The following is a 55919-nucleotide window of genomic DNA, read 5'->3' as shown; positions in this document are numbered from 1 at the left end:
CTCGTCCAAGCAGGTGCTGATCTCGCTCGTCGACCACCTCTACTCGTTGTCCACCGCCCAGGAGAACCAGCCGTGACCGAACACCGGCCTGAAGTGTCCACAGAGGACTTCGTCAAGCTCTACGGCGCGCAGTTCCAGGAGGATCCGGCCACCCTCTACGGCCGGATCCGCCAGGACTACGGCGGTGTCGCCCCGGTGCTGCTCGACGGCGACGTCCCCGCGTGGCTGGTCTGCGGCTACCGCGAGGTGCACCAGGTCACCAGTGACTCCCAGCTGTTCGCCCGCGACACGCGCCGCTGGAACCAGTGGGAGAACGTGCCGGCCGACTGGCCGCTGCTGCCCTACGTGGCGCACAACCCGTCGGTGATGTTCACCGAGGCGCTGGAGCACCGCCGCCGCGCCGGCGCGATCGGCGACGCACTGTCCTCAGTGGACCAGTTCGATCTGCGCGCGCACTGCGAGCAGATCGCCGACCGGCTGATCGACACGTTCGCCGGCGCCGGCGAGGCCGACCTCATCACGCAGTTCGCGATGCAGATCCCCTTGCTGGCCATCGCGAAGATGTACGGCATGCCCGAGGCCGAGACCCCGGCGCTGGTGCGCGACGTCGCGATCTCGCTCGACGTCGGCCCCGACGCGATCCCGGCGTACGGCCGCGTGCAGGAGTCCATGGGCCGGCTGCTGGCGCTCAAGCACCGGCAGCCCGGCCACGATGTTCCGTCGCACATGGCCCAGAACCCCGCGGGGCTCACCGACGCCGAGATCGTGCAGGACCTGCTGGTGGTCACGGCCGCCGCGCAGCAGCCGACGGCCAACTGGATCGGTAACACCATCCGGCTGATGCTCACAGACGACCGCTTCGCGATGACGCTCTCGGGCGGGCGCGGCAGTGTCGGCGAGGCCCTCAACGAGGTCCTCTGGCACGACACGCCCACCCAGAACTTCATCGGCCGCTTTGCCACGCGCGACACGCAGCTCGGCGGCCGCCGCATCCGCACCGGCGACCTGCTCGTGCTCGGCCTCGCCGCCGCGAACGCCGACCCGCACGTGCGCCCCGACCTCGCCGGCGGCGCCGCCGGGAACCACGCGCACATGTCGTTCGGCCACGGCGAGCACGGCTGCCCGCACCCCGCACCCGAGGTCGCGGAGGTCATCGCCCGCACGACCGTCGAGGTGCTGCTCGACCGGCTGCCCGACCTGTCGCTGTCGGTGCCGGACGAGGCGCTGAAGTGGCAGCGGTCGATGTGGATGCGCGGGCTGGAGTCGCTGCCCGTCACGTTCACGCCGACCTACGTCGCGAGCCACGTCGCCAGCTGGGGCTGACGTGGCCTCGAACAATCTCGACGAGTACCTCGAAGGATTCACCGGCCCGGCGCGCGAGCTGCTCGAACAACTCCACGCGCTGGCAAGCGAATCCGTGCCGGAGGCGAGCGAGGCCATCAAGTGGGGCCACCCCGCCTGGATCCACCCGGCGGGCACGATCCTGTTCGTGATCAGCGGTCACGCGAAACACGTGAACATCACCTTCACACCCAGCACCCGCGAAGCCTTCGACGCGGAGCTCACGACACTCGAGACCGGCAAGGGCACGGTCAAGCTCCCTTACGGCGCACCGGTTCCGACGGACCTGCTCCGCCGCATGATCGCCTACCGCCTGCGCGAGTTCGAGGACGACGGCGTCCTCTGGAACTGACCGCGCAACCGGATCCGGCCCGGATTCCGGCTCAGTGAGCAGCGTCTGGTGCGCCTCCACCAGCTCCGGGCCCGGCTCCACCCCCAGCTCCTCCACGAGCCGGTCGCGGACCTCGCGGTACCGTTCCAGCGCCGCGGCCCGTCGTCCGTCCGCCGCCGGCGCCGGCAACAGCCGTGCGTGCACACCTTCGTCGAACGGATCCCGCGCCGCCGCGCGTTCCAGATGCGGCAGAAACGGCCGCAACGACTGGCCGGTCGCCGCCGCGAGGTCGGCGGCCCGCACCACCACCGCCGTGACTTCCTGATCGATCGCGGTCAGCAGGGCCGTGGCGCCACGGCCCACGTTCGCGCCGGGTCCGGCCGCACCACGGCACAGCTCCAGCGCCTCGAAGTACTCGGCGACAGCCTCGACCGGATCGGCCGCCTGCCGGGCCCGCGCGGCCAGGCGCCGGAACTCGGCGAGGTCCGACGAGGCCGGATCGACCTGCAACGCGTATCCGCCTGACCGGCGCACCAGCCATCGGCCCTGGGCCCGCGCGGGGAGATCGGGTTCCATCAGCCGCCGCAACGCGCCCACGTACCGCTGGATTACGTCGGCCGCACTGGCCGGCGGCTGGTCGTCCCACAGGAGCTCGCTCAGCTCGCCGAGGCCGGCGGACCTGCTGTCGCGCGCCAGCAGGACGGTCAGCAACAGGCGCTGCGCCGGCGGCCCTGGCGCGAGTTCCCGGTCTCCTCGCCAGGCCCGCAGCCCGCCGAACAGGTGAAACCGCACCGACTCGGGCACGCTCACTCGCCCTTCCGCTTCGCCCACAACGGTGAGAACCAGGTGGAGTCACTGGCCATTGTCCAGTGAGGCTATCTCGGCTTTGCCCACCCGGGCGTGGTGCCGACAACCTCCACACAAGTCAGTTCGGGCTGAACCGCACCGGCAACGCCGACGGTCCGCGCGTGAACACCCCCGCTTCGTGGGTGTCCGCGTTGTCCGCGAGCCGCACGTTCGGCATCGCCTCGAGCAACTGCGCCACGCCGACCTCGATCTCCGTCTTCGCCAGCAGCGCGCCGACGCAGAAGTGCCGGCCCAGCGCGAAAGACAGGTGGTTCGCGGCCGCGGAGAACGCGGTTTCCGTCGGGAGGTCCGTGCGAAAGATGTCGAACGCGTTCGGGTTCCCGAACCGCCGCGGGTCGCGGTTGGCCGCACCGATCAGGCAGGTCACGGTGCTGCCGGCCGGCACGTGCTCGCCCGCGATCTCGATGTCCTCGGCGGGCTGGCGCATGATCATGTGCACCGGCGGCGTGTAGCGCAGCGTCTCCGCGAACGCCTTCGGGATCAGTCCGTGGTCGGCTTGCACGGCTTCGAGCTGCGCCGGATTTTCCAGCAGGTTCTTGAACACGCTGGCGATCGCCTTGTCGGTGGTCTCCCCACCGGCGGCGAGCAGCAGGCTGCAGAACGCCTTGATGTCCTCGTCGCTCATCCGCGTGCCGTCGACCTCGGCCGAGCACAGCGTGGAGAGCAGGTCGTCGCCGAGGTTTTCGCGACGGGCCTGGATGATCGGGATCAGGTACTCCGCCAGCTCCTCGCGCGTTTGCACGCCGGCCGCGGCCACGTCGGGGTCCTGGCTGAGGTTGCCGAGGAAGCCGATGATCGCGGTGTACCAGCGCTGGAACCGCTCGTGGTCACTCTGGTCCAGACCAAGCATGTCCACGATCACGTTGATCGGGAAGTGGCGCGCGTAGTCCTGCACCAGGTCGGCTTCGCCGCGGCCGCGGAAGCCGTCGATGAGCTGACGGGAGTTCCGCTCGATCACGGGCCGGAACTTCTGCTCCAGCTCGTTGCCGCGGAACGCCGGCACCACCAGCGCCCGGCGGATCGAGTGCTCGCGCCCGCTCATCTGCAGGATCGTGCGCCCGTGCGCGGGTTCCAGCTGCCAGCTGTAGTTGTCCGTGGTGAACACCGGCTCCCGAAACGCCCTGGCGACGTCGTCGTAGCGGGCAACGATGTAGCTGTTCATGCCTTCGTGCCAGACGATGGGCTCGTCTTCCAACATGATGTCGTACGCGGAATACGGGTCGGCGGCGAATTCGGCGGAAAGGATGTCCGGCGCGTGACGTGCCGTGGTCATGGAGCTCCCTCGCTCAGGCGGTGGAGCATCCACGTTATCGACGGACGTTGCGTGTGCGGGGAAAATTCAGACCATTGGAGCAGACCACTGCTCCAGGTGGATTACCGGCCGAACGTCGTTCGGTGTCGGCGCGTAGTGATGGGGGGCCGCGCGTCACTCTCTAGAATTTTTCCGGTCATCGGGATTACCGACTTGGGAATTGTCTAATCGAACGCGTTCAGCCCCTCGGCGCGATCGAATCCCACGCGCCCAGCAGCTGATCGGCGTCCATCACCGCGCCGAAGTACTTGTCGATGTTCACCAGTGCCGCGTCGTGCTCGGCTTGCGTGAAAGCCGCGCAGCAGTCGCCCATGAACGCGATGTGGTAATCGAGCATGTAACCGTGCCGCGCGGTCGATTCCACGCAGACGTTCGTGCTCACACCGGCCATCACCAGGGTCTCGGCCCGCAGTGTGCGCAGCACCGAGTCCAGCCGCGTGTTCACGAACCCGCTGTACCGGTGCTTCAGCACCACCGTTTCCCCCGGCAGCGGCGCCACCTCGAACGGCTCCGCGCCCCACGTCCCCGCCCGGCACACCACGCCCGAACGGCCGCCGGACCGCACGGTCAACGCCGCCGAGTCGGTCGCCTTCTCGTGCGCCGTCTGCACGAACACGACCGGCACATCGTGCGCCCGTGCCCCGGCCAGCAGCGCCTGCAGCCGAGGGACCATCTCCTTGGCCGCGTTCACGTCCTCGCCACGCCGGGCGCACGCGCCGTCGGGGTGGCAGTAGTCGTTCTGCACGTCCACCACCACGACGGCCGCCTTGGCGGGGTTCAGCTGTTCCTCGTCGAATCGCACAGTCGCCACCTCGGTCGAGCCGCATCGGGAGACGCATCGGGACACGCTTCGGGCGACGGGAACCTACCGGCCGGACCACACCGCCACCAGGCCGCTTTCCGCTGGCTGAAAGTCAACCGGCCGTGACCAGCTCAGCCAGCGCTTCCCGCAGCTTCCCCGTCGCCTCGACCGGCCGCCTCGACTCCCGATCCACGAACACGTGCACGAACTGCCCCTCCGCCACCAGCACCTCGGCCGCGGTGTACATCCCGATCTCGTACCGCACGCTCGACCGCCCGAGGTGCGCCACCCGCAGCCCGACCCGCAACGACCCCGGAAACGACACCGAGGCGTGGTACTGGCACCGCGACTCCACGCACAGCCCGATCACCTCGCCGGCTTCGATGTCCAGCCCGCCGCGATCGATCAGCCACGTGTTGATCACCGTGTCCATCACCGAGTAGTGCACCACGTTGTTCACGTGGCCGTAGACGTCGTTGTCCTTCCACCGCAACGGAACCGTCTGCCAGAACGGGTAACTCACCACAGCTGCACCGAAGCCCGCAGGATCCCGGCCAGGTCGGCTTCGGAAGCCTCCCGCGGCGCCGTCGCCAGCAGCCGCTGCTGCTTCAGCGTCCCGGAGACCAACGAGTCCACATCGGACTCCGCATACCCCACCGCGCCGATGCCGGCCGGAATCCCGATCTCCCGCATCAGGTTCACCAGCACCGCCGGCAGGTGGTCCTCGAAGTTCCCGGCCCACTCGAAGTCCGGCGCCAGCAACCGAGCCACCCGCAGGTGCCGCTCCGGCGCGGCGGAGAACGTGAACCGGAACGCCTCCGGCGCCGTCAGCGACACCGCCATCCCGTGCGGCACCATCGCCTCGTCGCCCGGGTAGCCGTCCGGGTGGAACTCCCGCACCTGCCCCGCGATCGGGTACGCGTTCGCGTGCGGGATGTGCACGCCGGCGTTGCCGAACCCCAGCCCCGCGAACGTGGCCGCCAGTGCCATCGCCTCGCGCGCCTCCAGGTCCGAACCGTCGCGCACCGCCCGGGGCAACGCCCACGACAGCAACGACAACGACTTCTCCGCGAACATGTCCGCCAACGGGTTCGACCCGCAGTACGGCACCCGCTGCTCGGGCTTCTTCCGGTCGAACGACGTGTACGGCTTCGCCGTGTAGCTCTCCGCCGCGTGACAAAGAATGTCCATCCCGGACGCGGCCGTCACGCCGGCCGGCTGCGTCACCGTCAGCCGCGGGTCCACGACGGCCAGCGTCGGCCGCAGCCGCAGGTGGCTGATCCCGCTCTTCACCCGCAGTGACAACACATCGAGCACACACACCGTGGTGCTCTCCGACCCGGTCCCCGTCGTGGTCGGCACCGCGACGAGCGGCTTCAGCGGGTTCGACGGCGCCCGCCCGCCGCCCACCGGCGCGTTGACGTAGTCCATCAACGAGCCTTCGTTGGACGTCAGCAGGTTCGCCGCCTTCGCCGTGTCGATGCTCGACCCGCCACCCACGGCCACGAACGCGTCGTACGGTCCGCTCCCGCGCGCGAAGTCCACGGCCTTCTGCATGCTCACGTCCGTCGGCTCCACGTGGACGCCGTCGAAGACCTCCGTCGTGATCCCGTACGACTCGATCCCCGTGGCGATCCGCGCCGGCCACCCCGTCTCGGCGACGGTGGGATCCGTGACCACGAGTACCCGGCGAACGCCGTACTGCGTGAGGTCGTAACCGATCTCGTCGCTGGATCCCGTGCCGTACTTCAAGGCGGGCGCGCCATACGTGAAAACGGTTTCATGCTCGGGGGACGTCAAGGCGTGGTCCTCGCTTCCTGCCAGCGGGCGGTCAAAGCGGACATTCGTCCCATTTCCGCAGTCATTCCTCGAAGATCGCTTGACTACGGTGAACCGTGCCGCCCTAAGCTCTCCTCATTAGATACCAAGTAGGAGCGACCGTCGCCCAGACGGCCGTGCGCATCCTGACCGAGGCCCAGGTCCGCCGGGTGTACGCGGTCGTCGGCGAAGCGTTCCTGGAGCTGCTCGACGCGCTGCAGCGCGAGCGCGAAGTGACACTCATCTCCGCGCGCCACGATTCGGGCGCCGCGTTCATGGCCGAAGCCGAGGGCAAGCTCACCGAGCGCCCCGCCGTGCTGCTCGCCAGCCGCGGCCCGGGCGCCGCGAACCTCGCCATCGGTGTGCAGACGGCCTACCAGGACGAGACCCCGATGGTCGTCCTCCTCGAGACGCCGGCGCTCGACCGCGCGATCACCGGCGAGCTGCCGACGTCCGACCTCACGGCGATGTTCGAGTCCATCGCGAAGTGGTGCGTACGCGCCGAAGACCCCGACGCGGTGCCGGGCCTGCTCGCCGAAGCGCTCACGCGCTGTCGCGAAGGCCGTCCGGGGCCGGTCGTGCTCGGCGTGCCCAGCGACGCGTGGGGAGTGCCGTACGACTCGGCCAAACCGGTGGCCAAGGTGCGCCCGCCGGTCATGGGCACGCTGGGCCGTTCGGCCGAAGCCGTCGCCGGGCTCGTCGACGAGGCTCGCTACCCGGTGGTCATCGTCGGCGGCCGCGCGCGTTCGGCGCGCGACGAGCTGATCGCCGTCGCCGACGAGCTCGCCCTGCCCGTCTACAACGCCTTCCGTCGCCAGGACGCCTTTCCCGAGACGCACGCGCGCTACGCCGGCCACCTCGGCCTCGGCATCCCCGCGCGCCAGCTCGACGCCCTCGAACGCGCCGACCTCGTGCTAGCCCTCGGCACCCAGCTCGACGAGGTGACCACCCAGGGTTACCGCTACCCGACGTCACAGCAGACGCTCGTGCTGGTCGGCACCGGTATCGACGAGCAGCGCCGCCGCGGTCTCACCTTCCGCGTCGACTCCGAGGTCGAGCCGTTCCTGCGTGAGCTGCGCACGATCGCGACCCCGCGCACGCGCCGCGCGTCGGCCGCCAACGCCGCCGTGCACACCTTCATGACCCCGCCCGACACGAGCGGCAACACGCGCGTGCACCCCGTCGACGTGATCCGCGCCCTGCGCAAGCTCGCGCCCGAGGACACGATCGTCACGAGTGACGCGGGTAACTTCGCGCAGTTCATGCACCGCTACTGGTGTTTCACCGCGCCGCGCAGCCAGCTCGGCCCGAGCAACGCGGCCATGGGCTACGCCGTGCCCGCCGCCATCGCGGCCAAGCTCGCCGAACCGCGCCGCGCCGTCGTCGCGATGGTCGGCGACGCCGGCACCCTCATGACGGGCCAGGAGATCGAGACCGCCGTCCGCTACCGCGCGCCCGTGATGGTGGTCGTGTTTCAGAACGGCGTGCACGGGGCATTGGCCATGCACCAGGCCCGCGCGCACGGCCGGCTCTCGGGCGTCACCATCCCGCTCACGGACTTCGCGTCGTGGGCCCGTGGGCTCGGCGCCGCCGGGTACACGGTGGACGATCGCGAAGAACTCGAGGCGATCGTCGCGAGTGCGTTGGTGCGCCAGCGTCCGTGTGTGATCGATGTGAGGACGGACCCGGACGTCGTAACGCCCGACGTCCGCCTGAGCACTTTGCTGAGCGCGGTTCGCCCGCAATCACCCGGGCAGTGATTTTCCTCCGGCACGCAACAGGAAACGCCGGGAAAGTTCAGTGGCCGCAGGGGGGTGGCTCCGGTAGCCTGACGGTGTTCCCAGGGGTTCGCGGGAGAACCGGGATCCGGCAGGCACATGCAGAGTCACATCGGGACGCGCCGCGCACACGGATCAGCTCCGTGGTGCAAGGGTTACCGATTCAGTGGTCTGGTCCGGACGGGAACAGCCGGTTTCTGTCGGTGCCGGGTGACATCATCACGGCATCGCCCGCTGGGAGGCGGGTGGGAACGAGGGGAGTTGCAACATGGCCGACGAAAAGACCACGGTTTCGCGTGGTTCGTCAGCCCGCACCGCCGCGGCGCGCGCCGCTGGGGCGCGCACGGCGACGGAGCAGGTCCGCGAGACCTCGGGTGTCGTGCCGGTGCTGTTCAGCGCCGTCGCGGAGGCCCACGACGTGGCCGTCGTGGTCGGTGACCAGGACGCCGGCTGGCGTTCGCCGTTCGGGGGCGGTCTGCGTCCGGCGAGTGGCGAATAGCTCACCCCGGCCTGGCTCACCCCAGTTCGTGAGGGTGAGCCCGGGTGACTCGGGTTGTCCCTGTGCCACGAGCTGTGCTTTACTTTAGAAGGTCTCGATTTTTGTGAGTCACGCTCGCAGATTTCAGCGGGCGTAGTGTCTCCTCACTCGAGGAAGCAAACCGCCCGGGTTTGACTCGGGATGCTGATGTGGCTTCCCGTTTGGTGTTATGTATGGAGATATTTAATGACTCAGGGCACTGTGAAGTGGTTCAACTCCGAGAAGGGGTTCGGCTTCATCACCCCCGACAACGGTGGCGGCGACGTCTTCGTTCACTACAGCGAGATCCAGGGTAACGGCTTCAAGAGCCTCGAAGAGAACGCTCGCGTGGAGTTCGAGATCGGCCAGGGTCAGAAGGGCCCGCAGGCTACGTCGGTCACCGTCATCTGACCTAGACCTTCGTGAAGGGGCCGCCACCCGCGCTACGGGTGGTGGCCCTTTTTCGTGTTCCAGCGCTGTCGTGTGTCGACGCTGCGTGTTCCAACGCTGTCGTCTGTCATACCGCCGTTCGCTGCGCGGAGCCGTCCCACGATCTGGTTTCCCCTGCCGGATAACGACTTCCGTGCCTCCGGCTCGCCCCGCCGTCACCCGATCGTGTCCGACGTGGACCTCGTAGGCTGCGCGCCATGATCGAGAACGGCTACACCGTCTCCGGGATGTCCTGCGGCCACTGTGCACAGTCGGTCACCGAGGAAATCACCGAACTTCCGGGCGTCGAAAGCGTTGAGGTCGACGTCGAAACCGGCCGCGTCGTCGTGCGCAGCGCCGAAGAGCTCACCGAGGACGCCGTCCGCAGTGCCGTCGAAGAAGCGGGTTACACCTACGAAGGCACCGCGGTACTCGTCTAGCGGATCAGAGCTCGCTGATCAGAGCACGGCGTCCGCGAGCCGCTTGATGTCGTCCACGTCGTCGGTGCCCGGGTTGAAGATCAGCTCGTCCACGCCGAGGTCGGCGAACGACGTCGTGGTCGCCTTCAACATCTCGGGCGTCCCGCACACGCCGGACACGGCGAGCTCGGTGAAGTCACCCGCGCCGGCGTAGTAGTCGCCGACGCTCGCGCGGCCCTTGTCGGGGTCGCCGAGGGCGAAGTAGGCCAGCGCCACCAGGTAGGGCTCGCCGGCGCGGCCGGAGTCCTTCCACGCGGCGCGGGCCTGCTCGAAGTGCCCGGCCACGAACTGCGCCGGAGCCGAGCCGCCGACGTAACCCTGGCCCCACTTGGCCATGCGCGCGAACGACGCCGGCGCCATGCCGCCGAAGAGCATCGGCACCTCGCGGGTTCCGGCCGGCACGCCCGGGTTGTCGCCGCCGCCGACGGGCTGCCCCGTCCACATCGAACGGTACGTCTCGAGGTCGCGGTCGATGCGCGCACCGAGGCCCTTGTTGCCGAGTCCGTCCACGACGAAGTCGTCCGGGCGGACGCCGATCCCGAAGCCGACGGTCAGCCGGCCGCCGGAAACGCCGTCGATAGCGGCGAGTTCCTTCGCCAGCAACGGCGCCGCCACACCGTCGCCAGCAGGACGCCGCTGACGAGCCCGATCGACTTGGTCGCGCCCGCTGCCGCGGCCAGCGCCACCGTGTCCACCACGCCGGGGTAGGCGATCCACCGACGGCGCCCAGCGACGAGAACCCCGCCTCCTCGGCCTGCGCCGCCCACTCGGGGATGACCTGCGGGCGGACGTCACGCACCTGGTTGGGGATTCCGACACCGATCTTCATGCTCACCGCTTTCCGCGTAAGGGATTTACCGGTCGGTCCAACACGATCGACCCGTTCGCCGGGCCTCGTCACCGGATCGGCGCACGTCGTGCCGCACGGTGTGTCTCTTCATCCCCTGCCGCGGGCTGGGTGATTCCTCCGGCCGAAGTACTGGGCCGTCCGGGTGAGCAATCGAGCTGCAACCCTCCGCAACCCTTCCCCTATCCCGCTTCACACGGTCTGCTGAACCGGCACAAGCAGGACAAGGAGATCTGTGGTGGGCCCAGGTGTGGCGGGCATCGTCGCCAACCCGGCGTCGGGGCGGGACATCCGGCGGCTGGTGGCGCAGGCGTCCGTGTTCCCGACGGCCGAGAAGGCCAACATGGTCCAGCGCGTGCTGGCCTCGCTGGCCATCGCGGGTGTGGGGAGAACGCTCGTTTCCACCGACCTCGGTGGCATTTCCGCGGCCGTTCTCCGGCAGCTCGGGCGCCATCCGCTGCCCGGCGTCGAGTTCTGCGACAAAGAACCCCTCACGGGCACGGCGCAGGACACGACCAACGCCGTTCGCCGCATGGTCGAGGCGGGCGCCGGCGTGATCGTCTGCCTCGGTGGCGACGGCACGGCCCGGGTCGCCGCGAAGGCGTGCGGTGAGGTGCCGCTGCTCGCGTTGTCGACCGGCACCAACAACGCCTTCCCGCAGATGCGCGAAGCCACCGTCGCGGGTCTCGCCGCGGGCTTCATCGCGAGCGGCCAGATCGACCCCGACCTGGTCACCCACCGCGTGAGCAAGCTCGAAGTCGTCACCAAGGCGCGGCGCGAGATCGCTCTGGTGGACGTCGCCGTGACCCTGAGTAAGCACGTCGGCGCGAAGGCGCTGTGGGATCCGGCGTCGCTCACCGAGCTCTACTGCACCTTCGCCGAGCCCGACGGCATCGGCCTGTCCAGTATCGCGGGCCAGCTCTGCCCGAGCCCGCGGTCCAGCGCCGACGGCGTCGCCCTCAAGCTCGGACCCGTCGGCAGCACCCCGCACGTGGTCCACGCGCCCATCGCCCCCGGCCTGGTGAAAGCCGTCGGCGTGCGCGGCTGGGGCGTGCTCCAGCAGGGCATGCGAGTGGACCTCGCCGTCGGCGGTGGCGTGATCGCCGTCGACGGAGAACGCGAGCTCGAACTCAAACCAGGGGAGAGCGCGTATGTCGAGCTCCGGTCCGACGGGCCGTGGTGCGTCGACGTCCGCGCGGTGATGGCCGAAGCGGCCAGGCGGGGGCTGTTGCGCACCACGTCCGGGAACGAACCGAAAAAGGAGCGTCGACGATGACGGAAACCTTGCTGGAGGCCTATCGCACCATGCGCACGATCCGCGCGTTCGAGGAACGCGTGCACGAGGAGTTCGCCACCGGCGACATCCCCGGCTTCGTCCATCTCTACGCCGGCGAGGAGGCCTCGGCCGCCGGCGTCTGCCGCCACCTCGACCGCCGCGACACCATCGCCAGCACCCACCGCGGCCACGGCCACTGCATCGCCAAGGGCGTGGACGTGAAGGCCATGATGGCCGAGATCTACGGCCGCACCACGGGATCTTGTCACGGCAAGGGCGGCTCGATGCACATCGCCGACCTGTCGAAGGGCATGCTCGGCGCCAACGGCATCGTCGGCGGCGGCCCGCCCTTGATCTGCGGCACCGCGCTCGCCGCGAAGCAACAGGGGACCGGTGGCGTCGGCGTCGCCTTCTTCGGTGACGGTGCCAGCAACCAGGGCACCACGCTCGAAGCCCTCAACCTCGCGTCCGTCTGGAACCTGCCCGCGCTTTTCGTCGCCGAGAACAACGGCTACGCCGAAGCCACGTCCAGCACCTGGTCCGTGGCCTCGGACAACATCGCCGACCGTGCCGCCGGCTTCGGCATGCCCGGCGTGATCGTCGACGGCTACGACTTCTTCGCCGTCACCGAAGCCGCCGGCGAGGCCATCGACCGCGCCCGCGCCGGCGGCGGCCCCACGCTGCTGGAAGTGAAGTTCACGCGCTACTTCGGCCACTTCGAAGGTGACCAGCAGAGCTACCGCGCCGACGAGGTCGCCCACGCCCGCGAAAACCTCGACTGCCTCAAGCGCTTCCGCACCCGCGTGGTCGAAAGCGAGGAACTCCCCGAGGAAGCCCTCGACAAGGTCGACACCGAAGTCGCGAAACTCGTCGAAGAAGCCGTGGCGGAAGCCAAGGCCGCACCCAAACCCACCCGAGCCGATCTGGAGACCGACGTCTACGTCTCGTACTGAAGGGAGCGCGAGTCATGGCACGCACGATCAGCTACCGCGAAGCGATCAACGAGGCCCTCGCGCAGGAGATGCAGCGCGACGAGTCGGTGATCGTGATGGGCGAGGACAACGCCGGCGGCGCGGGCAGCCCCGGTGACGACGACGCGTGGGGCGGCGTTCTCGGTGTCACCAAAGGACTTTTCCACCAGTTCCCCGGTCGGGTGCTCGACACCCCGATCTCCGAGTCGGCCTTCATCGGCGCGGCCATCGGCGCCGCGACGGCCGGCCAGCGGCCCGTGGCCGAGCTGATGTTCATCGACTTCATGGGCGTCTGCTTCGACCAGATCTTCAACCAGGCAGCCAAGTTCCGCTACATGTTCGGCGGCAACGCGCGCACGCCCGTGGTGATCCGCACGATGTACGGCGCGGGCCTGCGGGCCGCCGCCCAGCATTCCCAGTGCCTGTACCCGATTTTCACGCACATCCCGGGCCTCAAGGTCGTGGTGCCCTCCAGCCCGTACGAGGCCAAGGGCCTGCTCATCCAGTCCATTCGCGACGACGACCCCGTGATTTTCTGCGAGCACAAGGCCCTCTACGACACCACCGGCGAAGTCCCCGAAGACAGCTACACCATTCCGTTCGGTGAAGCCAACGTCGTGCGCGACGGCGACGACGTCACCATCGTCGCCATCGGCCGCATGGTCGGCGTCGCCGAGGAAGCCGCGCACGAGCTGTTCGAAAGCGGCATCGAGGCCGAGGTGATCGACCCGCGCACGACCAGTCCCCTCGACACCGAGACGATCCTCGAAAGCGTCGAGAACACCGGCCGGCTCGTGATCGTCGACGAGGCTTCCCCGCGCTGCAACCTGGCCACGGACATCTCCGCGCTCGTCGCGCGCGAAGGGTTCGCGTCGCTGCGGGCGCCGATCGAGATGGTCACCCCGCCGCACACGCCCGTGCCCTTCGCCGACGCGCTCGAAGACCTCTACATCCCCGGCCCCCAGCAGGTGGTCAACGCGGCGAAAGCCGTGGTCGGCTGGACCCGCTGATGGCCGACATCCAGCGCGTCACCATGCCCAAGTGGGGCCTGTCGATGAAGACCGGCCGCATCACCGACTGGCTCGCCACCGAAGGCGACGACATCACCGAGGGTGATGACCTCGTCGACATCGACACCGACAAGATCACCGGCACGCTGGAGTCCCCGGGCTCCGGCGTGCTGCGCCGGGTGATCGCGCCGACGGGGGAGGACGTGCCCGTCGGCGCCACGATCGCCCTGGTTGCGCCGGCCTCCGTCGCCGACGCCGAGGTCGACGAAGCCGCCGAAGCCGCGTTGCGGGAGCTGGCCGAAGGCGTGGTCGAGGAGGCGGCGGGACCGGTCACCGGCACCGTCGAGGTCGACGGCCGCAAGCTCAGCTACGCCACGCTCGGTGAGCCGAGTGGCTCAGACAGTGAGGTTGTCGTCCTCGTCCACGGCTACGGCGGCGACAAGAACTCCTGGCTCTTCGTCCAGGAGCCGCTCGCCGACGGCCGCACCGTCCACGCCCTCGACCTGCCCGGTCACGGCGAGTCCACCAAGGACGTCGGCGACGGCTCGCTCACCACCCTCGCCAACGCCGTCCTCGGATTCTTGGAAACACTCAACGTCACCAAGGCGCACCTCGTCGGCCACTCGCTCGGCGGCGCCGTCGTGGTGGCCGCCGCCGCGGCGCAACCCGCGAAGGTCTCTTCGCTCACGCTGGTGGCCCCGGCCGGCTTCGGCGACCGCATCAACACCGGTTACCTGCGCGGCTTCGCCACCGCCACGTCGAGGCGGGATCTGAAACCGCACTTGGGTGCTCTTTTCGCCGACCCGGACCTGGTCACGCGCCGCCTCGCCGACGACCTCCTGAAGTACAAACGCCTCGACGGCGTCGATCGCGTCCTGGCGAAACTCCTCGCCACCCTGCTCGAAGACGACGACACCCCGGCCCTCCACGTCGCCCCGCTCCTGGCTCAGTACGAAGGCCCGGTCACCGTGGTCTGGGGCAGCGAAGACGCCGTGCTCCCGGCGGAAAACGCCGCCGGCCTCACGAACGTCCACCGCGTCGAAAACGCGGGCCACCTGGTCCACCTGGAGAAACCGTCGGCCGTGGTCGAAGCCGTAGTCGAGGTCGCGGGCGAGGCGGCTGCCGGGGCGACGGAGGCATCGCCACGGCCTTGATCGACCGTCGACTGACTCCGTTACGGCCTTGATCGACTCTGTCAGTGAAGTCACCGCCCCTTCCGATCACGGCCCGACCACCGGCACACTGGCGCCGGGAGCCGGGTGAGAAGCACCCCAATGTGGCGTTGGGTGCGTTGAGCGCACCGAATGTGGCGTTCGGTGCGTTGAGCGCAACGAACGCCACATTGGGGGAGTCGGGCGAGGAGCGGTGGTTGGGCCAGCAGCACCTCGAGGCAGCGTTGCCGGTCGGGGTCGACCCCCGACGGCACGCGCGCGCCCTCGCCCGCGTCCACGAAGCCGCCATCGCCGGTGAAGCGCTGCCCAGTGCGCCGCGCTCGGTGATCAGCGAGTCGTGGTCCCGGGTACAGCAGCTCGGCATCGACCCGGACCGTGGTGCGTCCTCGCCCATTCTTGACGCGGCCGAGCTCGAAGAACGTCGTCGCGAAAGCGCTCTGGCCCCGCTGCTGCCGTTGCTGCGGGGCGGTCTGCTCAGCCTCGCCGAGCAGGCCGCGCACATCATGGTGATCGTCGACGCCGCCGGCCACGTCCTCTGGCGCGACGGTTCCGTCCCCGTCCGCCGCCGCGCCGACCGGCTCGGGTTCGTGGAGGGTGTCGATTGGCAGGAGGAAGCCGTCGGCACCAACGCCATCGGCACGGCGCTCGTCGCTCGACAGCCGGTGCAGGTCTACTCCGCCGAGCACTACGTCCGCGCCCAGCACGACTGGACCTGTGCCGCCGCCCCGCTGCACGATCCCCGCGACGGCCGGCTCCTCGGCGTCGTCGACCTCTCCGGCCCCGCTTCGACGGTCCACGCCACCACCCTCGCCCTCGTCGACGCCGTCGGACGCCTCGCCGAGTCCCAGCTGCGCACCGCGCACCTGACCGACCTCGAACGCCTGCGCGGCATGGCGGTTCCCTTGCTGGCCAAGGTTTCCGGCCGCGCGCTGGTCACCGATCCACACGGCTGGATCGCCGCCGCCGCCGGACTCGCGCCCGCCGACCGCCTGCCGCTGCCCACGTCCGTGGGGCCCGGCCCGCTGTGGCTACCCGCCCACGGCTACTGCGTGGTCGAACCACTGCCCGGCGGCTGGCTCATTCGCCTGGCCGACTCCGGTTTTGACTCCGGAGCCGCTCCACCGACCCGGGTTTCCCTGGACCTGCGTGTGCCGGGCGAACCGATGCTCACGGTCTACGGCGCCGCGAGCGAATGGACCCACCGCGTCTCCCCGCGGCACGCCCAGCTCCTGTACGCCCTCGCGGCGCACCGAAACGGCTGCAGCGCTTCACAGTTGTCCTCGGTGTTGTTCGGCGACGCGACGCGCACGGTCACCGTCCGCGCCGAGGTTTCGCGGCTGCGGCGGGTCGTCGGCGGGATCATCGTCGGGCGGCCGTACCGGTTCGCCGACAACCTCGAAGTCGTCGTGCACGGATCTTCCATCGCGGGCTGATTTGGTGCGCGAAGCAGTGGCACGCGCGGGTTGCCCCGCGTACGCGCAACCACCATTGGTGTGAGTGATCTTTCTTGCCCGCGTGGCAAGCGGCGATGGTGTGCACTATGACCAAGCGAACATCGGTGCGGCAGCGCCGGGTCTCCGCGGAGCTGCGGACGCTGCGCATGGCGGCGGGCATGACATGCAAAGAGGTTTCCGACGGCCTCGGCTTCTCGGAGAGCAAGATCAGCCGCATGGAGACGGGCGACCGCGGCCTGTACGCGGACGACGTCTCCGCCATCCTCGGCTTCCTCCATGCGCCGACGGAGAAACGCCAAGAGCTGCTCAAGTTGCTGCGCGAAGGCGAGGAGCGCAACTGGCACGAGATCCATGGCAAGTTGCCGCCCACCTGGAAGGAGCTGATCCGCTTCGAGGAGTCAGCCGCCGCGATCAAGAACTATGAGCCACTGGTGATGCCGGGTCTCGCGCAGACGCCTGAGTACGCGCGCGCACTGATGCACGGAATCGACAACCAGCTGACCGAACCTGAAGTCGAGAAGCTGGTGGCAGCGCGCTTAAACCGGCAGGTGGTGCTCAGCCGCCACGACGGTCCTGCCGTCCACCTCTTGATCGAAGAGAGTGTTCTGCATCGCACTGTCGGCGATCTCGATGTCATGCGAGCGCAGCTTCAAAACCTGCAGCTCATGATGAACCGTTCGAGAGTGACGATTCGGGTGGTGCCATCGGCTGCCGGGACACATCCCGGTCTGGAGGGTCCGCTCGCGCTCTTGGAGTTCATCGATGAACCATCGCTTGCATATGCGGAAACCCATGGCGCCAGCAACTTTCTCGAGGACGAAGAGCCAGTCGCTCGGGTGAAACGCGCGTGGAAGGGGCTAATTGCCGTTGCTCTGGCACCGCAGGACTCCGCTAGGCTGATTGCCAGAGTCATCGGCAATCTCAACTCGTCCGGGGAGCCTGAACCATGATCGCAGTCGACTCCGTCCAGGTCACTTGGCAGAAGAGTTCTTACAGCACCACGCAGTCCAACTGCGTGGAGGTTGGGGCCTGGCACAAGAGCTCGCACAGCACCTCCGAGTCGAACTGCGTTGAGGTCGGCGCGTGGAACAAGAGTTCCTACAGCACCACTCAGGCCAACTGCGTCGAGGTGACTGCCACCCCAGCCATCGAGATCGGCGTGCGTGACACGAAGGACCGTGGTGCGGGTCACCTCACCGTTTCGGCTCAAGCCTGGACCGCCTTCCTCACCGCTGCCAGCACTGCCGTCGCAGGCTGATCGAGATCACGTGCTGGTGACACCTTCCGGGTGAGGTTCGCCCGGCTCTCCGCGACCGGCTACCTTCTGCGGGTGGCGTACGGGGAGGATCGGGGATGACCAGCACGGTGACGCGGCCGGAGACGTCTGCGGGCACTGGCGGTACGGGTGCTTCCGCGCCCTCGCCTGAGGAACCGGAAGGCCGCAGCGGCATCGCGGGCTTGCTGGAGCTGCCGGGCCAGGCGGTGCGCGCGGTCGTGAGATCGGCGGCGACCACGCCGGGCCGGCTTTCGGTGATCGCGGTGGGGTTGGTGTTGCTGTCGCTGGTGGCGGGGCTCGTGGGCACGCTGTCGGCGCAGAACAAGGACGACACCATCGGCGGGCTGATCAGCTACCGCGAACCGCTCGCGTCGGCGGCGCAGCAGGTGTTCCGCTCGCTGTCCGACGCGGACGCGACGGCGGCGACCACGTTCCTGTCGGTGGGCACCGAGCCGCCGGAGCTTCGCAAGAAGTACGAGCAGGACATCGCGGAGGCCGGCTCCGCGCTGGCGAAGGCCGCGTCGGACACCGCCGATGTGGGTGACGCCGCTCACCAGGTGGACATCCTGAACCAGAAGATCCCCGTGTACACCGGGATCGTCGAGACGGCTCGCGCGAACAACCGTCAGGGCTTCCCTTCGGGTGCTTCGTACCTTCGCGAGGCTTCGCAGCTGATGCGGACGACGATCCTGCCCGCGGCCGAAGCGCTGTACCAGGCGGACACCGACAAGCTTTCCGCCGAGCAGGACGACAGCACCGGGTTCCCGTGGGCGGCCGTCGCGCTGTTGCTCGCGCTGGTGGCCGCGTTGGTCGTCACGCAGGTGTACCTCACGCGCAAGACCAACCGCGTGGTCAACATCGGCCTGCTGGTGGCGACGGCGTGCATCGTGCTGTCGATGCTGTGGGGCGCGGTGGCGCTCGTCGTGCAGGGCAGCCTGGTCGGCGCGGGCAAGACCGACGGCAGCTCACAGGTCGACGTGCTCGCCCGCGCGCGCATCGCCGCCCTGCAGGCCCGCGCCGACGAGACGTTGACCCTCGTCGCCCGCGGCGACGGCGCCACCTACGAGCAGCAGTTCATCAAGCTCGCCGAGCGGCTCGTCGGCGCCGACGGCCAAGGCGGACTGCTCGGCCAGGCCCGTGATCTCGCCGCCGGCACGCCCGGCCAGCAGAAGATCGAGGCCGCCGAACAAGCCGCGCGCGAGTGGTCGCTGGCCCACCTGGAGGTCCGCAAGCTCGACGACTCCGGTCAGTACCAGCAGGCCGTCGACTTCGCGACGTCCGTCAGCCAGGGCAGCGCCGCGGCCGCCTTCGCCCGCCTCGACGCGAATCTCCAGGACGCCATCGACGTCTGCCGCCAGGAGTTCCTGGACGACACCCAGGCCGGCGAAAACGCCCTGACGGCGTTGGCCCCCGGCGTGGGCGCCCTCGCGGTCCTCGCGGCGGGCGGTGTCACCGTCGGCGTCCGCGAACGTCTGCGGGAGTACCGGTGACCCCGGCTGGTGGCGTGAGATCGACGGCAGCGGGCACCGTCACCTGCGGACGGCGGAGATTGAGGGAGTACCGGTGATTCGGTCGCGTCACGTGTTCCGGGCGGCCGCATTGGCGTTGGTCGCGGTATTGGCCTCCGCGTGCGGCTCGGCGATTCAGCCGATCGACCTGCCCCCGGTGAGTGACGCGGCCTGGCCGATGCCCGCGGACGTCGGCGGCCCCGACGCTTCCGCCGGCGGCTCGTCCGACAACAGCTGCGACCCCACGGCCAGCCTCTCGCCGGCCGGCGCTTCCACCTCGTCCTCCTCGGTGGCGAAGATCAAGGCCCGCGGCAAGCTCATCGCGGGTGTCGACCAGACCACGTACCTGTTCGGCTTCCGGAACCCCAAGACGGGCAACCTCGAGGGCTTCGACATCGACGTGGTCAACGAGATCGCCGCCGCGATCTTCGGCTCCGCCGAGGGCCACGTGCAGTTCCGGGCGATCGCTTCGTCGCAGCGCGAGCAGGTGCTGAAGGATCACCAGGTCGACATCGTCGTGCGGACGTATTCGATCACGTGCGCGCGCCTGAAGGACGTGGCTTTCTCGTCGGTGTACTACGTCGCCGGCCAGAAGATCCTCGTCCCCAAGGCCTCCAACGCCGAATCCCTGTCCGACCTCAAGGGCAAGCGCGTCTGCGCCACCAAACAGTCCACGTCCCTGGCCAAAATCGCCACCGACCCGGCCCACCCCACCGCCGTCTCGGTCGACAACTGGTCCGACTGCCTGATCATGCTCCAGCAGCACCAGGTCGACGCCGTCTCCACGGACGACACCATCCTCGCGGGCATGGCCGCCCAAGACCCCACCGTGAAGGTCGCCGGCGCCCCCATGACCACCGAGAACTACGGCATCGGCATCCCCAAGGACCAACCGGACCTCGTCCGCTACGTCAACTCGGTCCTCGAAACCAACCGCAACAACGGCACGTGGGCCGGCAGTTACCAGAAATGGGTGGGTGCCCGCCTGGGCCCGGCCACGCCGCCGCAGCCCAAGTACAAGTAGGCCGAGTACAAGTAGTTCCGTAGTCCGATCGAGTGGCCCTTGCGTGATCAGCGGCTTCCTGAGGCGTCCGGACCCCCGCGCCGTGGTGCCCGACTAGGATCAATGCGGGACATTTTCCGCGGGGATCTCGGGAGGTAGTTGTGTCGGAGGAGCCGCGCCGTCCTCGGCACGCCGCGCCGGACGAGAACGCGGGCGCCGAGACGCCCTCGTGGACTCCGCCGCCGCCGGTGCGTTGGGACACGCCGGAGCCGTCGGTGTCCGGCCGCCTCGACCCGGCCGCTCGGCCGGACCCCGAGTCGCCGACCGTGATCAACACCCCGGTCTACCGCCAGACCCCCGCGCAGGGTGCGCAGCACCCGCAGTACCCGGGCCAGCCGTACCAAGGTGGTCCGGGCCAGCCCGGTCCAGTCCAGCAGGGTCCAGGCCAGCCCCCGGGCGCTGCCGGCCAGCAGGGTCCAGGCCAACAGGGCCAACCCGGCTACCCCCAGCCTCCGTACGGCCAGCAGCCCCCTTCACAAAGCCAGCCCTACCCGCCGCACCCGCAATCCCCGCAGTCCCAATCCCGCGCCTACCCGCAGACGCCCGGCTACCCACCCCCGTCCCACACGGGCCAGCAACGCCACCCCGCCCGCCCCGGCACCCAGGGCCAGCCCTACCCCGGCTCCCAGTACGCGCCCGGCCGCCCGGCCCCCGAGCAGCCCAACCGCGTCGCCGAGCCCGGCTCCAACGCGGGCACCCCTTCGCAGCCGGGCCGCCCGGCCGACCCAGGTGCGAACCCGGGCACTTCGTCTCAGCCCAACCGCGTCGGCGACCCGGCCGCAACCGGCGCCCAAAACCCAAGCACCTCCGCGCAGTCCGGCCGCCCCGCCGAACTTGGCGCCCAAAACCCGGGCACCGCTTCGCAGTCCGGCCGCACCCCCGACTCCGCGATCCCCTGGAAGCAAGCCCAGCCAGGAACCCGCGCCCCCGAAGGCTCCGCGCAGCAGCCGTCCGACTCCGGAGCCCGTAGCAGCGAAGCCACCGACCCGGGACAGAGCAGCCGCCAGCCTTCCGAGCAGGCCAACCGCGTAGCCGAGCCGAACGCAGCCGACCCAATCCAGCACCAAGACCCGGCCCAGAACCAAGACCCGGCCCGCGCCGAAAACGCCGAAGCCAAGCCAGAAGACCCCACCCGCCCCCCGGGCGACCTGGCTCCGGTCATCCTCCCGCAGTCGCAGCAGCCCGTCGCCCCCGTCGACCCGGCCGCGCCGATGCCCACCAGTGTTCTGGCCAACCCGAGCCCCGGTACGCAGAGCATCATGCCGCCGTCGCCGCGTCTGCAGCCGCAGGAGTCGCTGCCGGATCCGGGCACGGACAGCGTCGTCGCCGCGAGCCGCAGCGAAGGCCACGGCACGGGCACCCGCAGCGAAGGGACCGGCAGTGGTTCCCAGGGCAGCGGTACCGGCTCGTTCCCCGGCACTTCGCGCCGCACCGGCTCCCGCACCTCCAGCCGGCGTTCCCGCCGCGGCCGTCTCGGCGCCGGCCTCATCGACGTTCCGCCCGTGCCGTACCGCGACCCCGCGACGGCCGTGCTGGCGAACCCCGTCGTCTCCGAAGAAAAGCGCTTCTGCGGCAACTGCGGAGCGAAAGTCGGCCGAGCCAAGGACGGCAAGCCCGCCAACCCCGAAGGCAAGTGCGACAACTGCGGCACGCCCTTCTCGTTCCTGCCGAAGCTGCAGCCCCACGAGCTCGTCGGCGGCCAGTACGAAGTGCTCGGCGCCCTCGCGTACGGCGGCCTCGGCTGGATCTACCTCGCGCAGGACCACAACGTCTCCGACCGCTGGGTCGTGCTCAAGGGCTTGATCGACACGGGCGACGCGACCGCCATGGCCGCCGCCGCCAACGAGATGCGGTTCCTCGCCGAGGTCGAGCACCCGAACATCGTCAAGATCCACAACTTCGTGCAGCACCCGGACGCGCAGACCGGCACGTCCGTCGGCTACATCGTGATGGAGTACGTCGGCGGCCAGTCGCTGCGCCAGCTCGCCCTGCAGCACCACCGGGAGAGCAAGCGGCCGGAGCCGTTGCCGATCGGGCAGGTCATCGCGTACGGCCTCGAGATCCTCCCCGCCCTCGGCTACCTCCACGGCCAGGGCCTGCTCTACTGCGACCTCAAGCCCGACAACGTCATCCAGACCCACGAGCAGCTCAAGCTGATCGACCTGGGTGCCGTCCGGCGCGTCGACGACTACGAGAGCCCGCTGTTCTTCACCACCGGCTACAGCGCGCCCGAGCTGGCGACGCAGGGTGCGTCGATTTCGAGTGACCTCTACACCGTCGGCCGCACGCTCGCCGTGCTGAGCTTCGAGTTCCAGGGCTACACCACGAAGTTCAAGTCGTCGCTGCCCGGCCCCGACGCCGTGCCGCTGTTCGCGCTTTTCGGTTCGTACTATCGCTTCCTCAAGCGCGCGACGCACGTCGACCCCGACCGCCGCTTCCTCGCCGCCGAGGACATGGCCGACCAGCTCACGGGTGTGCTGCGCGAGATCATGGCGCTCGGCACGGGCAAACCGCGCCAGGCCGCGTCGACGGTCTTCGGGCCGGAGAGCCGGACGTTCGGCGTGCACCTCGTCGTCCCCGAAGCCGGCACGACCGTGCCCCTGCCCGAACCCGCCGAGGTCGTCGCCGGCCTGCCGATCCCGCAGGTCGACACGGACGACCCCGCGGCCGGTGTCCTCGCGACCACCACCGCCCTCGATCCGCGCGAAGCCATCGAAGCCCTCGCCGGCGCGCCGCGCGAGTCCATCGAGGTCCGCCTGCGCATCGTCCGCGCACGCATCGAGCTCGGCGAGTTCGCGGAAGCCCAGCGGCAGCTCCAGGCGGCCCAGTATTTGGCCATCCGCAACGGTTTCCCGCACGACTGGCGCATCGACTGGTACCGCGGCCTCATCGAGCTGGCCGGTGCCCGCCCGCGCGTCGCGCACGTCGCCTTCGAAGCCGTCTACGACGACCTCCCCGGCGAAATCGCCCCGAAGCTGGCTTTGGCGGTGAGCGCCGAGGGGGTCGGCGACTACTTCGGCGCCGCGCGCTACTACGAACTGGTCTGGCGCACCGACCGCACCTACGTGAGCGCCGCCTTCGGCCTCGCCCGCGTGTACCTGGCCCAGGGCGCCCGGGCCGGCGCCGTCGAGGTCTTGGAGATGGTCCCCGCCACCTCCACGCACTACATCGACGCCCAGGTCGCCGCCATCAAGATCAAAACCCAGTCCGGCGCCGCCTCCGAGCAGTCGCGGATCTCCGAACAGGACCTCCTCGACGCCTCCGGGCGCCTCGAACGCCTCAACCTCGACGTCGAACGCCGAACCCGCCTGTCTGCCGAAGTCCTCGAAGCCGCGTACGACTGGCTTCGCACGCCCTCCGCGCCGTCCCCGGCCGAGACCTCGAAGGTCCTCGGGTACGCGCTGGAGGAGCGGGATGTGCGGTTCGGGCTGGAGCGGTGTTACCGCACGTTGGCGCGGTTGGCGGGGAGCACGGAGGACCGGGTCGCGCTGGTGGACCGAGCCAACTCGATCCGGCCGCGGACGTTCACGTAGGCCTTCCGCGGACTCGTGAGTGCGGACCTGCGTCCGCACTCACGAGTCCTGCTCACAGACTGCGAGCGTTGATGTCCCCGTACTCCGTCGTCGCCTCGATGGTCAGCTCGGCCACGCCGGAGTTCTGCAGCGAGTTCCGCACCCGTCCGTACGACGTTCCCGCGTCCAGCGAAGCCGAGACGCCCGCAGCGGCGCCCACCGAGACGTCCCCCGCCGACGTGCGCAGCACAACCGACCCGCGCACGGCCTCCGCGATGTCGATGTTTCCCTTGCCCGTCGTGATCGAAGCCGGGCCGTTGAGCCGGCCGACGGAGACGTCACCGGCCTGAGTGGACAGTCGCAGGCCGGCCGCCTCGTCGACCTTGATCGCCCCGTGTGCGCCCTCGAACGAAACTTCGCCGAGGCGGCCCACGCCGCGGAACTCGGCGGCGGCGGCCGAAGCCGAGACGCGCGAGTCGGCGGGCAGCTGCACGGTCACCTCGATCGAGCCCGACGCGCCGAGCATCTGGTTCTTCGCCGTGGCTTCGATGCGCAGCACGCCGTCGGCGAAGGAGACGGTGGTCTGCTCCGCGACCTTCACGTCGCGGGCCTTCGAAGCGTCGACCGGCCGGATCTCGACGGCGGTGTCGGCGCGGTCCGCGGCGATGAACTGAACGCGCCCCGCCGGGATGGCGACGAAGGCGGAGATCGGGGCGGTGGTGGTGAACTTCTGCATCTGGATCAGCTCCTGTGCTTGTTGTTTCTAATATGAGAAACGCTACGTTGCGTTCAATAATCAGGCAACAACATCGTTGCACGCCAACCGCATAAGACCAGGTAAATGGCGCACAATCATTGCAATGGAGCAAAATCTAACGCAACACTACCGTTGCAATGAACTGAAACAAAACGCTACGCTGAAGCCCCGGCAGGCAACCCGAGGGAGAACCAGATGCCCGGCGGCCGCCTCACCCGTCAAGAGCGCCAGCAGATCGCCCTGGGCCTCGCCGACAGCCTCGCCTACGCGGAGATCGCCCGCCGCCTCGACCGCCCCACGTCGACGATCACCCGCGAGGTCATGCGCAACGGCGGCCCCACCTCCTACCGCGCCGACCTGGCCCACCACGCCACGGAGCACCGCACCCGCCGCCGAAAGCAAGCACCGGCACCCCCGCGCACAGCGGCCCCGCAACCCCACGGCCGCGACGCCGAAGCGGTCCGCGAGTACGAGGAGACGTTCACCGTCCTCCTCATGCAATCCGGCCTCCCCCGGATGGCCGCCCGCGTCCTGACCTGCCTCTACATCAGCGACGACGGCAGCGTCACCGCCACCGAGCTCGTCCGCCACCTGCAGGTCAGCCCCGCGTCCGTCTCCAAGGCCGTCTCACTCCTCGACGGCCTGGGCCTGCTCAGCCGAGAACGCGACGAGCGTCGCCGCGAGCGCTACGTCGCCGACAACGACGTCTGGTACCAGTCCGTCCTGGCCAGCGCGCGCGCCAACGCCCAGCTCGCCGAGACCGCGCGCCAGGGCGTCGCGATCCTCGGCCGCGACACGCCCGCCGCCGCGCGCCTGGAGAACATCGCCCGGTTCGTCGATTTCGTCGGCGAGAGCATCGCCCGCGCCGCGGAGCAGGCCCGCGAAATCCTGTCCGCGAAACCGCCCGAGTAAGCGGGCTTCAGGTCGTGACCGGCGCTCCGTCGCGCTGCCGCGGCTCGGGCAGCACCGTCCGTCCGGCGATGGCGCTGACGCGTTCGAGAAAGTCCGGCGCCGGCAACGTGTCCGGGTGGCGGCGCGTGTGCGAGACGTCCTTGAACGCCGCCGCCACCCGCTGTCGACGAGGATGGCCGCGTGGATCCGCTGCCTGAGCTCACGTCGGTGGGCACTTCGCGGCCATGGAGCGCGTCGAGCCGGGCGGCGTCGCCCCCGGCGGAGGTCGTCCAGGCCGCGTCGACGACGAGTTCCTGGAGCCGGAAGAACGGCGTGGCCGGCCGGTTCAGGTCGGGCTCGCCGCGCAGGTAGGCCAAGACGCAGGACGCGTGCAGGGCCGCGGAGCTCATGCCCGCCGCCCGTACCCCGGGTTGAGCGACCCGACGGAGTCACCGGCGCTGATCAGCCGAGCGGGGTAGTGCGCGAGATCAGCGAAGCGTACCCAGCACGCGACTCACCGGCGCCAGGACCGCGCCCCGCGGCCCTATTCTGCCAGCGGCGCCTTGTCGGCAAGTGAACTTTCCATGCCCTCGGTGACCGCGCGCACCCGCGCGACGAACGCCGGATCCGCGAGCACGCCCGGGTGCCGCAGCATGAACGCGACCTCGTTGAACTCGGTGGCGATGTCGCCGTCGACCAGGGCCGCCGCCACGATCTGCTGGCCGGCCTGGCGCTGCTCCAGTACGTCCTCGGGCACTTCACGGCCGTTGGTCGCGTCGAGCCGGGCCTGGTCACCGGAGGCCGAGACGGCCCACACGGCGTCGACGACGACTTCCTGCAGCCGGAAGAACTCCTCGGCCGGGGTGGCCTGATCGGGCTCGCCGCGCAGATACGCGGACAGGCACGACGCGTGCAGCGCCGCCGAGCTGATGCCCTGGCCGTAGATCGGGTTGAACGACGCCACCGCGTCGCCCACGCTCACCAGCCGAGCCGGGAAGCTCCGGAGCCCGGTGAACCGCCGGCGCCGGCTCTCGGCCTGGCGATATGTCTCGATGTCCCGGGCCGCGGCGCCGCTCGTCGCTTCTTGGAAGAGCGGGAACAGCGGCGCCACGACGGCGCGCAGCTCGTCCACCGTCCGGGCAGGGCGGTCTTCGTCGAAACCGATCACCGTGACGATCCACTGGTCGTCCTCGATCGCGTTGGTCACCGCGAGCCCGAGGCCACCCTCGGCCTGCCCCGGCGAGTGCATCGACACGACACCCTTCTGCGGCAGCTCGTCGGTCGGTTTGGCGCGCTCGAACACCGCGCTCGCGTAGGTCAGGGGAGTGGCCAGCCGTTCCAGGATCGGCTGGTCGAACTCCGCCCGGCCGAGCCAGTCGGGCACGCGGCTCGCCCAGCCCATGGCGTCCACGACCAGGTCGGCCGACCGGACCTGATCGGCACCGTCGGCGGTGTAGCGGACGCCGGTGACGGCGCCGTCGCCGAACTCGAGGCCGGTCACCTGCCCACGGACGACGGTGACGTTCGGCAGCGCGGTCACGCGGTTGCGGATCCGGGTCTCGATGAGCGGCCGACCGGCCAGGATCGACCGGATCTGGTCGTCGCTCGACGCCTGGCGGTGGCCGTCGTAGAGGATGGCGTATTCGTGCAGCAACGTCACGGTCGCGCCGGCTTCCACCATCTCCTCGCTGAAGCCCGGCAGCCACCGGTCGAGCCACGCCACGCCCGCCGCCACCAGGGTGTGCACCTGGGCCCCTTGGGGAACGGCGTGGCGGATCACGGGATCCGCGGGCAGCTCGTCGCGTTCGATGATGACGACTCGCTCGGCGTGGTCGGCCAGCACCCGCGCGGCCAGGAGCCCGGCGATGCTTCCGCCGAGCACACAGGCGGTTTCGACCACGTCCCGCCTTTCGGCCGGCGGCTCGGCGTAAACGAGCCGGTCGAAGACGTCGATCACTGATTCGGGCATGAGAGAGTTCCCCCTTTGGTGGTGCTCGCATCCTGTCCGTAACCAGCCGGGCGAAGGACGTGCGAGCGGGCCGACTTCAAGGGGACTTTCGTGCTGTCCCAAGCACTTTGATCTTTGGTCAGGGGTTGATTTCCCACTCCTGACCGTCCTGCGCGCGCCGCTGCTTCTCGCGCGCGTCGGCCAGCTTCTGCAACGCTTCCGAGTCACCGTGTGTCGTGAAGTGCTCGAACCCGACCGCCACGAACAGGGCACGCGCCGTCACCGCGACCGGCCCGTCGGGTGCGTCGAGGTGCCCGTCGGCGGAGACGTAGATCTTGCGCCCGGCCGTGCCGTCCAGCCGGGTCTCGATGTGCAGCGTCGAGCCCACGGGCACGGGCCGGCGGAAGTCCGTCTCGAGTTTGCCGGTCACGGCCGGGCGCCGCAGCAGGTTGCCGACCGCGCTGCCGAGGGCCTCGTCGAACGCGCACGCCAGCAGCCCGCCGTGCGCGAGCCCGGGCGCGCCCTGGTGGGCGGGCGTGACGGTGAACTTCGAGAGCACCGTGTGCCCCTCGCCGACGATCGAACGCAGGCGCAGGCCCGCGTCCACCTCGTCGCCGCAGCCGAAACACTCGTCGAAATGCACGCCGAGCTCGGTGCCGGGGGAGGGGGCCTTCGGGTGCACGGCGGGTGGCTCCACGGACACCGGCGGCCACGGTCCAGAAACACGACTCATGCGCTGACGTTAACCCGCGAGTAGCCGTTCGCGGTACGCGGCCTGACCTGCGGCGCGCGTTTTCTTGAGCGCACAGTAGTCGGAAAATTCCGTACGGTAGAACTTTCCCGTCTCACGCTGCCGATTAATCCCAGCCGGACAACACTCGGGAAATGAGCTGTATCGGAGCTACTGGGTCGCGTACGAGGAGGTCGTCGCGGGGATGAGCGAGTCAACGGCGGAAAAACCGGACGTGGACCAGAGAACCGTCAAACGGGCAGTCCTCGCGTCGGCGATGGGTAACGCCACCGAGTGGTACGACTACGGCGTCTTCACCTCAGGCGCCATCGCCACGAGCATCGGCACGGTCTTCTTTCCCGGCGAGGGCAACGCGGTGCTGAAGTCGCTCGCGCTGGTGGCCGTCGGGTTCATCGTGCGGCCGTTCGGCGGGGCGTTCTTCGGCCCGCTGGGCGACAAGCTGGGGCGGCAGAAGGTTCTCGCGATCACCATTCTGCTGATGTCGGGCTGTACGTTCCTGGTCGGCGTGCTGCCGACGTACGCGGGCCCGTACAGCATGGGCATCGCGGCACCGATCGCGATCTTGTTACTGCGCTTGATCCAGGGCTTCTCCACGGGCGGTGAGTACGGCGGCGCGGCGACGTTCATCGCCGAATACGCGCCGACGAAACGCCGTGGATTCTTCGGATCGTTCCTGGAACTGGGGACTTTGAGCGGCTACGTGCTGGGCAACGTCGTCGTGCTCGCGGTCACGCTTTCCCTGCCGGCCGACCAGGTCGAGGCCTGGGCGTGGCGGATCCCGTTCTTCGTCGCGCTGCCGCTGGGCCTCATCGGTCTGTACCTGCGCTCGAAGCTCGAGGACACGCCGGAGTTCAAGCGGCTCGAGGCTTCCGGCAACAAGCCGAAGAAGGCGCCGCTGAAGGAGACCTTCACCCGCAACTGGCGGATGATCCTGAACCTCATCGGCATCGTTCTGCTGCTGAACATCGCGGACTACATGCTGCTGACGACCATGCCGACGTACTTCACGGATACGTTGAAGATCAACAACAACACGTCCACGTTGATCATCATCGGCGTGGAGCTCGTGCAGGCCGCGATCATCCTGCCGCTGGGCGCTTTGTCCGACCGCATCGGGCGAAAACCGTTGCTGATCACCGCCGCGATCGGGTTCCTGGTGCTGAGCTGGCCGAGCATCAAGCTCATGCAGTCGGGCAGCATCCTGTGGCTGGTCGTCGGGTTCGCCATCGTGGCGTTCCTGCTGGTGCTGATGCTGGCCGTGATCGGCTCGACGTTCCCGGCGATGTTCCCGACCCGCGTGCGCTACGGCTCGTTCGCGATCGGCTACAACATCTCGACGTCGCTGTTCGGTGGTACCTGTGGTGTCGTCGTGACGGCCCTGATCCAGGGCACAGGGAACGACGATTGGCCGGCGTACTACCTGATGATCGCCGCCGTGATCGCGCTGGTGCCGATCTTCAAGATCCCGGAGACTTCGCAGGTGCCGATCGAACAGATCGACACCGCGGACACGGGTGGCAAGCTGGCGGGTGCCACTCGCTGAGCTTTTGCCTCGCGGCCCGTCCCCCATTGGTGTTGGGGGCGGGCCGCCTTTTCGTCTACAGCGTCTGCTGTGTCTGCTGTGTCTACTGTGGACAGCCTGGGGGCTGCTCCGCTCAGCGAACCTCGGCGACCTCGACCGGGCGAGGAGCAGCGAAACGCTTGCGCGCCCAAGTCGCCAACCCACCGGCGACCACAACAGCTACTACGGTTTCGATCATGAGTGCGGCGAACACCATTTTTGCTTCCTCCTCGAGTTCTCGGGCCGGCTCGCTCTTCGTTCGACCGGCTGAGCAACGGACTGTCGGCAGCCTTCGTCGACCACCACAGGAAACATCGCCACGAGGCGCCCGGATATTTCGCCGAAAACCCACTTTCCAGGGGTGACGTCGGCCACCCCTGGTTGTGGGGCGGTAACTGTGGTCTGAACAGGGGATCCTTGCCTCACTGAGTGAGAGGTCTGGGCCTCTGGCGAGTCTGGGTTCGCCGCCCGTCGCCTGGTGCTCCCGACACGACCGGTCATGTCGCGGCGCCAGCGCGACTCGAGGGGTCCAATCGCTCGCCGGCACGGGCCGAGGGGTCCAGCCGCTCGCCACCGCGACGCGACCGGTCATCTCGCGCATTCGACATGGCGCGATCGGTCCCCTCGCGGCTCGACCCCCCTGCACGACTGGTCCTCTCACACCGATGCGGCGCGAGGGGACCGCTCGCGTAGCCGGTACGGCGCGACAGGTCCTCTCGCGCGGATCGGTCGGGTTCAGCGGTCTACTCGCGCCGGGCTGCGCGGCAGGTCCGTTGGCGCTGAGCGTGCCATGCGCGACTGGTCCGCTCGTGCGGCGGAGGCGGCTCGATGGGTCTCTTCGTGCGGCAGGCGCGGCATGATCGGTCCGCTCGCCCAAGCGGTGCGGCGCGATTGGTCCACTCGCGCGGGCCGGTTGGGCTCAGCGGTCCACTCGCGCGGGGGCGGTGCTGTCTCAGCGGGTCGTGGCGATCGGTGGTGCGCTCTCGTGCCTGGGGACCGTGGTGGCAGGCGGCGGCAGGCGGACGGGCGTGCGCGGGCTCGACGGAAAGGACGCCGGCGGCTCGCCCGGTGCCTGGACCGCGGAACGGCTCGGCGTTGGGGCGCCGGGCGGAGGGGAGGTCGTGTCGACGGTGGGCGGAGCGGTCGGCAGGGCGCTCGACGGGGGAGGCGTCGGCGCGATGGTCGACAAGCCGGGGCCGGCGGGCTGCACGGGCGTCGGCGGGCCGTGGTGGCCGGCGGCGAAGCTCACGGCCAGGCCGGCCACGACGAGGACCGCCGCCGTGGCCACGGAGCTGCCCGCGACGGCCAGGCGCTTGCGGCGGCGCCGGATGCGGGCGCCGTCGTTGATGACGCCGGCGGCGGAGAGGGTGAGCGGCGGGCCGTCGGAGAGGGTGGAGAACAGGGCGCGGACATCGGTGTCGGAGGTCGGGTCGGAGCTGGTGTCGGCAGCCGAGCCGAGGTCGGAGTCGCGGTCGGAGCCCGAGCCGAAGTCGGGATGCGAGTCGAAGTCAGGGCCGGAACCAGAGGCAGCCGAGCCGAAGCTGCGGCCGGAGCCGGAGCCGGAACCGGAACCGACCGAGCCGAAGGCGCGGCCACGGCCTTCCGAACCGAAGTCGCCCGAGCTCATCGAGTCGCCGCGAAAGCCGCCTGAGCCTCTCGCGTCACCGCTGAAGCCGCCAGCCCCGCCGGAGCCCGAGCCGCCGGCTCCACCCGAGCCGTCGAAACCACCAAAATCACGGTTCACCAGAACAGTCACCTCCCTCCAGGAACAGCCACAGCCGCGAAGTGCGGCCCCAGCCGGTTGCGCAAAGTGGCCAAGCCGCGGGCAGCCTGGCTCTTCACCGTGCCGGTGCTGCAGCCGAGGGCGGCGGCCGTCTCGTCGACGGACAGGTCCTCGAAGTAGCGCAGCACCAGCACGGCGCGTTGACGGGGCGCCAGCACCGCGAGGGCCTGGCGCACCAGCATGTCGTGTTCGGTTTCGGCGTCCGTGGTGGGGACGTCGGGTGGGGCGTCGGTCAGGCGCTCCCGCTTCCAGCGGCTGCGGCGGTTCTCGGCGAGGAACGTGCGCAGCACGATCTTGCGCGCGTACGCGTCCAGGCTGTCGTGCCGCGACAGGCGCGGCCACGCGAGGTACAGCTTCAGCAGCGCCGCCTGCGTGAGGTCCTCGGCGCGGTGCCAGTCGCCGCACAACAGGTACGCCGTGGCCCGCAGGCTGTACGCGCGCTCGCCGAAGTACCGGGCGAACTCGCCGTCCCACGGCGAGTTCGGCCCGGACACCGGACGGGAGCGGGAGATCACCTGCGCGATCAGCCCCAGATGTCCGGCAGGTTCAGGTCGCCGGTCGGCCCCGCGGGGATCGCCGTGGGCACGCGCACGCCGCCCGGCGCCTTCACGCCCGGCGCCTTCACGCCCGGAGCCTGCGCCGGCATACGCGTCGGCACCGCGGTCGGCGGCGCCACCTCGGTCGGCCGCTGCGTCGGCAACGTCGGCCGCGTCGCCTCCGTCGGCGGCGCCTGGACGGGCGCGGTCGGCTGCGCCGTCGGCGGCGCCGGCTGCGCGAACGCCACCGCCCCACCCGTCACGGCACCCCCGGCCAGCAGCAACGCACCGACACTCAACGCGAAACGAATACGCAAAACAGCTCCTCAACTCACGAGCACCCCGGTCGGCGGCGCCTCTTCTGCCCCTAGTCATGCCGCCGGCGCCGCACCGGGTTGCATCGAGTTCGCCAAGTTCTGCCCGCACCCCGCCCCGGCGTTCAGACCCGGCTCACGGCGACTCCGCAGACACCCCGCGAGCCGCGCTGGCGTTCAGGCCCACCCACATCCGCCGACACCCCGCGCCGGCGTTCGGGGCTCGCCCACGACCACTCCGCCGGCACGTCGCACCCCGCGGGCGTTCGGCGACCGAGCCGGACTCCCACAGCCCTCTGGCGCCCGCTGTCCCGTCGGCAGCGTGATCGACTGCGAGCCCAACCGCGACCCGCGCCGGGGCGCAGCGGCGCGTCCGGCCGGGTCGCGAGGCTCGGCCGGAGCGCAGCCCACGCGACCTGTCCGAGAGTTTCGGAGAGGCGTCGCGTGTTGGCGCTCGGCTTGGCGGTGAGCCTCTGCCGTGGGGCTCGGCCTGGTGCGCGACCTGCGTGACTTGACCGCGAGTCTCGGGGGAGGCGTCGCGGGCCGGCGCCTGCCGCGGCGGTGAGCCTCGGCCTGCACAGCAGGCCGTGAGCCGGCGATGCGAGTCGCCACGGCACGGCTTGGAACCAGCGGCCCGGCCGCGAACCCTGCCGTGAGCGGCAGCCGTGTGACGTTGGGCGCGGTGGGCAGGCGGCTGAGCGACCAAGGGCCTCGATCGTGGGCCACCCGCAGGCCCCTGTGCGCCGTAGCCGCAAGGTCCAACCCCGCCCCGCCTCGCAGCCGCGTATCGGCGCCGAGTCGCGAACCGGGCCCAAAACGCCACCCGGCCGGATGCGCAAACGCTTGCGCATCCCCGAACAACCCCCACCAACGACAAACGGCCGGAGGCACCAACCCCCGGCCGTTCACCCCACAACCCGAACTCACACCGCGGACAGCTTGCTCCACGAAGCCCAGTCGTAAGTCCAGTCGCTGTAGTCGCCGTCCTTCGACGTGAGCGTCTGGGTGCTGCCCGTGATCTCCACCGGGTCGCCCGGCAGGACGCTGTCGTAGTAGATCTTCGCGTTCGCCGGGGACAGGTTGAGGCAGCCGTGCGAGATGTTCTTCTTGCCCTGCGCCCAGATGGAGCCCGCGAGGCCGTGGATGAACTCGCCGTTGTTGGAGATGCGGACGGCCCACGGCACGTTCACGTCGCTGTAGTGGTAGCGCGGGTTGTTCATCGAGTACGTCGCGTGCTTCGACATCACCACATGCACGCCGCTGTGGGTGACGCGGCCCGGGTCGGAGTCGAGGCCGTAGCTGACCGGGAAGTCCATCACCTGCTTGCCGTCGCGGATGACCTGCATGCGGTGCTGCGTGGTGTTTCCCTTGACGATCTGCGAGCGCCCGATCTTGAAGCTCGCGGAGATGTCCTGGCGCCCGAACGTGCCGCCGCCCATGGAGACGCCGTAGATGTTCGCGTTGACCTTCACCTCGGTGCCCGGCGCGAAGTACTCCTTCGGCCGCCAGTGCACGGAGGTGTCGCCGTTGAGCCAGGCCCACGAGCCCTCGGTCTTCGGCGTGGTCTCCACCGACAGCGCCTTCTCCACGGACGCCTTGTCCTTCACGGCGCTCGGGAACGTGAGCGCGATCGGCATCGCGATGCCGTATGTCTGGCCGTCGCCGACGTTCAGGCTGCCCGCCATCTGCCGGCGCGGCTTCACGGTGGTGAAGGCGCCGCTGATCTGCACGGGCTTGCCATCGCTGCCCGTCGCCTGACCGGACCACGTGTACGTCTTGCTGTAGCCGAGGTCCTCGGTCGTGGACCAGCTCTTCTTGTCCGCCGACGGCTGGCCCTGCACCTGCTTGCCGTCCGGGTTTGTCAGCGTGACGGAGTCGAGCGTGCCGTCCGCGACAGTGACCTTCACCGGATCACCCGGCGCCACGTCCTTGGCGTTCGCCGCCGGCGCGAGGCTGATGCTGGCCGGCTTGGCGACCGGCGCGGCCTTCGTCGGGCCCCCGCCCGTGGTGCCGCTGGCGCTCACGGTGGTCGGATCGCTGCTGCACGCACCGAGCGTGAGCGCGGCGACAACCCCCAGAACCGCGACGGCCGCTCTCCGGCGTGCGAAGTTTCGGATAGTCACACCGATCCCCAATCTCCCCTGGACATCCCCAACCACCCAGACGTCCCGAAGAGCCCGAACGTTGATCGATTGGGCTGTGACCAATGTCACACCAACCCTCGCGACGCTCACGTACGGGGCCCAGGCGACTCCAGGACGTGCACGGTGATGTCTGGCGCGGCCGTGCGCGATCAGCGTAACCGGCACCGCCGACCGCGCTGCGTAGGCGGCGATACGACGTTCCGGTGACGTGCGAGTCTGTGAACCGATCCGCGAGATCACGGGCTTCAGATTTGGCCAGATCCCGGTAGGCTGCTGAGCAGGCCGTCGTTTTGCGTGTTCGTGGCTTCACACTCGCGGAACTTCTGACGCGAGCCGTGGGGCCCGACAGCTCTTCGCTCGACTCGTTGGAACCGCCCGGGACGGCCGGAGTGCCACTTCGGTGGCATTCGAAGCGGATCTGTTACGAGGAGTACAGCGGTGGCGCAAGGCACTGTGAAGTGGTTCAACGCGGAGAAGGGCTTCGGCTTCATCGCTCAGGACGGCGGTGAGGGTGACGTGTTCGTGCACTACTCGGAGATCGACGGGCGCGGCTTCCGCACCCTCGAGGAGAACCAGCGAGTGGAGTTCGAGGTTGGCCAGGGCCAGAAGGGCCCGCAGGCCCAGAAGGTCCGCCCGATCTGAGACAGGCCCAACGCGTTTTCTCAGGCCTGAGTAAGGAACTCCCGGCGAGTCACTCGCCGGGAGTTTCTTTTTGTTGTTGTGTGACACCGTTTTGTTGACACAGCGTGGTTTCACTGACGCAGCGTGACTTCCGGTCACGAAAACGCCCCCGGCGCTGGTGCACCGGGGGCGTTTCGTTGCGTTCGTTGCGCTGCGGTCAGCGGGGAAGAAGCGGTTCGTCGAAGGAACCCTGGGGGATGCTGAACTCGTCGGTCATGGCGTCGGAGTGCCGGCGCTCCTGGGCCGACGCGGCCTGGCCCTCCCAGGAGAGGCGTTCCATGATCCACTCCATCGCCAGCGCCTGCGGGGAGATGTCGCGCTCGTTGGCGATCTCCTTGAGCTGCTGGCTCGCGATGAGGTTCATGCGCAGCTGGTAGACCTGCGCTTCGCCGAAGCGCTTGCCGGTCCCGGTGCTTTCGGGATCGGAGTCCGGAGCGAGAGCCGCGAGGTAGCTGGTGAGCTCCTTGTCCTCGACGACTTCTTCGCCCGCCGGCTTGGCGGCGTTGCGGTGCCGTCCGGACGAGACGGCCTTGAGGTTCGTACGGCTGCCGAGGCGGCCGAGTGAGGGAAGAGGCACCCGGACACGATAACGGTTGGGTCTCGGCAAACAAACGACTGTGAGACACGACACAAGCAATTCGGTCGCTCATTGAGCCTATTCGATCACCTGATCAGCCCAGCGGATAAACGCCGTTCAATGACCGTCTGTGGGCGTGCTGTTCACGCGTTGCGCAAGGCGGGTTTCAGCAGGTCGGCACACAAAAGTGCGGAAATGGAGAGACCCCCGCGCCAGGGGGAGGAACGCGGGGGTCGGAGGGGATCTCCACAGGCGCTGACCGGGGGTGTGTCAGCACCATCGATTGTTGCACGAGTTCCGGGCTTGGGCGAGTGGAACCGGTGAGAAATCCACACTCCGGTTCACATTCACGATCTTGTGAATGCGTCCGGCGATTGCGCAGAGTTGTGCGGAGAGTGTTCCCAGGTTCACTCTCCGGGGGGCTGCCTGTGGCGCATTCCTCTGGTTAGCCTCGCGGCCAGTTGTTCAGAACCGGGCGGAGGGGCCATGAGCGGGTCTGTGGAAGTTCGACAGTTCCTCCTTCGGTACGAAGGTGCCGATGGCGGAAGCACGTCACTGACCGGCGGCGGCGTGCCGACACAACGCGGGGCCACCGACGGCCAACGCGTCTCCGACGACCAAGTGCGGCGCGCCCGCCTTGCCGTCGCCAACGGCGCACTGGGGGTCGAGGACTGCGCCCAGTTGTTGGAGATGCTCGGCCTCGATCTCGACGAGGGCGGACAGGCGCCGGTTCAGCGCTGAGTGCTGTCGTCGTTCGGGGTTCGGCTTGTCTGGCGCGGCTCGGCGGCTCGGTGTGGGCTGTCGTGTGACTTGTTGACGGTTCCGGGGGCGGCGGGTCTTCGGTGTCTCCGGTGTCTCGGGGCCGGGCTGATCGCCGGACTTGATCGACGCCCGCTGGGGCCGACGTCCAGCTCGATCGGCCAGTCAGCGCCTAGGATCACTGTTGTCGCAGGTCATGAGCTTGCCGGAGAGTTAGTCACCCCCCGGTGTAAAGCGGTGGGGGCGTGCCCTATGCTTGTAATCGCTCCCGGGGGAACCTGAGAGCGCGGTCGGTCGGTTCGCCGAAACCGGCTGGGCTCCCATCGTTCAGTGGCCTAGGACTCCGCCCTTTCAAGGCGGCAACGCGGGTTCGAATCCCGTTGGGAGTACGCAGTACTGTAGTACCAGTAAGGCCCTGTGGCGCAGTTGGTTAGCGCGTCGCCCTGTCACGGCGAAGGTCGCGGGTTCGAGTCCCGTCAGGGTCGCAAGATCGTTCGGCTCCTAGCCGGCGTTCCCGGCCAGGTAGCTCAGTTGGTACGAGCGTCCGCCTGAAAAGCGGAAGGTCGCCGGTTCGACCCCGGCCCTGGCCACCGCTCGAAGAAGCCGTCTTGACTCAGGTCAAGGCGGCTTTCTTGTTTTCCGGACCGAACTTGGTGCGCATGGCACCAACGCGGGGCGACGATCGCGAACGAAGCGTGGGGGTTGCGCGGACGTCGCGGTGGAAGCGGCTCGTCCCGTCCTCACGGGACGAGCCGTCCCGATGATCGTGCTACTCGCTGCGTTTCGGTTCGGCCCCCGGCGTTGTGGTGATCACAACCGGTCGGCGAGGGTTTTCGCCAGCGTGGTGTAGCCGGCGCGCAACCCGTCGTTGCGGGTGACGGCCAAGGAGAGGTGGGCGATCCGGGTCACGCCGTGGCTCGGCTCGATGACCGCGATGTCGGTGCCGTTGCCCTTGCTGAGGCAGTAGATCGCGCCTTCACCGAGCGGCTGCGCCTTGTCAGCGCATTCCTGTTCGGCGACTTGCAGCATTGTCTTCTGCGCAACCATTGTCGGCGTGTCGGCGACCTCGAGGGCTCCCATCAGGGAACCGGGGTCGTCGGCGCGGTGGTACTTGCAGGTGTAGACGGTGAGCCCGCCCTGGATCGACGGGATTTGTTCGCTGCTGTCGTAAATGTTCGGGTCGCCGAACGCCTTCGCGATCTCCGCCGGGTCCAGAAACGGACACGCCGCAGTCACCTTGGCCGGCGACACCGCGGGCACGAACGGCGCCGGGGGAGGGCTGGCGCTCGTGGTGGGCGCCGGATTCCCGCTGGAGGCGGCCGCCACCACCGCTCCGCTCCCACCGTTCGAACACCCCGCGGCAGCCGCCACCACGAAGGCGGCGGCGATGAATCTTCGAGACAAACTCATGCACCGAATCCTGCCGGACTTTCCCGGAATTCCCGCTCTCGGTGATCCACTCGTGATCACCCGGAGTGACCTGTGCGCGAGATTTGTCTGCTGTGCGTGGTTGCGCGATCCGGTTGTGCGGGTGGCGTGGCGGGAGCTCCTGCTGTCGTTGATGCCGGAGACACCGGCGTCCGTGGTCGATCTCGGTTGTGGCACGGGCAGTCTGGCCGTTCTGCTGGCCGAGGCGGGTTACGAGGTGTGCGGGGTGGATCTGTCGCGCCGGATGCTGGCGCTCGCCGAGGACAAGGCCGCGGCGGCTGAGGTCCGGGTCGAGTTCCGCCATGGCGACGTGGCTGATCCGCCGGCGGGGGCGTACGACGTGGTCCTCAGGCGGCACGTGCTGTGGGCGATGCCCGATCCCGCCGCCGCGGTCGCGCGGTGGGTCGGGCTGCTGAGGCCAGGCGGACGGCTTGTGCTGATCGAGGGCCGGTGGTCCACCGGGGCCGGGCTGACCGCGGCGGAATGCGAGGCGCTGGTGCGAGGTCACCGTCGGGAGGCGCACGTCAAGAAACTGGACGATCCGGCGCTGTGGGGTGCGGAGATAGAGGACGAGCGGTACGTGGTGGTCAGCTGAGCCTGAACGCGGAAAAAACTTCACGAAGCCATGTCCGGACCACCACCCCGGCTCCGACCATCCGGTGAAACCAACACCGAAGGAGCCACCATGAAGTACCTCCTCACCCTCCACATGACCCCCGCCCTCTGGGACACCCTCCCCGACGACGCCAAGCAGGACGTCTACGACGGCCACGACGCGTTCATGAAGAACAACGCCGCCGAGATCGTCGAGACCAAGGCGCTGGCCGAGCCGGGGGAGAGCACCACCGTGCGGGTCCGCGACGGCAAGGCCCAGCACGAGACCGGCCTCCTCAACGGCAGTGACACCTTCTTCTGCGGCTACTACGTCGTCGACGTGCCCACGAAGACCCGGGCGATCGAGCTCGCCGCGCAGATCCCGGACGCGAAGCACACGGCGGTCGAGGTGCGGCCGGTGGTGCACGAAGCTTGACCTGCACCACGGTCGAGGTTGCAGAGTGGTGACCATGACCGGGGAGTGGAACACCGACGCGGTGGACGTCGACGCGTATCTCGAGCGGGTCGGGCGCCCGCGTCGACCACCGTCAGCCGAGGGGCTGCGGGAGTTGACGCGGGCGCACGTCGAGACGATTCCGTTCGAGAACGTGGACGTCGTGCTCGGGCGGCATCGGGGGATCGGGCTGGACGTGGTCGGCGAGAAGCTGATCACGCGGCAAAGGGGCGGCTACTGCTACGAGCAGGCCGGCCTCTTCGCGGCCGTCGCGGAGTGGCTCGGGTACGACGTGCAGCGGACGGTCTCGCGGGTGCAGCCCGACCGGGGCGGGCCGTACACGCACATGACGTTGATCGTCACCGTGGAGAACACGCCGTATCTCGTCGACGTCGGGTTCGGGTCCGGGATGCTCGTGCCGATGGCGTTCGAGGACGGCGCGGTCGTGGACCAGGGCGGGTGGCCGCACCGCCTCATCCGCCGGGGCGACTGGTGGGTCTTCCAGAAACAGGACGAGGGCGGCTGGGAAGACCTCCACGAGCTCCTCCCGCAGGTCCACAGCAGGCCCGTGGACTACGAGGTCTACACCACTACATCGCCACCCACCCGAAGTCGGTGTTTTTCGGGCGGCTGATCCTCATGCGGCTCGAGGAAGGCCGGCTGCGCCGCATGATCGGGCGGGAGCTCACCGAATCCCGGCCCGGTGCGGCGGACGAGACGAGGACGATCGCGCCCGAGGAGCTGGAGAAGACGTTGGTGGACCTCGACATCGTGCTCACCGACGAGGAACTCGGCGCACTGCTGAAGGTCTACTGAGCGAACAGCTCCGCGGCCGGCAGCGGCCGGCCCAGGTGGTAGCCCTGGGCCTGGTCGCAGCCGAGCTGACGCAGCAACGCCAGCTCCTCGGCCGTCTCCACGCCCTCGGCGACCACGGTCAAGCCGACCGCGTGCGCCATCGCGATGATGCTCGCGACGATCGCCGCGGCGTCGCGGGAGTCGGCGATGCCGGTGATGAACGAGCGGTCGATCTTCAGCGTGTCCAGCGTCAGGCGGCGCAGCTGTGCCAACGACGAATAGCCCGTGCCGAAGTCGTCGATCGCGAGGAGCACGCCGAGGGAACGCAGTGCTGCCAGCACTTCCGCGGCGGCGACCTCGTCGCGCATCAGCGCGCTCTCCGTCACCTCCAGGCACAACGCGGACGGCGGCAGGCCCGTCGTCGCCAGGGCGTCGCGCACGGCCGGCACCAGCTGCGGGTCTTCCAGCTGGCGCACGGAAAGGTTCACCTTCAACGACAGGTCCAGACCGCGTGCGGAACGCAGCGAAGCCACCTCACGCGTCGTGTCGCGCAGCACGAACTTGCCGATTTCGTTGATCAGCTCGCTTTCCTCGGCGAGCGGGATGAACTCCGCGGGCGAGACCGCGCCGTGGACGGGGTGGGTCCAGCGCAGCAACGCTTCCACGCCCACCATCTCGCCGGTGGGCAGGTCGACCACGGGCTGGTACGCGGGCCACAACTGTCCACTGTGGACGGCGTCGCGCAGGTCCTGCTCCATGCGCAGCCGCCGCTGCATGCGCTCGCGCAGGGCGACGTCGAAGAACTCGTAGCGCCCGCGACCGAGGGCTTTCGCTTGGTACATCGCGACATCCGCGTCCCGCAGCAGGTCTTCGGCGCTGCGCTGGTCGCCCGCCGCGACGAGGACGATGCCGATGCTCGCGTCCACGTGGAGCTCGCGCCCGTGCACGGAAATGGGCTCCGCCAGCACCGAACGCAGGTGCGCCGCGAGCGAGCGCACCTCGGCGTCGGCCGTGGCCCCGGCCGTGACGACCACGAACTCGTCGCCCCCGAAGCGGCCCACCACGTCGGCCGCGGCGGTGGCGCGGCGCAGGCGTTCGCCGACGATCCGCAGCACCTGGTCGCCGACGGAGTGGCCGAGGGAATCGTTGATGATCTTGAACTTGTCGAGGTCGAGGAACAGCACCGTGGTCGGGCTGACGCGGTCGCGGCGATCGAGCCGGTCGAGCACGAGCGTGCGGTTGGCCAGACGGGTCAACGGGTCGTGGGTCGCGTCGTGGGCCAGACGGGCGCTGATCGCGCGGCGCTCGGTGATGTCGGTGAACGACGTGACGACCGAGACGCCGGCAGGGTCGTCCGGGTTGAGCAGCCGCGACGTGAGCGCCACCCACACGTCGCGGCCGTCGGCGCGGCGCAGGCGCAGGACGAGGCCGTTGTGCGTGACCCCGGTGCGGCGGGTGGAGATCGACGGCAGCTCGTCCTCGGCCAGCCGGTGCCCGGACTCGTCGAAGAGCACGAGCGACGAGCACGGCACGCCGATCAGCTCGTCGGCCGGCACGCCCAGGATGCGGCTCGCGGCGGGGTTCACCGACTCGATCAGACCTTTCGAGCCCACGACCAGCACGCCTTCGTCGAGCGCGGCGACCACCGTGCGGTAGTGCTGCTCCGCTCGGCGGCGCGCGGTCTCGTCAGTGCAGACGAGCACGTGGCCGTCATTCATCTCAGCTGCGGAAACGCGGATCGAGAGCGGAGCCCCTTCGCGATGGTGGTGCGTCTGCTGCACCACGCATCCCGCGAGCTGGATCGCCGCGGGATCGGGATCCGCGCCGAGCAGCTCGCGCGCCGGGCGGCCGACGGCTTGCGCGGCGGTCCACCCGTACACGGTCTCCGCCGCGGGGTTCCAGCTCGTGACGATGCAGTCCGCGGTCACCGCCACGATCGCGTCGCTCACCTGCGACATCAGCGCGGCCTGCGCGGCGGCGGCCCGGCGGCCGGCGACGTCGCGGATCACGACCTGGATCGCCGACGCGGCCTCGTCGCCGGCGCGCAGCGACACCGTCTCCACGGCGAACGTGCTGCCGTCCACCCGTTTCACGACCGTTTCGACCGGTTCGCCCCCGGGCGCCGCGCCGCGATCCCGTTCGGCGACCACGAAGTCGGTGACCGGCCGGCCCACGACCTCGGTCGTCGACTGTGCGCCGAAGAGATCGAGCGCCGCGGGGTTGGCGTAGGTGATCACGCCGCTTTCGTGCACACAGGTCGCGTCGGCGCTCAGCTCCACGAGCCGCCGGTAGCGTTCGGCCAGCTCCGCGAGCTGCGCCTCGGCTAGGGCGTCGGCCTCCATAGTGCGTCCGGTCCCCCTGTGTCGGCGTGTGGCCCGTCGATTACACCACCAAGGGATCTCTCGTGTATATGCGCCGGGGAACCTTCGTATATCACGCGCCGTCGGGCCCTGGCTCCGCGAATTCCGTCGGTGTCGCGCGCCCTAGACGCCGGTTCAGGGAGTCGCGAAGCCGCGGGCCCCAGTAGAAGAGGCCGAAGTGCGCCGCGCACGCGTGGCCGAGCACGGTCACCACGGAATCGAGGTCGCCGGGCGAATCGGATACCCAGACCACGGCGATGAACAGCTCCATCACCACGAGCGCAGTGATCCTCAGCCGGCCGCGCAGCAGGAACACGAGCGCGCCCGCCGTGGTGAAGAAGCCGTAGCTCACGCCGATGTCGAGCCAGCGGCTCGCGGTCGTCGGCAGCACGCCGCCGCTGATCAGCAGCATCACGGGCACTTCCGTGGCGAGCGTGGCCAGCACGTGGCCACTGAAGAACACGATCGCCGTGCGGCCGGGCCCGAACCGGCGTTCGAGCGGGGCGAGCGCGATGGTGAAGATGATCGCGTAGGCGAGCCAGCCGCCGTCTTCGAGCCACAGCGCGCTGCTGAGCAGGGAGACGAGGGGGCGGCGCCAGAGGTTGTGGGCGTCGGTGCTCGAGAGCTGCAGCAGCTTCGCCGTGACGACGGGGTCGGCGAAGCGCAGCACGAGCGTGGTGCCGAGCAGGACGATGAGGTAACCGAACGTGAACGGTGTCGACCGCGGAGTCGGCAGCGCCCGCGCGGAGCTGCGGCCCACTGCTCGCCAGGTCAGCGTCACCCGGGTGGGTGCGGCCGCGCCGACGAGCCGGTGGTTCCACCAGCCTCGGAGGGTGACCGGCTGTCGGGCTCGCAGCAGCATTACTCCAGGCTCTCCGGGCATCCTGGGAGTTTCGCTAAGGGCAGCTGTGAAAGCGCTGTGATTCTCACCCGCTAGAGTGACGCACGCTGCGTAGAATTTTCTGTCATTATTCACCCGTTCGGTGGCCTGGTGCGGTAAGAATGGCCCACTCCTGGTGAAAGGCCCGCTGGTGGACGAAGAGGTTTCGGTCGCCGAACTGCTCGTGCGCGAAGGGTGGGGCGAACGTCTGCCACCGCCTTCGCGGTCGCGCTGGCGCATGGTTGCCGTGATGGTGGCCGTGGTCGTGGGGTGTGGCGCCGCGGCGATCCTGGTGTCGTTCGGCACCACGGCGAACGACGAGGCCACGCGCCTGACCGAGATGAAGGTCATCGAGATGCCCGACCGCACCGACGGTGCGGGTGGCGTCTCGGAGTCGAGCCCGCCACCGGCCACGATCGCGGGGTCCGGGCAGGGCCAGGACTCGAGCTCTTCGAGCGACGACGAGACCACCGAGGCCAGCGCCCCGAAGATCACGTCGATCATCGACCCGCTCAACCCGCGCGGCGGCGGCGAGCCCGGCACGACGTCGAGCAGCGACTCCGGCACCGCGACCAGCGGCTCCGACTCGCCGACCTCACCCACCGGCACGCAGCCCGGCTCGGGCGGCTCCTCGTCGGACAACCAGCCTCCGCCGCCTCCGCCCCCGTCGACCACGACGAAGCCCAATCGGCCGTGTGTCCTGGGCATCCTCTGCATCTGAGTTCGGCTGCTCGAAGGCGAACACAAACGCGGTGCCGAACCCTCGAGGTGACGCGGGAAGTGCTGCGGTGCGCGGAATCCGACCCGCACCGGCGCTCGTGCCCGTGGGTCAGCTGCCGTCGTCCGGCATCAGCGGCCGCATGAAGCTGCGGCGGTACCGCACCACGCAGCCCGACTCGTCGCGGATGCGATCGGCCTCGATGAAATCCGGGTCGATGCCGAAGAGCGCGCGGTACTGCTCGTCCGCGGCGAGGCTTTCGAAGCTGAACAACGCCCTGGCCTCGTCGCTCGCGCCTTCGGCGGGCAGGAAGTAGCCGTGGTGCACGCCGCCTCGCGGGTGACCAGGCGCATCCACGCCTGCGCGAAGCGTTCGAACTCGGTGATCTTCGCGGGATCGATGACGTAGTCGACCACGCAGGTGATCACCGGCCCCACACTCGTTCGGCGGTCGAGACGATGAGCTCGAGCTTGCGCAGCTGGTCGTCCGTGGTGAGCTCGTTGCCCTCCTCCGTGGAGGAAAAACCGCACTGCGGCGAGAGGCAGAGCTGGTCGATGTCGACGAAGCGGGAAGCTTCCTCGATGCGGCGCACCAGATCGTCCGCGTCTTCCAGCTCGGGGCGTTTCGTGGTCACCAAGCCGAGCACCACGCGTTTGCCCGGCGGCACGAACCGCAGCGGCTCGAAGCCGCCGGAGCGTTCGTCGTCGAACTCCAGGAAGAAGCCGTCGACGCCGAGCTCACCGAACAGGGCCTCGGCCACGAACTCGTAGCTGCCCGAAGCCGCCCACGACGAGCGGAAGTTGCCGCGGCACAGGTGGGTAGTCACGCTCATGCCCTCGGTCCGGCCGCGCAGGGCCGCGTTGATCTGCTGGATGTTGCGCAGGTGCAGGGTGTCCGGGTCGCCGCCCATGCGCGCGACGAGCTCGCGCTGCGCCGGGTCGTTGAGGTACGCGAGGCTGGTGTCGTCGAGCTGCAGGTACGTGCAGCCGAGCTCGCCCATCGCCGTCAGCTGCGCCGCGTACGCCGTGGCCAGATCGGCGAAGAACTCCTCCAGATCCGGGTACACAGTCTCGCTCACCGCAGCCCGGCCGCCGCGGTAGTAGATCATGCTCGGCGACGGGATCGTGAGCTTCGGCGTGATGCCGGCGTCCACGTGGGACTTCAGGAACGCGAAGTGCTCGGCGAAGATCGGCTGGTCCAGCCGCACGCGGCCGTCGACCTGGAGGCCGGGCGGGCTGAACTCGAGGTCGCCCGCGAGGTTGTGGAACTTCACGTGCAGGCGCTCGTCGCTCTGCGAGATGCCGCCGAGCGAGTAGATGAAGTCCATGTGCCACGACGCGCGGCGGAACTCGCCGTCGGTGGCCGAGGACAGGCCGGCGACCTTCTGCATCTTGATCACGTCGCGGATCGCGTCGTCTTCGACGGCCTTCAGCTGTTCGGCGGTGATCTCACCCGCGGTGTGCCGGCGGCGGGCGTCGCGCAGAACCGGCGGCCGCAGCAGGCTCCCGACGTGGTCGGCGCGGAAGGGGGGACGCGGAGTCATGCCCCGATCGTCACACACAAACCGGCGGTATGCGTCGTGAGAAGATGCGCGATCGGATCCGCGTGAAAGGGCTGCCACCCATGACCAAACACCCGGTCGACCAAGGCCTGCCCGCCGGGCGGCTGCTCCTGCTCGGCCTGCAGCACATGGCGATCATGTACACGGGGTCGGTGGCCGTGCCGCTGATCGTCGGCAGCGCGCTGAAGCTCGACGAGGCGACGATCGCGTTGCTGGTCAACGCCGACCTCTTCGTGGCCGGCATCGCCACACTGGTCCAGTCCATCGGGATCGGCAAGCTCATCGGCGTGCGGCTGCCCGTGGTGGCCGGCGCGACGTTCACCGTGGTCAACCCGATGATCCTGATCGCCTCGCAGTACGGGCTCACCGCCGTGTACGGCTCGATGATCGCCTCTGGCGTGTTCGGGCTCCTGCTGGCGCGGCCGTTCGCGAAGATGATCCGGTTCTTCCCGCCGTTGGTCTCGGGCACGTTGCTGCTGGTCATCGGCGTCTCGCTGCTCGGCCCGGGTGCGGCGATGATTGCCGGCCACGACACGGAGGCGCCCGACTACGCGACCCCGTCGCACCTGGGCATCGCGCTCGGCGTGGTGGCGCTGATCGTGCTCCTCACGCGGGTGCTGCGTGGGTTCGTCGCGCAGATCGCGCCGCTGGTGGCGCTCGCCGTCGGCCTGATCGTGGCGATTCCCCTTGGCCTGACGCACTTCGGCGACGTGGGGGAGGCGAGCTGGTTCGGGCTCGCGTCCCCGCTGCACTTCGGCGCGCCGACGTTCCCGATCGCCGCCGTGCTGTCGATGTGCGTGGTCATGCTGGTGACGTTCACCGAGTCCACCGCCGACATCATCGCCGTCGGCGAGATCACCGGCCGCCCGGCCACCGACGCCGACGTCGCCCGCGGCCTCGCCACCGACGGCCTGTCCGCCATCCTCGGCGGCTTCATGAACTCCTTCCCCGACACCGCGTTCGCCCAGAACGTCGGCCTCGTCCAGATGACGCGCGTGCGCAGCCGCTGGGTCGTCGCCGTGACGGGCGGCCTACTCGTGGTGATGGGCCTCGTGCCGAAGGTCGGCGCGGCGATCGCCTCGATCCCCGAACCGGTCGTCGGCGGCGTCGCGGTGATCATGTTCGCCATGGTCGCCGCGGTGGGCGTGCAGAACCTCAAGAAGGTCGAGTTCTCGGGCAACCACAACACCTTCATCGTCGCCGTGTCCCTCGGCGTCGGCCTGCTGCCAGCCTTCGCCACCGACCGCTTCGGCACGTCCATCTTCTTCCAGCACTTCCCCGCGTGGCTCCAGACCATCTGCGGCAGCCCGATCACGCTGGCGTCGATCCTGGCGTTCCTGCTGAACCTCCTGTTCAACCACCTGGGGGCGAGGAAGGATCCGGATCTGCTGTCGGCGCCGTAGGGGTGCTTGACTGATACCCATGCGGCACAACGCGCAGCGGCCACCGTCGGTCGTGGAGCGGGTGTTGGACGTGCTGGGCGCGTTCACGTCCGAGCGACCGGTGCTGACGCTGTCCGAGCTCAGCCGGCGCGCCGGCCTGCCGTTGTCGACGACGCACCGGCTGGCGGGTGAGCTCGTGCGGCGTGGGGCGTTGCAGCGCGACGAGCAGGGGCACTTCCGCGTGGGCCTGTGGCTGTGGGAGGTGGCGTCGCTCGCGCCGCACGGGGCGCAGCTGCGGGAGAGCGCCATGCCGTTCCTCGAGGACCTCTACGAGGCCACGCACCAGAACGTGCAGCTCGCCGTGCTCGACGGGGCCGAGGTCGTGTACCTCGAACGGCTTTCCGGGCGCCGCGCGGTGAACGTGATTTCGCGCGTGGGTGGGCGGCTGCCGTTGCACGCGACGGGCGTCGGGCTCGTGCTGCTCGCGCACGCGCCGGCCGAGGTGCAGGAGCAGGTGCTCGGGCTGCCGCTCAAGCGCTACACCAGCAAGACGATTCGCTCGGCCGAGCAGCTGCGCCGGGTGCTGGCCGATGTCCGCCGCAATGGCTACGCGGTGAGTGACGGCCAGATCGAGCTGCCCGCCCTGTCGGTCGCGGCGGCGGTGCACGGCGCGTCGGACACCGTGGTCGCGTCGATTTCCGTGGTCGTGCCGGCCGAGGGGACGGACCCGTTGACGCTGGTGCCGGCTGTGCGGGCGGCGGCGCGCGGTATTTCCCGGACGCTGGGCGCCACGCTGCGGCTTTCCGAAGACGCGCATCGCGAGACGCACTGAAATCTGAACCCACACTCCCTTCCACTGAGTGGAAGACGTGCTGTGTTTCAGGTCCGCGAAGCAGCACTCTGAGGGCCATCCCGACGACGTGAGGAGGCCCGGTGATCACCCTCGACGACGATCCGTTCGCGGATGCGGTCCTCGCCGACCCCGTGCCGCTGCACCGCCGGCTGCGCGACGCCGGCCCCGTGGTGCGCCTCGTCCGCTACGACGTGTGGGCGATGGCCCGCGCCGACGAGGTCACGCGGGCGTTGACCGATCCCGAGACGTTCTGCTCGTCCGCCGGCGTCGGGCTCAGCGACTTCCGGAAGGAGACGCCGTGGCGCCCGCCGAGCCTGCTGCTGGAGGCCGACGCACCGGAGCACGACCGGGCCCGCCGCACCGTGACGAGCGTGCTCACGCCGAAGGTCGTGAAGACCTACCGGGACACCTTCGCGCGTGAAGCGGAGAAGCTCGTGGCCACGCTGGTGGAGCGCGGCGAGTTCGACGCCGTCGCCGACTTCGCGGAAGCCTTCCCGCTGAAGGTCTTTCCCGACGCCGTCGGCCTGCCCGCCGAGGGCCGCGAGCACCTGCTGCCGTACGGAGCCATGGTGTTCAACGGCTTCGGCCCCCGCAACCACCTCTTCACCGAGGCCATGGAGCGCGGCGCCGTGGCCCGCGAGTGGATCGCCGAGCACTGCCGCGCCGAGAACCTGGCGCCGGGCGGGCTCGGTGCGCGGATCCACGAAGCCGCTTCAGAGTTCAGCGAGGAAGAGCGCGCGCTGCTCGTGCGCTCCTTCCTGAGTGCCGGCGTCGACACGACCGTCCACGCGCTCGGTAACGCCGTGTTGTGCTTTGCGTCGTATCCCGACCAGTGGGCCGCGCTGCGCGAGAAGCCGGAACGCTCGCGTGCGGCGTTCGAAGAGGTCGTGCGGTTCACGTCGCCGGTGCAGACGTTCTTCCGCACCACCACGCGCGACGTCGAGATCGGCGGCGAGCGGATCCCGGCGGGGGACAAGGTGCTGCTCTTCCTGGCCGCCGCCAACCGCGACCCGCGGCGCTGGCCCGACGCGGACACGTTCGACATCACGCGCCGCGCGGCCGGCCACGTCGGGTTCGGCTCGGGCGTCCACGCGTGCGTCGGCCAGATGTTCGCGCGGCTCGAAGGCGAGGTGCTGCTCGCGGCGCTGGCCCGGCGCGTCACGACGATCGAGCTCGCCGGCGAGCCGCGGCCCCAGCTGTCCAACACGCTGCGTGGCCTCGCATCGCTGCCGGTGCGGGTGCGGTGAGCGGGATGCCGAAGGTCACCTACGTGCAGCCCGACGGGACCTCCCGCACCGTCGACGCCACTGTCGGTCGCTCCCTGATGCAGGTGGCACTCGACCACGGCGTGGACGGGATCGTGGCCGAGTGTGGCGGTAACGCCATGTGTGCGACCTGTCACGTCTACGTTGCTCCGGAGCGTCTCGACGATCTTGGGCCCTTGTGCTCAGATGAAGAGGAGATGTTGGACTGCACGGCCAGCCCGAGGGCGGCCACCAGCAGGCTGTCCTGCCAGCTACCGGTGACCGAGGACCTCGACGGTCTGGTCCTGCGCTTGCCGGAGGAGCAGTTATGACCACAGGATCCTCGTCCGAGACCGTGCTCGTCGCCGGCGGCGGCCAGAGCGGCTTCCAGGCCGCGGCTTCGTTGCGGGACAAGGGTTTCACCGGGCGGGTGGTCCTGGTCGGAGACGAGCCGGGCGTGCCGTACCAGCGGCCGCCGCTGTCGAAGGCCTACCTCAAGGGCACGGCGGGCGAAGAGCAGCTGCGGTTGCGGCCGGAGGACTTCTTCGCGGAGAAGGGCATCGAGCTCGTGCCGGGGCGGGTGGCTTCGGTGGACCGGGCTGCCTCGCGGGTGGTTCTGGAGTCGGGCGAGGAGCTGGCGTATGACCACCTCGTGTTGGCGACTGGCGCGCGCAACCGGGTGCTGCCGGTGCCGGGGGCGGATCTCGACGGCGTGTTGATGCTGCGTACGCGGGATGACGCGGATCGGCTGCGTTCGTCGTTGGAACGTGCTTCGAACGTCGTGGTCATCGGCGGCGGGTTCATCGGGCTGGAGTTCGCCTCGCACGCCGGGCGGCCCGTGACGGTCGTGGAGGCGCAGGACCGGCTGCTGGCGCGGGTGGCGTCGCCGGAGGTGTCGGAGTTTTTCAAGGAGCTGCACGAAAAGGCCGGGCACACGGTGTTGCTCGGAACAGGTGTTACGGCTCTGCACGGCGACGGGCACGTCTCGTCGGTCGAGCTGGCCGACGGCTCGCGGCTGCCGGCCGACCTGGTCGTGGTCGCGGTCGGCGTGGTGCCGGAGACGACGCTTGCTTCGCAGGCCGGGCTGACGGTGACCAACGGTGTCGTCGTCGACGAGCACCTGCGCACCGAGGACTCGAAGATCTTCGCGATCGGCGACTGCGCCAACTTCCCGTGCGTCCACGCGGGCGCGGCGACGCGGCTGGAGTCGGTGCAGAATGCCGTTGACCAGGCCCGATGCGTGGCCGCGGCGATCACCGGCGACGCCGCGCCGTACGACAGCCTGCCCTGGTTCTGGACCGACCAGACGGACGCGAAGCTGCAGATCGTCGGCATCCTCGCCAACGCGGACCAGACCGTGGTGACCGGCGACCGTGCCGAGGGGCGGTTTTCCGTGCTGTCGTTCCGCGACGGTGTGCTGATCGCCGTCGAGTCCGTGAACCGCCCGCCCGACCACATCGCCGCGCGCCGGCTGTTCACGGCGGAGCTGCGTCCGTCCTACGCCGACCTCGAAGCCAGCTCGTTCGATTTGAAAGCCCATGTGAAGTCGCGTTCCGCGGCTTGACGTATTCGTTCGGAGGTCCCCCCGTTGCGTACCCAGGTCGCTGTGATCGGCGCCGGCCCGGCCGGGCTGCTGCTTTCGTACCTGCTCCACTCCGAGGGCGTGGAGGCCGTCGTGCTGGAGGCGCGCGACCGCGAGTATGTGCGCCAACGCGTGCGCGCGGGGGTCTGCGAACAACCGACGGTCGAGCTGCTGACGGAGATCGGCCTCGGCGATCGGCTGGTGCGGGAAGGCTTGCCGCACGAGGGTTTCTCGCTCCGGTTCGACGGCCAGGACCACCGGATCGCGCTCACCGAGCTGACGGGCCGGTCGATCACGGTGTACGGGCAGCAGGAGATCGTGAAGGACCTCGTGGACGCGCATGAGCGTCAGGGTTTGCCGTTGGAGTTCGAGGTTTCGGACGTTGCTGTGTCTGATGTGGACACTTCGCGTCCGGTGGTCCGTTATGTGGACGCTGCTGGTGTTTCGCAGGTTCTCGAATGTGACGCCATTGTCGGCTGTGACGGTTTCCATGGTGTATCCCGTCCGTCCATTCCGGACGGTGGGTTGCAGTTCTTCGAGCGGGAGTACCCCTTCGCGTGGCTGGGTGTTCTGGCGCAGACGCCGCCTTCGCACGAGGAGCTGATCTACACACACCACCCGCGTGGCTTCGCCTTGCACAGCATGCGTTCCCCGGAAATCACGCGCCTTTATCTGCAAGTCGACCCTGGCGAGGACCTCTCGGCCTGGTCCGACGACCGCATCTGGTCCGAGCTGTCGTTGCGCCTGGCCGTCGATGGCGAGTTCACCCTGCGCGAAGGCCCGATCCTCGACAAGGGCATCACGCCCATGCGCAGCTTCGTCGCCGAACCCATGCGCCACGGCCGGCTGTTCCTGGCCGGCGACGCCGCCCACATCGTGCCGCCCACCGGGGCCAAGGGCATGAACCTCGCCGTCGCGGACGTCCGAGTCCTCTCGCGCGCCTTGGTCTCGCTGGCCAAGGGCGACCCCACCCCGGCCGACGCCTACTCCGACACCTGCCTCCGCCGCGTCTGGCGCGCCGAACACTTCTCCTGGTTCATGACGACCATGCTCCACACCGACCCGGGCGCCGACGCCTTCGCCCGCCGGCTGCAACTGTCGCAACTCCGCTACACGGCTTCGTCTCGCGCTGCGGCGACGAGTGTGGCGGAGAATTATGTGGGGTTGCCGTTCGGGGGTTGAGGCTTCGCTCTTGCTTGGGCTCGTGAGTGGGCCTTTCGTGCCATGCTTCGGTCGCTGAGTGGCCCTCTCGCGGCGTGGCGCCGGTGCGAGAGGACCTTTCGCGCCGTGGGGTGGTCGCTGAGTGGACCGCCGGAACGAGTGGACCTTTCGTGCTGCGCGGCGGCCGCGATTTCGTGACGTGGGGCGGCTGCGATGGGACCTTTCGTGCTGTGAAGCGGCTGCGATGGGACCTTTCGTGCTGTGGGGCGGCCGCGATGGGACCGTTCGTGCGTCGGTGGGTGAGCGAACGGTCCCTTCGTGCTGCCGTGGCAGGGTGAGCGGACTGCCTGCGCGCAGGTGAGTGACCGAGTCGACCGAGTTGGCGGCGAGTGGACTACTCGCGTGACGTTGCCGACGTGAGTGGACCGCTCGCCCTGTGTCGGCGCCACGAGGGGACCATTCGTGCCGCTGTGATGGCACGAGCGGAGCTCTCGCGCCACGTTGCAGTCGCCAGCGGACCTTTCGCGCCGCCGCGTCGATGGGGCGGGACCTTCGCGCAGTGCCGCTGCGACTGGACCGTCCACCATTCCGCGATGTCGCGAGTGGACCTTTCACGCGGTGATGCGGGCGCGAGTGGACCTTTCACGCGGTGATGCGGGCGCGAGTGGACCTTTCACGCGGTGATGCGGGCGCGAAGTGACCTTTCGCGCCGCAGGCGAAATGGCGCGAAGGGACCATTCGAACCAAGCCCCGCGCGCGAGCGGACCGCCGGCTCCCCGCCGCCGCACCGATGCGAACCCGTCGCCAAGGGCGCTTGACTCTGACACCGTGTGAGATCCGAACGTAGGTGGTGTCATGTTCAGCATCGGAGAGTTCGCCAAGGTCGGCCGCGTGTCCGTGCGGATGTTGCGGCACTACGACGCGCTCGGGCTGCTCAGGCCGGCGCGGGTGGATCCGCACAGTGGGTACCGCTACTACGCGGCGGACCAGCTCGCGCGGCTCAACCGCATCCTGGCGCTGAGTGATCTCGGGATCGGGCTCAAGCAGGTCGCCGAGGTGCTCGGCGAGCGGCCAAGCGCGGAGCAGCTGCGCGGGATGCTCAGGTTGCGCCGCGGGGAGCTGGCGGAGCGGGTCGCGGCGGAGACGGCGCGGCTGGCGCGCGTCGAGGCAAGGCTCCGGTTGATCGAAGTGGAGGACACCATGTCCGAAGTGGACGTTGTGGTCAAGCCGGTCGAGGGTGCTCGTGTGGTTGCCGTCGGGGGTATTGCCGAGTCGTTCGAGTACGACGACATCGGGCCCGTCGTCGGCGGGCTGTGCGCGAGTCTCGCCGAACGGATGGAGCGCGCGGGCCTGAAGTTCGCCGGGCCGGCCATCGCTTGGTACGAGCCGGCCGACGATCGGGTGCACGTGCAGGCCTGCGCGCCCTACGTCGGGTCGGCGGAGGGCGCCGGGCTGGACGAGACGGAGCTGCCGGCCCTCGCCCACGCCGCGACGCTCGTCCACCGCGGCACGATGGCCACCATCGCCGAGTCGTACCAGGCCCTCGCGCGCTGGATCGACGACAACGGCTACCGCGCCGAACCGGGCCACGCCCGCGAGGTCTACCTGCACACCGACGGCGACGAGACGGGCTGGGTGACCGAACTGCAGATCCCGGTTTCGGCCGCCTGACGAACCGGGCTGGGCCGGCACATCCGACACATCCGACCCAGCCCGCACGGCAGCGACCCGGCCGACGTCGACCAACAGACCCGCTCCCACCCCACCAAACCGATCGTCAACCCAGGGTTGACGATACCGGATCGTCAACCTACAGTTGACGGCATGACCTACCCAGTAAAGCTCGACGACCTCATCAGTGCCATCAAGGCGAACAACGACAAGGACGCCCTCGCGCAGCTGTCGGATGCGGTGTACATGGGGGAGCACCTCGGGGAGCTCGCCGATCACCTCATCGGGCACTTCGTGGACCAGGCGCGGCGGTCCGGTGCTTCGTGGACGGACATCGGTACGAGCATGGGCGTTTCGAAGCAGGCGGCCCAGAAGCGGTTCGTGCCGAAGGTCGACCCGGGGGGTGATCCGGGCGGGATGATCGAGCGCCTCTACGGCCGCTACACCGACCGTGCGCGGCACGTCGTCGTGGCGGCGCAGCAGGCGGCCAAACACGCGAAGAGCCCGGGGATCGACACCGTGCACCTGGTGCTCGGGCTGCTCACCGAACCGGCCGCGCTGGCCGCCGGGATCATGGTGTTCCAGGGCGCGAGCCTCGACGCTGTGAAGGAAGCGGCGGAGGCGCGGTTGCCCGAGCCCGTCGACCCGGTGCCGGACCCGATGCCGTTCACCGCGGCGGGCAAGAAGACGCTCGAGCTGACCCTGCGCGAAGGCCTGCGGCTCGGCCACAACTACATCGGCACCGAGCACATCCTGCTGGCGATCCTGGAGCAGGGCGAAGGCGCCGGCTACGAGGTGCTCGCCGGGCTGGGCATCACGAAGGAGCCGGCGGAGGCGAAGATCCGCGAGGCCCTGGCCGAAATCCTGGCCGCGCGAGGGCAGTGAGGTATCTGGTGCCGGCGGTCGTCGTCGCTTTGCTTCTGGTGGCGGCGACCGCCTGACCCCTAGGCTGGCCGGCATGGCCGACCGGTTCATGGAGGAGTTCCGCCAGGCGTTCGAAGACGCCCAAGGCGACGGCCCTCCCGCCATCCAGAGCTTCGAAATCGTCCCGAACAACGACGAAACCCTCGCCGCCGAAGCCAGCCGCTTGCTGGAGCCGATCGTGCAACAGCTGGCGCTGCTCGGTCCGCAAGGCTGGGAATGGTTATCCGCCGAGTTCTCGTTCACCGTCTCCGCGGAAATCGCGCTCCTGCGGTTCTTCGCCGGCAACCAGCACCAGGACGTCTACGTTCCCGAGCCCATCACCGCGATGCTGCGCAACCAGCGCCACGTCGCCGCGCAGATGTCTGCCGGCCCGTGGTGGCGCCTGATCCTGAGCGTCCTCAACAGCGGCCAGCTCAGCGTCACCTACGACTACGGCGACGAACCCTTCCCGCCGCACCAGCTCCTGCCGCCGCAGCACTACCGCGACGACCTCAAGACCTACCGCCGCCCGCAGGTCCCGCCTTGGCTCGCCGAGTACACGCGATGAAAAAGGGACCCCCACCAACCAAGGTGGGGGTCCCCGAAGAAAAGATCAAGCACCGACCTCGTCACGAGAATCCGTGGCCCACAGGGTGTGGAACGAACCCTCGCGGTCGACGCGCCGGTACGTGTGCGCACCGAAGAAGTCACGCTGACCCTGCACCAGCGCCGCCGGCAGCCGGTCGGCGCGCAGGCCGTCGTAGTAGGCCAGCGCGGTGGAGAAGCCCGGCGTCGGGATGCCCAGCTGCACCGCCGTGGAGATGACCGAGCGCCACGAGTCCTGCGCGTCCTCGACGGCCTTGCGGAACGCGCCCGCGGTCAGCAGCGTCGGGAGGGCCGGGTCCTCGGCGTAGGCCGCGGTGATGTCGTTCAGGAACTTCGCGCGGATGATGCAGCCGCCGCGCCAGATGGACGCGACGGCGCCCAGGTCGATGTCCCAGCCGTACTCCGTGGCGCCGGCCTGGATCTGGTTGAAGCCCTGCGCGTACGCGACGACCTTCGACGCGTACAGCGCCTGCTCGACGTCGTCGGCGAAGGTTTCCAGCGCGGCGCCCTTCAGCGGCGTACGCGCCGGCCCCGCCAGCCCGCGGGCGGCCGCGCGAAGCGGCTTCGAGCCCGAAAGCGAACGCGCGAACACGGCCTCCGCGATGCCACTGATCGGCACGCCCAGGTCGAGCCCGATCTGCACGGTCCAGCGGCCCGTGCCCTTCTGCTCCGCCGCGTCCTCGACGATGTCGACGAACGGCTTGCCCGAACCGTCGACGTGCTTGAGCACCTCGGCGGTGATCTCGATCAGGTAGGACTCGAGCCGGCCGGTGTTCCACGTCGAGAACACGTCGGCGGTCTCCGCGGGCGAGTAGCCGGCGGCGCCGCGCAGGAGGTCGAACGACTCCGCGATCAGCTGCATGTCGGCGTACTCGATGCCGTTGTGGACCATCTTCACGAAGTGGCCCGCACCGTCCGCGCCGATGTGCGTGCAGCAGGGGTCGCCGTCGACCTTGGCCGAGATGTCCTCGAACAGCGGGCCGAGCGACTCGTACGACTCCTTCGACCCACCCGGCATGATGCTCGGGCCGTTGAGCGCGCCCTCCTCGCCGCCGGACACGCCGGTGCCGACGAAGTGCAGCCCGCGCTCGCGCAGCGCGGCCTCGCGCCGGCGGGTGTCCGCGAAGTGCGCGTTGCCGGCGTCGACGATCACGTCACCCGGTTCCAGCAGCGGCGCGAACTCCTCGATCACGGCGTCGGTGGGCCCACCGGCCTGCACCATGATCACGATCTGCCGTGGCCGCTCCAGCGCGTTGACGAAC

At 69.4% G+C, this 55919-nt stretch carries 55 protein-coding genes, 3 tRNA genes and 1 pseudogene (2 of these 59 cut by a window edge); 38 read left to right on the top strand and 21 right to left on the bottom strand.

Annotated features, from left to right (window positions below):
- The 3 genes in view from QRX50_RS05765 to QRX50_RS49410 are tightly spaced (at most 1 nt apart) and all read left to right on the top strand, a layout consistent with a single transcriptional unit that may run on beyond the window.
- Positions 1-76: the 3' portion of a GTP-binding protein gene (locus QRX50_RS05765; protein WP_353074146.1), read on the top strand. 455 nt of this gene lie to the left of the window's left edge; only the last 76 of its 531 coding nucleotides appear in the window; its start codon lies off the left edge, out of view; it ends in the stop codon at positions 74-76.
- Entirely contained in the window at positions 73-1323 is a 1251-nt protein-coding gene (locus tag QRX50_RS05760) for a cytochrome P450 (RefSeq protein WP_285970921.1), read from the top strand. Before QRX50_RS05765 ends, QRX50_RS05760 begins: the two co-directional genes overlap by 4 nt.
- 1 nt (position 1324) lies before the next feature.
- A complete protein-coding gene (locus QRX50_RS49410; RefSeq protein WP_353074145.1) occupies positions 1325-1693 on the top strand; it encodes an iron chaperone in 369 nt (122 codons plus the stop codon).
- Positions 1694-1789: 96 nt separating this feature from the next.
- Here the strand turns inward: QRX50_RS49410 and QRX50_RS49405 are convergent.
- From QRX50_RS49405 to QRX50_RS05735, 5 genes and pseudogenes are all read right to left on the bottom strand, one after another.
- Positions 1790-2248, bottom strand: a pseudogene (locus tag QRX50_RS49405) (AfsR/SARP family transcriptional regulator); the annotation flags it as partial.
- Between the two features lie 349 nt (positions 2249-2597).
- Positions 2598-3812 (bottom strand): cytochrome P450, encoded by a 1215-nt coding sequence (locus QRX50_RS05750; protein WP_285970919.1) that lies wholly within the window; start codon positions 3810-3812, stop codon positions 2598-2600.
- 217 nt (positions 3813-4029) lie between these two features.
- Entirely contained in the window at positions 4030-4653 is a 624-nt protein-coding gene (locus QRX50_RS05745; protein ID WP_285970918.1) for a cysteine hydrolase family protein, read from the bottom strand.
- 112 nt (positions 4654-4765) lie between these two features.
- Positions 4766-5179 (bottom strand): acyl-CoA thioesterase, encoded by a 414-nt coding sequence (locus tag QRX50_RS05740; protein WP_285970917.1) that lies wholly within the window; start codon positions 5177-5179, stop codon positions 4766-4768.
- Positions 5173-6453 (bottom strand): hydroxyacid-oxoacid transhydrogenase, encoded by a 1281-nt coding sequence (locus QRX50_RS05735; RefSeq protein WP_285970916.1) that lies wholly within the window; start codon positions 6451-6453, stop codon positions 5173-5175. Before QRX50_RS05735 ends, QRX50_RS05740 begins: the two co-directional genes overlap by 7 nt.
- A gap of 155 nt (positions 6454-6608) precedes the next feature.
- Between QRX50_RS05735 and QRX50_RS05730 the strand changes: the two genes are divergently transcribed.
- The 4 genes from QRX50_RS05730 (at position 6609) to QRX50_RS05715 (ending at position 9635) form a co-directional block, all read left to right on the top strand.
- Positions 6609-8231, top strand: coding sequence for a thiamine pyrophosphate-dependent enzyme (locus QRX50_RS05730; protein ID WP_285970915.1), 1623 nt, complete (start codon positions 6609-6611; stop codon positions 8229-8231).
- Positions 8232-8517: 286 nt separating this feature from the next.
- On the top strand, positions 8518-8748 hold the full coding sequence (locus QRX50_RS05725; protein ID WP_220247900.1) for a hypothetical protein: 231 nt from the start codon (positions 8518-8520) through the stop codon (positions 8746-8748).
- A 225-nt stretch (positions 8749-8973) separates the two neighbouring features.
- Positions 8974-9177: a cold-shock protein gene (locus QRX50_RS05720; protein WP_013222289.1), complete on the top strand. Its 204-nt coding sequence runs from the start codon at positions 8974-8976 to the stop codon at positions 9175-9177.
- A gap of 236 nt (positions 9178-9413) precedes the next feature.
- The gene (locus QRX50_RS05715; RefSeq protein WP_285970914.1) at positions 9414-9635 is read left to right on the top strand and encodes a heavy-metal-associated domain-containing protein; all 222 of its coding nucleotides are present in this window, start codon (positions 9414-9416) and stop codon (positions 9633-9635) included.
- An 18-nt stretch (positions 9636-9653) separates the two neighbouring features.
- Here QRX50_RS05715 and QRX50_RS05710 read toward each other — a convergent pair whose 3' ends face one another.
- The gene (locus tag QRX50_RS05710) at positions 9654-10289 is read right to left on the bottom strand and encodes an LLM class flavin-dependent oxidoreductase (protein WP_285970913.1); all 636 of its coding nucleotides are present in this window, start codon (positions 10287-10289) and stop codon (positions 9654-9656) included.
- Between the two features lie 470 nt (positions 10290-10759).
- On the opposite strand from QRX50_RS05710, the gene QRX50_RS05705 reads away from it, so the two are divergent.
- From QRX50_RS05705 to QRX50_RS05655, 10 genes are all read left to right on the top strand, one after another.
- Positions 10760-11797: an ATP-NAD kinase family protein gene (locus QRX50_RS05705; RefSeq protein ID WP_285970912.1), complete on the top strand. Its 1038-nt coding sequence runs from the start codon at positions 10760-10762 to the stop codon at positions 11795-11797.
- Complete coding sequence (locus QRX50_RS05700; RefSeq protein WP_285970911.1) at positions 11794-12750, top strand: thiamine pyrophosphate-dependent dehydrogenase E1 component subunit alpha; 957 nt, start codon at positions 11794-11796, stop codon at positions 12748-12750. Before QRX50_RS05705 ends, QRX50_RS05700 begins: the two co-directional genes overlap by 4 nt.
- Positions 12751-12764: 14 nt before the next feature.
- Positions 12765-13778, top strand: coding sequence for an alpha-ketoacid dehydrogenase subunit beta (locus QRX50_RS05695; protein WP_285970910.1), 1014 nt, complete (start codon positions 12765-12767; stop codon positions 13776-13778).
- Positions 13778-14932 carry an acetoin dehydrogenase dihydrolipoyllysine-residue acetyltransferase subunit gene (locus QRX50_RS05690; protein WP_285970909.1) on the top strand — a complete coding sequence of 385 codons (1155 nt, stop codon included), beginning with the start codon at positions 13778-13780 and terminating at the stop codon, positions 14930-14932. The genes QRX50_RS05695 and QRX50_RS05690 overlap by 1 nt, the downstream gene beginning before the upstream one ends.
- 215 nt (positions 14933-15147) lie before the next feature.
- Positions 15148-16383, top strand: coding sequence for a helix-turn-helix domain-containing protein (locus tag QRX50_RS05685; protein WP_285970908.1), 1236 nt, complete (start codon positions 15148-15150; stop codon positions 16381-16383).
- Positions 16384-16490: 107 nt separating this feature from the next.
- Positions 16491-17354, top strand: a complete 864-nt coding sequence (locus QRX50_RS05680; RefSeq protein ID WP_285970907.1) for a helix-turn-helix domain-containing protein — start codon at positions 16491-16493, stop codon at positions 17352-17354.
- Positions 17351-17662 (top strand): DUF397 domain-containing protein, encoded by a 312-nt coding sequence (locus tag QRX50_RS05670; RefSeq protein ID WP_353074093.1) that lies wholly within the window; start codon positions 17351-17353, stop codon positions 17660-17662. The genes QRX50_RS05680 and QRX50_RS05670 overlap by 4 nt, the downstream gene beginning before the upstream one ends.
- A 95-nt stretch (positions 17663-17757) precedes the next feature.
- Entirely contained in the window at positions 17758-19170 is a 1413-nt protein-coding gene (locus tag QRX50_RS05665; RefSeq protein ID WP_285970906.1) for a GlnX family signal transduction membrane protein, read from the top strand.
- Positions 19171-19243: 73 nt separating this feature from the next.
- The gene (locus tag QRX50_RS05660) at positions 19244-20212 is read left to right on the top strand and encodes a glutamate ABC transporter substrate-binding protein (RefSeq protein ID WP_285970905.1); all 969 of its coding nucleotides are present in this window, start codon (positions 19244-19246) and stop codon (positions 20210-20212) included.
- Positions 20213-21462: 1250 nt separating this feature from the next.
- The gene (locus QRX50_RS05655) at positions 21463-23784 is read left to right on the top strand and encodes a serine/threonine-protein kinase (RefSeq protein WP_285974366.1); all 2322 of its coding nucleotides are present in this window, start codon (positions 21463-21465) and stop codon (positions 23782-23784) included.
- Between the two features lie 52 nt (positions 23785-23836).
- Here the strand turns inward: QRX50_RS05655 and QRX50_RS05650 are convergent, their stop codons facing one another.
- The gene (locus tag QRX50_RS05650; protein WP_285970904.1) at positions 23837-24499 is read right to left on the bottom strand and encodes a DUF4097 family beta strand repeat-containing protein; all 663 of its coding nucleotides are present in this window, start codon (positions 24497-24499) and stop codon (positions 23837-23839) included.
- Positions 24500-24715: 216 nt separating this feature from the next.
- Between QRX50_RS05650 and QRX50_RS05645 the strand changes: the two genes are divergently transcribed.
- Positions 24716-25432, top strand: a complete 717-nt coding sequence (locus QRX50_RS05645; RefSeq protein WP_285970903.1) for a helix-turn-helix domain-containing protein — start codon at positions 24716-24718, stop codon at positions 25430-25432.
- Between the two features lie 7 nt (positions 25433-25439).
- On the opposite strand, the gene QRX50_RS05640 is transcribed toward QRX50_RS05645, so the two are convergent.
- The 3 genes from QRX50_RS05640 to QRX50_RS05630 form a co-directional block, all read right to left on the bottom strand.
- A complete protein-coding gene (locus QRX50_RS05640) occupies positions 25440-25589 on the bottom strand; it encodes a hypothetical protein (protein WP_285970902.1) in 150 nt (49 codons plus the stop codon).
- A 366-nt stretch (positions 25590-25955) separates the two neighbouring features.
- Positions 25956-27380 carry an NAD(P)/FAD-dependent oxidoreductase gene (locus QRX50_RS05635; protein ID WP_285970901.1) on the bottom strand — a complete coding sequence of 475 codons (1425 nt, stop codon included), beginning with the start codon at positions 27378-27380 and terminating at the stop codon, positions 25956-25958.
- A gap of 118 nt (positions 27381-27498) precedes the next feature.
- Positions 27499-28092 (bottom strand): PaaI family thioesterase, encoded by a 594-nt coding sequence (locus tag QRX50_RS05630; protein WP_285970900.1) that lies wholly within the window; start codon positions 28090-28092, stop codon positions 27499-27501.
- Between the two features lie 202 nt (positions 28093-28294).
- Here QRX50_RS05630 and QRX50_RS05625 point away from each other — a divergent pair, with 202 nt between their 5' ends.
- Positions 28295-29653: an MFS transporter gene (locus QRX50_RS05625; RefSeq protein WP_285970899.1), complete on the top strand. Its 1359-nt coding sequence runs from the start codon at positions 28295-28297 to the stop codon at positions 29651-29653.
- A gap of 970 nt (positions 29654-30623) precedes the next feature.
- Here QRX50_RS05625 and QRX50_RS05620 read toward each other — a convergent pair.
- The 4 genes from QRX50_RS05620 to QRX50_RS05605 form a co-directional block, all read right to left on the bottom strand.
- Positions 30624-31298, bottom strand: a complete 675-nt coding sequence (locus tag QRX50_RS05620; RefSeq protein WP_285970898.1) for a hypothetical protein — start codon at positions 31296-31298, stop codon at positions 30624-30626.
- 125 nt (positions 31299-31423) lie between these two features.
- Positions 31424-31969 (bottom strand): SigE family RNA polymerase sigma factor, encoded by a 546-nt coding sequence (locus QRX50_RS05615; protein ID WP_285970897.1) that lies wholly within the window; start codon positions 31967-31969, stop codon positions 31424-31426.
- An 8-nt stretch (positions 31970-31977) separates the two neighbouring features.
- Positions 31978-32307: a hypothetical protein gene (locus tag QRX50_RS05610; protein ID WP_285970896.1), complete on the bottom strand. Its 330-nt coding sequence runs from the start codon at positions 32305-32307 to the stop codon at positions 31978-31980.
- Positions 32308-33227: 920 nt separating this feature from the next.
- Complete coding sequence (locus QRX50_RS05605; RefSeq protein WP_285970895.1) at positions 33228-34427, bottom strand: L,D-transpeptidase; 1200 nt, start codon at positions 34425-34427, stop codon at positions 33228-33230.
- A gap of 459 nt (positions 34428-34886) precedes the next feature.
- Between QRX50_RS05605 and QRX50_RS05600 the strand changes: the two genes are divergently transcribed.
- The gene (locus tag QRX50_RS05600) at positions 34887-35090 is read left to right on the top strand and encodes a cold-shock protein (protein WP_020669570.1); all 204 of its coding nucleotides are present in this window, start codon (positions 34887-34889) and stop codon (positions 35088-35090) included.
- 196 nt (positions 35091-35286) lie between these two features.
- Here QRX50_RS05600 and QRX50_RS05595 read toward each other — a convergent pair whose 3' ends face one another.
- Positions 35287-35706, bottom strand: a complete 420-nt coding sequence (locus tag QRX50_RS05595) for a hypothetical protein (RefSeq protein WP_285970894.1) — start codon at positions 35704-35706, stop codon at positions 35287-35289.
- A gap of 486 nt (positions 35707-36192) precedes the next feature.
- Here QRX50_RS05595 and QRX50_RS05590 point away from each other — a divergent pair, with 486 nt between their 5' ends.
- The 4 genes from QRX50_RS05590 (at position 36193) to QRX50_RS05575 (ending at position 37055) form a co-directional block, all read left to right on the top strand.
- On the top strand, positions 36193-36447 hold the full coding sequence (locus QRX50_RS05590; RefSeq protein WP_285970893.1) for a hypothetical protein: 255 nt from the start codon (positions 36193-36195) through the stop codon (positions 36445-36447).
- Positions 36448-36781: 334 nt separating this feature from the next.
- Positions 36782-36854 (top strand) — tRNA-Glu (locus QRX50_RS05585).
- A 22-nt stretch (positions 36855-36876) separates the two neighbouring features.
- Positions 36877-36950: transfer RNA gene (locus QRX50_RS05580), tRNA-Asp, on the top strand.
- A 31-nt stretch (positions 36951-36981) separates the two neighbouring features.
- Positions 36982-37055: transfer RNA gene (locus QRX50_RS05575), tRNA-Phe, on the top strand.
- Between the two features lie 220 nt (positions 37056-37275).
- On the opposite strand, the gene QRX50_RS05570 is transcribed toward QRX50_RS05575, so the two are convergent.
- On the bottom strand, positions 37276-37875 hold the full coding sequence (locus QRX50_RS05570; RefSeq protein ID WP_285970892.1) for a hypothetical protein: 600 nt from the start codon (positions 37873-37875) through the stop codon (positions 37276-37278).
- Between QRX50_RS05570 and QRX50_RS05565 the strand changes: the two genes are divergently transcribed.
- The 4 genes from QRX50_RS05565 (at position 37853) to QRX50_RS49400 (ending at position 39757) form a co-directional block, all read left to right on the top strand.
- On the top strand, positions 37853-38488 hold the full coding sequence (locus QRX50_RS05565) for a class I SAM-dependent methyltransferase (protein ID WP_353074092.1): 636 nt from the start codon (positions 37853-37855) through the stop codon (positions 38486-38488). The genes QRX50_RS05570 and QRX50_RS05565 overlap by 23 nt on opposite strands.
- Positions 38489-38578: 90 nt before the next feature.
- Positions 38579-38923 carry a YciI family protein gene (locus QRX50_RS05560; protein ID WP_285970890.1) on the top strand — a complete coding sequence of 115 codons (345 nt, stop codon included), beginning with the start codon at positions 38579-38581 and terminating at the stop codon, positions 38921-38923.
- 34 nt (positions 38924-38957) lie between these two features.
- A complete protein-coding gene (locus QRX50_RS05555; RefSeq protein WP_353074091.1) occupies positions 38958-39575 on the top strand; it encodes an arylamine N-acetyltransferase family protein in 618 nt (205 codons plus the stop codon).
- Positions 39576-39580: 5 nt separating this feature from the next.
- A complete protein-coding gene (locus QRX50_RS49400) occupies positions 39581-39757 on the top strand; it encodes a hypothetical protein (protein WP_353074090.1) in 177 nt (58 codons plus the stop codon).
- Here QRX50_RS49400 and QRX50_RS05550 read toward each other — a convergent pair.
- Entirely contained in the window at positions 39751-42078 is a 2328-nt protein-coding gene (locus tag QRX50_RS05550) for a sensor domain-containing protein (RefSeq protein WP_285970889.1), read from the bottom strand. The two genes, QRX50_RS49400 and QRX50_RS05550, sit on opposite strands and share 7 nt — an antisense overlap.
- 91 nt (positions 42079-42169) lie before the next feature.
- Positions 42170-42958: a rhomboid-like protein gene (locus QRX50_RS05545; RefSeq protein WP_285970888.1), complete on the bottom strand. Its 789-nt coding sequence runs from the start codon at positions 42956-42958 to the stop codon at positions 42170-42172.
- A gap of 154 nt (positions 42959-43112) precedes the next feature.
- Here QRX50_RS05545 and QRX50_RS05540 point away from each other — a divergent pair, with 154 nt between their 5' ends.
- A complete protein-coding gene (locus QRX50_RS05540) occupies positions 43113-43697 on the top strand; it encodes a hypothetical protein (RefSeq protein ID WP_285970887.1) in 585 nt (194 codons plus the stop codon).
- 108 nt (positions 43698-43805) lie between these two features.
- On the opposite strand, the gene QRX50_RS05535 is transcribed toward QRX50_RS05540, so the two are convergent.
- Positions 43806-44051 (bottom strand): NIPSNAP family protein, encoded by a 246-nt coding sequence (locus QRX50_RS05535; RefSeq protein WP_434533240.1) that lies wholly within the window; start codon positions 44049-44051, stop codon positions 43806-43808.
- Positions 44052-44118: 67 nt separating this feature from the next.
- Complete coding sequence (locus tag QRX50_RS05530; RefSeq protein WP_285970886.1) at positions 44119-45237, bottom strand: 5-methyltetrahydropteroyltriglutamate--homocysteine S-methyltransferase; 1119 nt, start codon at positions 45235-45237, stop codon at positions 44119-44121.
- Positions 45238-45317: 80 nt separating this feature from the next.
- Here QRX50_RS05530 and QRX50_RS05525 point away from each other — a divergent pair, with 80 nt between their 5' ends.
- The 9 genes from QRX50_RS05525 to QRX50_RS05485 all read left to right on the top strand — a co-directional run bounded on the left by QRX50_RS05525 (position 45318) and on the right by QRX50_RS05485 (position 54619).
- Positions 45318-46658: a nucleobase:cation symporter-2 family protein gene (locus QRX50_RS05525; protein WP_285970885.1), complete on the top strand. Its 1341-nt coding sequence runs from the start codon at positions 45318-45320 to the stop codon at positions 46656-46658.
- A 19-nt stretch (positions 46659-46677) separates the two neighbouring features.
- A complete protein-coding gene (locus QRX50_RS05520) occupies positions 46678-47469 on the top strand; it encodes an IclR family transcriptional regulator (RefSeq protein ID WP_285970884.1) in 792 nt (263 codons plus the stop codon).
- Between the two features lie 101 nt (positions 47470-47570).
- Positions 47571-48737, top strand: a complete 1167-nt coding sequence (locus QRX50_RS05515) for a cytochrome P450 (protein ID WP_285970883.1) — start codon at positions 47571-47573, stop codon at positions 48735-48737.
- Positions 48738-48742: 5 nt separating this feature from the next.
- Positions 48743-49066, top strand: coding sequence for a 2Fe-2S iron-sulfur cluster-binding protein (locus QRX50_RS05510; protein WP_285970882.1), 324 nt, complete (start codon positions 48743-48745; stop codon positions 49064-49066).
- Complete coding sequence (locus QRX50_RS05505; protein WP_285970881.1) at positions 49063-50298, top strand: NAD(P)/FAD-dependent oxidoreductase; 1236 nt, start codon at positions 49063-49065, stop codon at positions 50296-50298. Before QRX50_RS05510 ends, QRX50_RS05505 begins: the two co-directional genes overlap by 4 nt.
- A gap of 24 nt (positions 50299-50322) precedes the next feature.
- Entirely contained in the window at positions 50323-51498 is a 1176-nt protein-coding gene (locus tag QRX50_RS05500; protein ID WP_285970880.1) for a 4-hydroxybenzoate 3-monooxygenase, read from the top strand.
- A gap of 834 nt (positions 51499-52332) precedes the next feature.
- Complete coding sequence (locus QRX50_RS05495) at positions 52333-53148, top strand: MerR family transcriptional regulator (RefSeq protein ID WP_285970879.1); 816 nt, start codon at positions 52333-52335, stop codon at positions 53146-53148.
- Between the two features lie 153 nt (positions 53149-53301).
- Positions 53302-54033 carry a Clp protease N-terminal domain-containing protein gene (locus tag QRX50_RS05490; RefSeq protein ID WP_285970878.1) on the top strand — a complete coding sequence of 244 codons (732 nt, stop codon included), beginning with the start codon at positions 53302-53304 and terminating at the stop codon, positions 54031-54033.
- A 73-nt stretch (positions 54034-54106) separates the two neighbouring features.
- Complete coding sequence (locus QRX50_RS05485; protein WP_285970877.1) at positions 54107-54619, top strand: hypothetical protein; 513 nt, start codon at positions 54107-54109, stop codon at positions 54617-54619.
- Positions 54620-54664: 45 nt separating this feature from the next.
- Here QRX50_RS05485 and gnd read toward each other — a convergent pair whose 3' ends face one another.
- On the bottom strand, positions 54665-55919 hold the 3' portion of the coding sequence (gene gnd / locus QRX50_RS05480) for an NADP-dependent phosphogluconate dehydrogenase (protein ID WP_285970876.1). 182 nt of this gene lie beyond the right edge of the window; the window shows 1255 of its 1437 coding nt (coding positions 183-1437); its start codon lies off the right edge, out of view; the stop codon is at positions 54665-54667.

The sequence above is a fragment of the Amycolatopsis sp. 2-15 genome (genome assembly GCF_030285625.1).
GTDB classification, from domain to species: domain Bacteria; phylum Actinomycetota; class Actinomycetes; order Mycobacteriales; family Pseudonocardiaceae; genus Amycolatopsis; species Amycolatopsis carbonis.
Note: the sequence above shows the minus strand (reverse complement) of the source record. Positions and strands in the feature narration are given on the sequence as shown.

Coding starts and splice junctions, on each gene's coding strand:
- QRX50_RS05750 (WP_285970919.1), bottom strand. CDS start 3,812: ATGACCACGGCACGTCACGCGCCGGACATCCTTTCCGCCGAATTCGCC.
- QRX50_RS05725 (WP_220247900.1), top strand. CDS start 8,518: ATGGCCGACGAAAAGACCACGGTTTCGCGTGGTTCGTCAGCCCGCACC.
- QRX50_RS05720 (WP_013222289.1), top strand. CDS start 8,974: ATGACTCAGGGCACTGTGAAGTGGTTCAACTCCGAGAAGGGGTTCGGC.
- QRX50_RS05715 (WP_285970914.1), top strand. CDS start 9,414: ATGATCGAGAACGGCTACACCGTCTCCGGGATGTCCTGCGGCCACTGT.
- QRX50_RS05700 (WP_285970911.1), top strand. CDS start 11,794: ATGACGGAAACCTTGCTGGAGGCCTATCGCACCATGCGCACGATCCGC.
- QRX50_RS05695 (WP_285970910.1), top strand. CDS start 12,765: ATGGCACGCACGATCAGCTACCGCGAAGCGATCAACGAGGCCCTCGCG.
- QRX50_RS05690 (WP_285970909.1), top strand. CDS start 13,778: ATGGCCGACATCCAGCGCGTCACCATGCCCAAGTGGGGCCTGTCGATG.
- QRX50_RS05680 (WP_285970907.1), top strand. CDS start 16,491: ATGACCAAGCGAACATCGGTGCGGCAGCGCCGGGTCTCCGCGGAGCTG.
- QRX50_RS05670 (WP_353074093.1), top strand. CDS start 17,351: ATGATCGCAGTCGACTCCGTCCAGGTCACTTGGCAGAAGAGTTCTTAC.
- QRX50_RS05665 (WP_285970906.1), top strand. CDS start 17,758: ATGACCAGCACGGTGACGCGGCCGGAGACGTCTGCGGGCACTGGCGGT.
- QRX50_RS05655 (WP_285974366.1), top strand. CDS start 21,463: ATGCCCACCAGTGTTCTGGCCAACCCGAGCCCCGGTACGCAGAGCATC.
- QRX50_RS05650 (WP_285970904.1), bottom strand. CDS start 24,499: ATGCAGAAGTTCACCACCACCGCCCCGATCTCCGCCTTCGTCGCCATC.
- QRX50_RS05645 (WP_285970903.1), top strand. CDS start 24,716: ATGCCCGGCGGCCGCCTCACCCGTCAAGAGCGCCAGCAGATCGCCCTG.
- QRX50_RS05635 (WP_285970901.1), bottom strand. CDS start 27,380: ATGCCCGAATCAGTGATCGACGTCTTCGACCGGCTCGTTTACGCCGAG.
- QRX50_RS05630 (WP_285970900.1), bottom strand. CDS start 28,092: ATGAGTCGTGTTTCTGGACCGTGGCCGCCGGTGTCCGTGGAGCCACCC.
- QRX50_RS05625 (WP_285970899.1), top strand. CDS start 28,295: ATGAGCGAGTCAACGGCGGAAAAACCGGACGTGGACCAGAGAACCGTC.
- QRX50_RS05620 (WP_285970898.1), bottom strand. CDS start 31,298: ATGAGCTCGGGCGACTTCGGTTCGGAAGGCCGTGGCCGCGCCTTCGGC.
- QRX50_RS05590 (WP_285970893.1), top strand. CDS start 36,193: ATGAGCGGGTCTGTGGAAGTTCGACAGTTCCTCCTTCGGTACGAAGGT.
- QRX50_RS05565 (WP_353074092.1), top strand. CDS start 37,853: ATGAATCTTCGAGACAAACTCATGCACCGAATCCTGCCGGACTTTCCC.
- QRX50_RS05570 (WP_285970892.1), bottom strand. CDS start 37,875: ATGAGTTTGTCTCGAAGATTCATCGCCGCCGCCTTCGTGGTGGCGGCT.
- QRX50_RS05560 (WP_285970890.1), top strand. CDS start 38,579: ATGAAGTACCTCCTCACCCTCCACATGACCCCCGCCCTCTGGGACACC.
- QRX50_RS05555 (WP_353074091.1), top strand. CDS start 38,958: ATGACCGGGGAGTGGAACACCGACGCGGTGGACGTCGACGCGTATCTC.
- QRX50_RS49400 (WP_353074090.1), top strand. CDS start 39,581: ATGCGGCTCGAGGAAGGCCGGCTGCGCCGCATGATCGGGCGGGAGCTC.
- QRX50_RS05550 (WP_285970889.1), bottom strand. CDS start 42,078: ATGGAGGCCGACGCCCTAGCCGAGGCGCAGCTCGCGGAGCTGGCCGAA.
- QRX50_RS05545 (WP_285970888.1), bottom strand. CDS start 42,958: ATGCTGCTGCGAGCCCGACAGCCGGTCACCCTCCGAGGCTGGTGGAAC.
- QRX50_RS05530 (WP_285970886.1), bottom strand. CDS start 45,237: ATGACTCCGCGTCCCCCCTTCCGCGCCGACCACGTCGGGAGCCTGCTG.
- QRX50_RS05525 (WP_285970885.1), top strand. CDS start 45,318: ATGACCAAACACCCGGTCGACCAAGGCCTGCCCGCCGGGCGGCTGCTC.
- QRX50_RS05520 (WP_285970884.1), top strand. CDS start 46,678: ATGCGGCACAACGCGCAGCGGCCACCGTCGGTCGTGGAGCGGGTGTTG.
- QRX50_RS05510 (WP_285970882.1), top strand. CDS start 48,743: ATGCCGAAGGTCACCTACGTGCAGCCCGACGGGACCTCCCGCACCGTC.
- QRX50_RS05505 (WP_285970881.1), top strand. CDS start 49,063: ATGACCACAGGATCCTCGTCCGAGACCGTGCTCGTCGCCGGCGGCGGC.
- QRX50_RS05495 (WP_285970879.1), top strand. CDS start 52,333: ATGTTCAGCATCGGAGAGTTCGCCAAGGTCGGCCGCGTGTCCGTGCGG.
- QRX50_RS05490 (WP_285970878.1), top strand. CDS start 53,302: ATGACCTACCCAGTAAAGCTCGACGACCTCATCAGTGCCATCAAGGCG.
- QRX50_RS05485 (WP_285970877.1), top strand. CDS start 54,107: ATGGCCGACCGGTTCATGGAGGAGTTCCGCCAGGCGTTCGAAGACGCC.